Below are 53,171 nucleotides of genomic sequence, written 5' to 3'. Positions count from 1 at the left end.
CTATGCCCTCTTCAGCCTTGAGCACCGGATGGTCCATGTAGAACTTGTTGAAAAGCGAAGCGAGCTCGTTGGCGTACCATGGAATCAGATGGGGCTTGACGTCCCTGCCGGCCTGCTCCACAATCTCCGGGAACTTTGCGAGGAGCTTCACCAGTTCTTTTTCCCTGTAGGTGAGCCGTGAAAAGTCCGCCCTCTCAAGGAGCGCCTCCGGGGCTGTCTCTATGCCCCTCTCGCCGGCCTTCCTGAGGATTGAGGCACAGCGCGCGTGGGCGTACTGGACGTACGGAGCGCTCTCCCCCTCAAAGTTGAGGACATCCTCCCACCGGAAGGTTATTATCTTGTCCGGGCTGTACTTGACGAGGTTAAAGCGAACCGCTCCAACGCCAACGGCCTCTGCTATTCTCTCCTTCTCCTCCTCGCCTAAGCGGGGGTTCTTCTCCTCCACCAGCTCCCTCGCCCTCTGGACGGCCTCACTGAGAACCTCATCAACCGTGAAGCCGACCCAGGTTCCCTTCCTGCCCGAGAACTTGCCCTCGGGCCTCACTACGTGCTCGTAAGCGAGGTGGTGAAAGTTCTCCGCACTCTCCTCAAAGCCAAGGAGCTGGAGGGCGTACTTTATAGCCATCTGGGGGTGCTTCTGCTCGGCACCGATGACGTTTATGACTATATCGGCCCTTCCAAACTTTCCGGGCATTTCCTTCCCGTCGGGGGCGGTCGTCCAGGTCTCGTGGTTGCCGCGCCTGTCCCACGACTTGTAGAGCATGTCGGCACTTACCTTTCCGAACTTCCAGAGGTGATATGCTATGTCCTTGCCAGTATATGTGGCAGTTCCGTCGCTCCTCTTGAGGACGAGGAAGGGGTTCTTCATGTCCGGGAAGAGCCTCCTGAGGTCCATCACAAAGGCCCCTTTGTACTTGCCCTCCGTGGCCCAGAAGAAGTTCTCGTTGGCCTCGATGAGTTCGTAGGCCTCGTCAAATATGCCGCTCCGCATTATGTCGCTCTCCCAGCTGAGCAGATCATAGGCTATGCCCATGCGGTAGGTTGTCAGCATCTGGGCCTTAACCACCCTCTCGGCCAGCTTCCTCCCGATTTCCGCTATCTCGTTGTTCCCCTCTTCCAGCTTCTTCATCAGCTCGCGGACTTCCCCCTCAACCTCCGGGTTCTCCTCTATGCGCTTGTTGACCTCGACGTATAGCAGGCCCATAACATGGTCTATGAAGTCCTCCTTCAGCCCCTTCTCTCTCAGCTCCGCCTCAAGCCTCTCAAACTCGTCTTTTAGATGGAGATAGCCCCAGAGAACCTGGGCAAACTGGACGCCGAGGTCATCTATGTAGTTTTGAACCTCGACGGTATAGCCGAGCTTCCTCATTATCCTCGCCATCGTGTCGCCGAGTACCGCGTTCCTGGCGTGTCCCATGTGGAGGGGCTTTGTTGGGTTCACCGAGGTGTGTTCAACGATGACCTTCTTTCCTGCCCCAACATTACCCTCCCCGTAGGCGTTCCCTTCCTCAAGTATCTCGCGAACGAGGTTCCTGCCGAAGACATTGTAGTTCAGATAGAAGTTTATGTAGCCGTTCACGGCCTTGACTTCGGAGATTTCCTCCGGGAGTTTCTCCTTGAGCCTTTCAACGATGTCTTCGGCGATGAGCTTCGGTGCCCTCCTGAAAACCCTCGCCAGCTGGAAAGAAACCGTTGTTGCGAAGTCCCCAAGCTCGATGCTTGGAGTGTCGTCGAACGTTATCTCACCTTCCCACTCTTTTCCAGCCTCGTCCAGCATTTCTTTCAGAGTTTCCTGGAGGATGAGCTTGATCTTCTCCTTAACCTGAGCGTATCCCATTCCCACCACCGCAACCACTTATACCCAACCTTTAAAAAGTTCTCCGAACCATTTACTTTGGGGATGGGTATGAAGCACCACGTTGGAGAGCACAAGGCCAGAAAGGGTCTGATAAGAATAGAGTTCGACGAGAGGGAGGGTATAGCCGAGCACGTCAAGATCACCGGAGACTTCTTTATGCATCCCGAGGAGGCCGTCCAGGAGCTTGAAAAGAAACTTGAGGGGCACAAACTCGAAGAACTGGAGCAGATTATAGACGAGTTCTTCGCTGTGAGGATGGACATAGAGATGCCCTACATCAACGTTGAGGACTTCAAGATAGCCCTCAAGAACGCCCTCAAAGAGTGAGGTGAGGGTATGCCCAGGCTCAACGTGGAGGTTCCCAGAAAGACTTTTGGCTACCTGCTCCTCGTATTTCTCGCGGCTTCCTTCGTCGGATACATCTTCGCCGCTGGAAATCCCGGAGCGGCCTTTGATGCCGTCAAAAAGCTGGCCGAACAGATAGGCCCCCTCTCGGATTCCAGCTTTGAGAACTTCCTCAAGATATTCACCAACAACTCGATGGTGGCACTCTTCATGCTCCTCTCGGGCCTTTTCTTTGGTCTGGGGCCATGGCTGATAATGGCGTTCAACGGTTTCATGGTCGGTCTCGTTGTTAGGGCCGTTCAGGAGAGCGGGGAGCTTTCATTCCCCCAGATAATCCTGGGTCTGGTACCCCACGGAATCATTGAAATACCAGCGATAGCGCTCGCGGGGGTCTCGGGCATAGTCTGGTACCGTGAGATAATAAAGGGCGAGGGAGAGACGGGGGAGCGGTTCAAAAGGGGGGCAGTAAAGGCGTTAAAGCTCTTCGCACTTTCAGTGCTGCTCCTCCTTGTGGCGGCCGTTGTTGAGGCTTACGTAACCCCGCGCGTTGCCGGGGTCGGATGATTCCTCCATTTTCATTGTCATGAAGGTTCCGAACTCCTCGTAGGTCTCTATCTCCCGGAGGATGACGTCCATGGGGTTCTCAAAGCCGCTTACGACGCTTCTTATGTAGGCGCGGTAGCTTCCGTTCATATCCATCATGCGCTCCGCCATCCTGGCGACCTTCACCGGATCGGTCGAGTGGAACTTCAGGCCCTTCTCCACGAGCCACTTTGTAACGGCCAGCAGCCTTCCGGGATAGGTTGAAATCGTCGGGGTTCCGAGGGCTATGGCCTCCCTGTTCATCGTCCCCCCGGCGCCTATCATGAGCCTGGCATAGTAGAGCAGGCTGAGGCTGTCAACGGGTCTTTCAGGCATTATCACGTTCTCGAAGCGTTCGAAGTGTTTTCTCTGCTCCTCCGTACGGGGGAAGAGAACTATGGGGATCTCAGGGAGAAGAGGGATAACGTCCTCAAGCACGCTCTTTGGCGGCCCGTTGAAGTAGTTGGCCTTTATCGGTTCGGTGCGCATGACTATGTACTCCCGGGGCTTTATCCCGAGTTCTCTCAGGACAGTTCTGCTGGGAAGGAAGCCGTAGAGGTGTGCAAGCTCGGAGAAGCCCTTAACCGGGCGCATGCCGTTGGGATCGGCACCACATCTGAGGAGCTCGTATGCGTCTATAGCCGTCGGATACAGGAGGAGCGTGGTGTAGGGAAGGATCAGCTTGTTCTGTGCAACGGCCGTTTCGTTATCAACGAAACCGACGGAGGGTATCTGAAGACCGAAGGCGACCCTTGGTGCCTCGGCGGAGTGCTTGTAAAGGGCTAGATCCGGCTTTTCTTCAATGATGAGCTTGGAGAGCTTGTACATCCTCTCGGTGCTCGCCAGGAGCTTTCCCTCAAGCGTTGCACCGCCGTGCTTCCCGACCACGTAGTAGTCAATTCCAAACATGTCCAGAATACCGGTTAACCCATCGAACTCCCGCGTAGTGACGAGAACCTCGTGACCGGCCTTTTCAAGCTCCTTTATTATACCCTTGAAAAAGTGAACGTGAGGAGCGTTCGTGATGTCAATCCATACCCTCATTTCATCCACCAATTTACTGGACAACTCTGTTCAATATAAGGCTTTCCCAAAAACGATTGTGAAGCCTTCTTTTCAAAGTTTTTTCATACCGTTTTGAAGCGAACGAACGTTTAGAACGCTTTCTTTCGATGAAATTGAGGACATTACAGGACAGCATCTCAGCGGAAGAACGAAACCACCGGGGAAGTGCCCCAAAATCGTACACATCCCGGAAACCCGGCCAGAAATCGTTTTCTGGAAAAGACTTTTATTCAGGGATGGCACTAGGGTAATGGGTGAAGGGCATGCTGGAGAAAATAGAAAGCAGGAAAGCAGAGATAGCGGTGATCGGCCTGGGATACATCGGTCTTCCGACGGCCATAATGTTCGCCAATGCAGGTTTCCACGTTACGGGCTATGAAATACGGAAAGATGTCGTTGAGAAGATAAACTCGGGAAGGGCCCACATAGTTGAGCCCGAGATAGATAATCTCCTCAAAAAGGCAATTGATAACGGAGCCCTTCGCGCAACTTCCGACCCGGAAGACATCAGAAACAAGGACGTTTACATAATATGCGTCCAGACCCCCCTCAAGGAGGATAAAACCCCGAATCTGGAGTACCTCCAGAATGCCGTTGAGACCGTTGCGAAGGCCATGAAAAAGGGGTCGCTCATAATAATTGAGAGCACTGTTCCACCGCTCACAACGGTCAGGATGGCCGAGGTGGTTGAAAAAATAAGCGGACTCCGGCCGGGTGAGGGCTTTTATATGGTTCATGCGCCCGAGAGGGTAATGCCCGGCAGGATATTCAAAGAGCTGGTTTACAACTCACGGATTTTTGGAGGGATAACCCCCGAAAGCGCCGAACTGGCCGAGAGACTGTATCGGTCATTTGTCAAAGGACAGACGTTCAAAACGAGCTCAACCGTCAGCGAAGTTGTCAAGCTCATGGAGAACACCTTCCGTGACGTTAACATAGCCCTCGCCAATGAGTTCGCCCTCCTCGCTCACCAGTATGGGATAGACGTTTTCGAGGCCATAGAGCTGGCCAACACCCATCCGAGGGTCAGGATCCATGTGCCGGGCATAGGGGTTGGTGGACATTGCCTTCCGAAGGATCCGCATCTCCTCGTCTGGCCTGCCGAGAGGGACTTTGGGCTGATTAGACTGGCAAGGGAGATAAACGACTCGATGCCCCTGCTCACGAGGGAACTCCTGCTCAGCGCCCTTGAAGAGGCCAACATCCCCCCGGATAGAGCCGTTGTTGCGGTTCTCGGCCTGGCCTACAAGGGCAACAGCGACGACACGCGAAACTCGCCGGCCTTCGCCTTCATCGAGAGTATAAGGGACAACGTCGCCGAGATAAGAACCTACGACCCCTTCGTGGGAGGAACCCACGAGAACCTTGAGGACGCTATCAGAGGAGCGGACGCAGTCGTTATAGCCACGGACCACACCGCTTTCAAGTCCCTAGACTGGGAGAGGTTAGGCCGGCTGATGAGAACCCGGATTCTAGTGGACGGAAGGCATATCGTCGATGAGCCGCCGCGGGGCTTCATATTCAGGGGTGTCGGGAGGGGAGAGTATTGAGGCCGGCTTTCGTCTTTGGAACGAGGCCGGAGATAATAAAGCTGGCACCGGTCATACGGGCGTTCGAGGAAAGGGGTGTCAGGCCACTTCTCATCCACACGGGACAGCACTACGACTACGAGATGAGCAGGGTTTTCCTGGAGGAGCTTGAGCTCGATGGAATCGACTATCACCTTGAGGTCGGCTCAGGCACACAGGCGGAGCAGACCGGGACGGCCATGATAAAGATTGAAAAGGTTCTGGTGAACGAAAAACCCGATGTGGTGCTCGTCCAGGGCGACACCAATACTGTTTTGGCAGGTGCTCTGGCAGCCGTCAAACTGAGGATACCCGTGGCCCACGTTGAGGCAGGATTAAGGAGCTTTGACAGGACAATGCCCGAAGAGATAAACAGAATCCTGGCAGACCATGCAAGCGAGGTGCTCTTTGCCCCAACGGAGGAGGCGAGGAGGAACCTTGAGAGGGAGGGAATAACCGAGGGTGTTTACGTCGTAGGCAACACGATAGTTGATGCCGTTCTTCAGAACTCGGAGATAGCGGAAAGAAAGAGCGACGTCCTTGAGAGGTTCGGCCTTAAACCAAAGGAGTACATCCTGATAACCGCCCACAGGGCCGAGAACACGGACAGCATGGAAAACCTCACAAAGCTCATTGAAATACTTGAGGCCCTCCCAATGAGGGCAATCTACCCCATGCACCCGCGCACGAGGAACAGGCTGAAGGAGTTCGGCCTCTGGGAGAGGGCAGGCTCGATCAAGAACCTGATCATAACGCAGCCCCTCGGCTACCTCGACTTCCTCAAGCTGGAGAAGAACGCCTTCGTGGTAATGACGGACTCCGGTGGAATACAGGAGGAGAGCATAATCCTCGGCGTCCCCTGTCTCACTCTCCGCTACAACACGGAGAGACCGGAAACTGTGAAGGCCGGCGGTAACGTCCTCGTTGGCCTGGAGAAGAATAGGGCTATCCACTACCTCCAGAAACTCATTGAGGAAAGGGAGTTCTACAGAAGAATGGCCGGGGCACCGAATCCCTTCGGCGACGGGAAGGCCGGGGAGAGGATAGTGGAAATATTGCTGAAACTCCACGATAGGGGAGAGCTGAGGGTCAGGAGTTCAAGGTTCATCTGAGGGCCTGAGGGTTCGTGCCCATTCCTCGATTTCATTCCCAACCTCGCCGGCCATAACACTCCAACAGCTCTTATCGGCCAGCTTGCCGCGCCTCACCTCAAGGACGTTCCAGTAGACAACCTTCAGCGAATAAGGGCTCCCATCGAGGTCAGCCCTTGCTTTGGCGGTGCGGAAAAGGTCGACAGCAAAATACTGCAGGTCATCGGTTTTGCTTGAATCCCCGGAGTATCTTTCCTCCACTGAAAGGTAGCTCCCAACGTCACCGCTGGAGCTCATGTAAACCAGGATGCTCGCGTAGCAGTTTTCGTAAAAGACCTTGTTCTCGTGCCCGTAGAACGGGACAAAAATGATGACCACAGAGTCGTTTATCCTTGAGGGCAGTCCTCCACCCGGAAAGACGATGACGGGTCTCACGTGTGAGAACTCTGGGGAGAGGTTCTCCGATTCCAGAACCTTCATTATGGCGGCCTTCAGAGAGCCCTCAGATTGCCCGTGGTAGTCAAGCTCTGGAGAAACGCCTGAGATCAGCTCAAGCTCAATGGGCATGTCCACGACTACCCTTCCCCGGATGGTAACGTTGGCCAGGTGGTCAAACTCGCCCCTCGACTTCCAGGAGACGCTGGTTGAAAAGGAGAAGTAAAAGACAAATGAGTAAACCACGACGATGAGGAGCGCTAGGGTTATCCCCTGGCGGTTCATCCAGCCTCACCGTCCGTCACGTGTTTGATGTTCCCAACGACAGCTTTTGCCGCCTCCCTCATGAGGTAATCCTGATACCCCCTGAGGCCGATGATTCCCCTGGACTCATCGGAGACATCAACAAGAACGTAAGCCTGAAACTGGGGTATTTGGGTATCTTCAAAATCCATCAGTGCCGCCGTCCCGTCTGTGGCGTTCCTGTACCTGAGGTAGTGTGTCGGGTCGCCGGCGCTTGAATAGACTGCGATTACCCGTACGTGACCCCTCGCAAGTACAGGGGAATAGCTGACGTTGAACCATTTAACCCAGACAGCCAGGAACTGACCGTCGCACTCAACCGGGGCACTGAGCAGGAGCACCTTGTACCCCCTGCCCCTGAGCTCCTCCGCAACCATCTTTCCAAGGGGAGAGTCAGGATAAACGCAGAATCCGTCGTTAAATGTCGCGTTGACGCTTTTCATGCTCCCGGTTCGGGCACTTGTGTGGGTTTCCGGCCTGGCCATGAAAAAGTTGCCGAAGTAGAAAGTGAACGAAAGGACTACCAGGACTAAGACGACAGCGTAGACTTTCCTCATCACGCTCCCCGGTTAACTCATCGGCGCCGAAAATTTAAACTTTTTGGAGTCATGACAGAACGATGTGTGGAAGGACTATATATTAGTTATCAAAGTTGTGAGACCTAAACAGGGGTTCCAATGTAAATCCCGTGCCTCGTCCTGACTATCCTGACTTTAATCCTGTCCCCGATCCTTGCGTCGGTGTTGATGACCTCTATGAGCCTGTTTCTGGCTTTGGCAAGCATCTCACCCTGTATTCTGCCGGGCAGAACTACCTCGGCCTTAACTATCTCCCCCGGCCTGAAGGCGAGAGGTATGAACTCTCTCCTTTCCATGCCGAAGTGTTTCGGCTTAAGGACGAGGGGCCTCATCCCGGTTTTCTCCTCAAGCTTTCTGAGCCACGCGTAGAACTCCTTGAATGGGACGAGCCTGGCGATCGTGGGGTTCCTTCCGAACTTGTAGGGGATGTAGTTCTGGAAGCCCAAAGCCGGCCAGCGCTTTCCAGCCCCTATTTTCCGGGCGAACTCGATAAAAGCCTCGGCCTCGTCATCGTTGATTCCGAATATTATGACGGGGGCCAGAAGAACGTCTATTCCCGCGTTAACCAGAGCCTCCGCCATGTCGAGAACGTGCTGTAGGTCGTAGTTTTTCATTCCCATGAGCATCTTCGCCTTATCAGGATCGAGGGAGTGGAGCGATAGGTTCACCCTATCAAGGCCCGCTTCGGCCAACTCCTCGACGAGTTTGTCGTTCAGCAACGTGCCGTTGCTCTGCATAGAGATTACGGAGACGTTGGGGTGCTCCCTCAGAGCTTCAACGAGCTCTACCCGGAAGGGATAGATCAGCGGCTCTCCCTGCCCGTCAAGGTGGGCCTCAAGGCCCTTGCCCTTTATCCTCGCAACCTCATCGAACCACTTCATCAGGTAGTCTATGTCAACAACGTAGTCGAGCTTCCTCGTTCTTGAATACGGCCCTTCATCGACAGAGCAAAAGACGCAGCTAAGGTTGCAGCCGCTGGCACCACGAACCTGTATCAGATTCGTGCCCCGATCGATCAGCCCGAAGGCGTTGTAGCCGAGAAGGGGGACGTCCATACCCTCATGGATGTAGAGAACCTTCCTGCCGGTGTGAAGGTTCTTCAGCAAGTTGCCAAGGTTGTTCTGGATGTAGATTGCGATGTACTTCTCCACATCCGGATAGTCGGTATGGACAACCATAACCCCGTCTTTCACCGTTATCTCCGGTGACACGCGGTACTTCCTTTTGATGACTCTGGAGAGCTCTCTTTTTTCAAACTCCGCATAGAGGGTCTCGCGCCATATGAGCCTGATGTTCTCGCCCATGTCCTCGAAACGTGTATGGGGGAGCCTGACCTCGATCATATTTGCGGATTTAGCGGAGATTTTAAAAATCCGCCGATGGATAAAAAATCCGTCCATCAGTGGGGCGTCCATGCCCCTTCCCGCCCAAAGGTTTTTAAGGAGAGGCCTTTTGGAGTCATGCGGGCATGGAAACATTTTAATATTATTGAATTAAACAGTCTAGTGATGGACTAGTGTGGGTGATAGGTAATGTGGGGAAAGATCGAGCATTACTTTGACGAGTATCCCGTGAGGAAGCAGATCGCCAAGACGCTCCTTAAGTACGGCCTTCGGGTTTCCGATGATATGAAGATCAAGGCCGGTGATATAGAGGTTCCCTACACGAAGATTGCGAAGGCCCTCGACGTTGACAGACGCGTTGTCAAGGAAACCGTGGGAATGATACTCAAGATACCCGAGCTGAAGGAGATATACATAAACCTTGAGCCGACGGTTCACATGAAGTACGTCGGCAGGCACGTCGGCTACGGCGTCATCGAGATCGAGCCGGAACCGAGGGCGATAGGCATACTCGCGAAGATCGCCCAGAAGATAGCGGAGAGGGACATCAACATAATCCAGGTAGTCGCAGAGGATCCGGAACTCTACCCCGAGGCAACGCTCACAATAATCACGGAGAAACCAATTCCTGGCGACCTAATCAACGAGCTCTCCAAGCTTGAGGGTGTCAAGAGGATATCCATCTACTGACCTACCTCTTCTTTTTGATTGAAATTTCCCTCAATTTTTCACACTCACTGTAACCAAATTTGGGGACTTTGAGACTCCTATCAAGCCATGCGCCATGAGGAACCCTTTTTAACATCAGAGAACAAATCTGGTGCCTCTATTTTAACCAAACGTTTTAAACCTTTGTTCTTCGTAGGTAACGTTTATAAGCAATTGTTTTAAACCAAAAATTAGCTTCGCTTAACTCTGTGGGGCGCACTTCCATCAACCTGTGGAGGGTTGCTGAATGGGAGAAGCAAGCAAGATAAGCCGCTACCTGTACACGGTTATCGTACTGTTCCTGATATGGCTGTTTCTAACGGCCAGTTTGGATCCACAGGAGCTAGGATTCGGCCTGCTACTGGCACTCATCGTCGGTGCGTTCACCTACGAGATATTCACCACCAACGGCCTTGCAAACCTCAACCCCAAGAGGATCGCCTATGCAATAGCCTACATCCCGTACTTTCTGTGGGCAATGATAATGGCAAACCTCGACGTGGCGTACAGGGTTCTGCACCCCAAGAGGCCCATAAACCCGGGGATCGTTGAGTGCAGAACCGTTCTCAAGAGCGACGTTGGAAAGCTCAGCCTTGCCAACTCAATCACCCTGACGCCGGGAACCATAACCCTCGACGTCGATGGGGACAGGTACTTCATACACTGGATAGACGTCAAAGATTCAAGCGTCGAGGGCGCATCTAGGAACATAACCGAGCCCTTTGAAAAGTTCCTGAGGGTGATCTTCGGATGATAGGGATAAACGTTTATCTCGTGCTTATAGCCATAGCGACGCTTCTCAGCATGTACAGGGTCTTCAGGGGACCGACCACCGTCGACAGGCTCGTTGCGGTTGACATCATGACGACCATCACCACCGGACTGATGGTTCTCTTCGCGCTGTACTACGGGAGAATGATATTCCTCGATGTTGCGCTCGTTTACGCGATACTCGCCTTTGGAGGAGTCATAGCCTTCGCACGCTACATGGAGGGAGGCCTATGAACGCGCTCACTGTTATCGGCGAAATCTTGGTTCTCCTCGGAACGTTCTTCTACATACTCTCATCCCTGGGCCTCATCAGAATGCCCGACGTCTACAACAGAATGCAGACGGCCACCAAGAGCGCCACCTTAGGCTCTCTCGGCGTTATCATCGGTGTCGGCATCTGGGCCCTTGGAACAGACTTCGGAAGCATCCCCTGGCTCACAAAGACAATAGTCATAGCCGTCTTCCTCCTGCTCACGAACCCGATAAGCGCCCACGCGCTCATAAGGGCCGCCTACAGGAGCGGCATACCCCTCTGGGAGGGCAGTGTCGTTGACAGGTATAGGGAGCACCTGGAAGCAAAGGAAAAGGAGGCCGGCTCACCCGAGAACCCCGATGAAACTCCCACAAAGGAGGGTGGTGAGGAATGAACGGTGTAACACTCATCGAATACCTCATAGTTGGCATAATGGTGGTCTCCGCGGTACTCGCGGTCGAGTGGAGGGACCTGCTGGCGGCTGCCGTGGGAATGGCGGCGGTAAGCCTCTTCGCCTCACTGTTGTTCTTCATGCTTCAGGCACCGGACGTTGCAATGACGGAGGCTGCTATAGGCGCGGCGCTCAGTGCGGCGGTGTTCATCTTCGCAATCAAGAGAACCCAGCGCTTTGAGACAGAGGAGGAAGAAAAGCCCGGCTGGTGGGTGAGGTGGTGAAAATGATGAAGCGCCTCCTTGCGATAATCCTCATCCTCATCGTGGGTTACTGGCTCGCGCAGGGCCTGGCCGGTGTGCCCTTCGGTCAGGACAAGATGCTCGTTGGACAGTACTACCTCGACAATGTAAAGCAGCAGACTGGGGCAGTTAACGCGGTAACGGCCGTTGTTGTCAACTACCGTGGTTTTGACACTCTCGGTGAGGTCACCGTCCTGTTCATCGCATCAACCGGCGTTGGGGCACTCCTCTGGAAGAGGAAGAAAAAGAGGAGCGCCAAGACCGAGGGCTCAATAGTCCTCACAACCGGGACAAGACTTCTTGTGCCCTTCGTGATGATATTCGGCGCCTACATCTTCATTCACGGACACCTCACACCGGGCGGAGGATTCCCCGGTGGAGCCACCATAGCGACGGCCTTCCTGTTGCTCTACCTGGCGTTCATAACCTATGAGATACCCCACAGGGGCTTCGAGAAGACCGAAGGGCTTGCTGGAATGGGCTACGTCCTTGTCGGCCTCATCGGACTCGTGATAGGCGGCTACTTCCTCTTTGACTGGATATGGCAGACATGGAACTTCGGCACCGGGAACATCGGACGGCTGCTCAGCGGCGGCTTCATACCGATAATCTACACCATCATCGGAATCAAGGTCGGCACGGAGCTCAGCGGAATTATCGACGGCATGATCAAGGAGGAGGTGAGCGAATGATCAGCGTTTACTACTTCGGGGCCATAGCCCTTGTGCTGATAGGTCTCTATGCCATCCTCGTCAAGAAAAACCTGCTCAAGATACTCATTGGACTGAGCATAATGGAAACCGGGGTCAACCTTCTCCTCATCAGCATCGGCTACGTCTCCGGAAGGAGCGCGCCCATACTGAGTGAGGGCATCGGCCCGAACCAGGCCGTTGATCCAATCCCGCAGGCGCTCGTGCTCACCGCAATAGTTATCGGCGTCGCAACCACGGCCATGGCCCTTAGCGTTGCCATTCTAATCTACGAAAAGTACGGAACACTCAACATTGAGGAGATAAGGAGGTTGAGAGGATGAACGGGCAGTATGCCGCTCTGCTCATAGCGTTACCCCTCATCAGCGCGTTCTTCGTGCCCCTGCTGAAGGGTGCCGGGAAGAACGCCATCAAGTACTTCCTCATCGCAGTCACGGCCCTTCAGACGGGAATAGCCGCGCTCGTCTTCCAGCAGGTGTACACCACCGGCCAGCCGATAATCGTTATGGCCGGGGGCTGGAAGCCGCCCGTTGGAATCAACCTGTACTTCGGCCACTTCGCGGCGCTGTTCGTGCTCATCGTTGCCGCGGTCAGCTTCCTGATGGCGGTCTTCAGCCTTGAGGCCATCAAGGTCGAGCCGATAGACAAGTACGCCATGCTGTTCCTGCTCCTCATGCTCGGTGCAACGGGCATGATAGCGACGGGAGACATCTTCAACCTCTTCGTCTTCATGGAGATAACCGCAATCAGCGCCTACGCTCTGACGGCCTACAACAAGACCGGCGAAGCCGCGGAGGCTTCAATGAAGTACATAGTCCTCGGCGGGATAGGCTCAAGCTTCTTCCTCATAGGCGTGGCCCTCATCTACGGCTCCCTTGGAACCCTCAATATGGCCCAGATAGCCCAGCTAGCCGCAACAATGGACCCGACCGTTGCGCAGGTCGGACTCGCCCTGATAATATTCGGCCTGGCTGTTGAGGCTGAGATATTCCCGCTCAACGCTTGGGCACCCGACGCTTACCAGGCCGCACCGCACCCGATAACGGCCATGTTCTCGGCCTTCGTCGTCAAGGCAGGCCTTTACGCAATGGCAAGACTGCTGTACCTCATGCAGGACGTTGGAAGCTGGAACTCGGTCCTCAGACTGCTCGTTATACTGGCAACCCTCACGGTTATCGTTGCCGAGCTCGCCGCACTCAGGCAGAGGAACGTCAAGAGGATGATAGCTTACTCCAGTATCGCCCAGATCGGCCTCATTGCACTCGCCTTTGCCCTCGGCACTCCGAGCGGCGTCGATGCCGGGGTCTTCCACATGGTCAACCACGCCATTGTGAAGGCCATGCTCTTCCTTGCCGTGGGCTACGTTGCGATGACCCTTGGAGGAGCGGAGATCGAGAACTTCAGAGGACTTGGCAGGAGAATGCCCCTCATGGCCTTCGCGATATCCGTTGGCGCCATAGCCACCGTCGGAATACCGCTCTTCAACATATTCTGGAGCAAGGTCAGAATAATCCTGGCCACCCTTAACGTCGGCTATACCTGGGCGGCGGTACTTGTACTGGCGGCAAGCGTCGTGGAGGCGGTGTATTACTTCAGACTGCTCCACGTCATATGGTTCGAGGGAGACGGGGAGAGAATAAACGAGAACCTGGCGATAGGCCTTATGGTGCTCTTCCTCGCGGCCCTGGTTGTCGTCATAGGGATATACCCCGACTACGCATGGAGCCTTGCCCAGAAGGCCGGAAACGACATCTTCAACGTTGCCCAGTACATTAAGAACGTGCCACTGATGGGGGTGGGAGCATGATTAACGAACTCTTGGTAATCATTTTTGCGCCCCTCATAGCGGGAGTCATAGCCTGGGCGCTCGACATCAAAATAGTGCGGGAGCTGTTTGGCATAGCGGGTGCGGTGATCCCCCTCTCGTACCTGATTTACCTGTACCCGACAATAGACTCAGGAAAGATGATACAGTACACTGCCAACTTTGCCGGCTTTACGTTTAACTTTGCCCTGACCCAGCTCAGCTGGGTATTCGGCATGATAGCCGGCGTCGTTGGCCTGGCCGCGGTGCTCGGCATGGCCTCGACCTCAAGGAGCAGCTACGAGTGGCTTTTCGCCCTCATGAGCCTCACAGGTGTCTTTGGAATATTCCTGTCATACGACCTGCTGGCGTTCTTCATATTCTGGGAGATCATGACCTTCGGAAGCTTCATGATGGTACTCAAGTACAACAAATCCGCCTCGCTCAAGTACTTCATCCTGAGCGTCATAGGCGCCTACGCCATGCTGATAGCAATAGGCATCATCTACGCCAGGGTCGGTTCCTTCAGCTTTATCAAGGTTTACAACGCCTTCGCACAGGACGCTGCCCTCGGCATGGTCGGGGGAGAGACCCTGTTCAGCAGGGGCGATATGGCCGCCATCTTCGGGCTCTTCCTGGTGGCCTTCGGCGTTAAGGCGGGAACCTTCCCGCTCCACGTCTGGGCACCTGACGCTTACAGTGAGACCAACCAGAGCTACACCGCGATGTTCAGCGGTGTTCTCAGCAAGACGGGCGTTTATGGATTCATACTCCTCTATATGCTGATGGGCTACAGACTCATGGCGGAGTTCGGAACCTTCAGGAGCGTTCCCTCTTTCGGATACATAATTGCCTTCCTCGGAGGCCTGACGATAATCGTGGGTGGTCTTCTGGCGGCCCTTCAGGAGGACATCAGGAAGCTCTTCGCGTACTCCAGCATAAGCCAGATAGGCTACATCCTCGTCGCAATAGGCGTTGGAAGCGCCCTCAGCATCGAGGCGGGCATATACCACGCCATAAGCCACGCCCTCTTCAAGGGACTGTTCTTCCTCATCGTGGCGACGATAATATACCGCACCGGGAAGACGGAGTTCAAGGACATGGGCGGTCTGGCTGAGAAGATGCCAGTAACCTTCGCCATGGCCTTCGTCGCAATCCTAAGCCTGGCAGGAATACCGCCGCTCGTCGGCTTCGCAAGCAAGTGGCTGATATTAGAGGCTGTGATAAGCCAGAACATGCCCATACTGGGCGGCATGGTGTTCTTTGGAAGCGCAATAGGCTTCGTCTATCTCATCAGGTTCACCTACGCTGTCTGGTTCGGACAGAGGCCGACTGACCTCGACGATGTCAAAGACGCCCCGCTCCCGCTTGCGATAGGCATGGGCATACTCGCCTTGCTCAACGTGGTCTTCGGTATCGCCCCGGGTCTCGTTGCTGGAGAGCTCAACAAGATAATAGGCAAGGAGGTCATCGGCGGAACCATCTGGGAGCTTGACATCGGTGTCGGCAAGTACAACGGACTTCTCATCACAATCTGGCTCGTCATCGGCCTGCTGATAGCGGCGATAATATACTTCCTCGGCGCAAAGGTCAGGAGGGTTCCGGTCACGGACACCTACCAGGCAGGAAACCCCGTCACCATGGACTACAACCTCACCATAAGGAGGAACTTCTTCCTGCCGCTCAAGGAGGCGCTGTCGTTCTGGCTCAGGATAAGCTTCGACAAGCTCTACAAGGACATTGGAAAGACGGCTGAGGACTTTGCCGAGACCCTCAGGAACTATATCTACAATGGAAACGTCCAGAGCTATGCCTGGTATCTGGCCATAATACTCCTGATACTGGCAATGTGGGGGGTGTGAAGGATGTTTGAAGTTGCGCTGAAAGCCCTCTTCCTATTACTTTACGCGACCTTCGTAGGGTTCCTCTTCATGGGCATCATAAGGAAGGTGTCAGCGAGAATACACAGAAGGGTCGGTCCGCCGCTCTACCAGCCGATACTCGATACCATAAAGCTCCTCTCAAAGAAGAGCAACATAACCCACGGCCTCATCTACGACTTCGGAATCATCTACGCCCTCGGAGCGACCATACTGGCGCTGTTTTTCATTCCGATAGGCAGCGTCAGCATACTCAGGGCCTACGGTGACCTCATCCTCATCACGTTCCTGCTTGAGATACCGATGCTCGGAATAATGTTTGCCGCAATGAGCTCAGGAAACCCGTGGGCAGGTCTCGGTGCCCAGCGTGCACTGCTCACGCTGCTCGCCATACAGGTGCCCCTCGGCTTTGCCATAGTAGCCCTGGCCGAGTTCTACGGAACCTTCAGCACGTACCAGATAGTCATGGCCCAGCAGGTCAGCGGGTGGAGCATAATCCACGTGCCCCTCCTGCTGGCGGCTATAGCCTACGACATAGTCCTCCAAGCGATGTTCGGAAAGGAGCCCTTCGACATCATGATCGCACCGGGTGAAATATCCCTCGGTCCAATGGTCGAGTTCGGCGGCAAGCACATGGGAATCCTCCAGATACAGCACGCCATAGCCCTCTTCGCAGAGACGCTGTTCTTCAGCAACATCTTCCTCGGAGGTGCCGTGGTCACTGCCTTCGCAAGTCCAGTACTCAACACGATAGCCAGCCTCGGAATCCTCCTCGTCAAGCAGATAGCGGTGCTCATGGTGGCAATATTCATCGGCAACATCTTCCCGAGGTTCACCATCGACCAGGCCGCCAAGTTCTACTGGAAGTGGCCCACGATAATAGCCGCGCTTGGAGCCGTGCTTGCAAGTCTGTGAGGTGATGTGAGATGGACTGGAAGCTGTGGGAACCGCTGATTGAGTTCGCAAGGAAGAGAAGCATGTGGATTGTGTCGTTCTGTACCGGATGCGGCGGTATAGAGATGCCGCCGCTCATGGCATCCAGATACGACCTGGAGCGCTTCGGAATGATGCCCAACCCTGCCCCGAGAATGGCCGACCTGTTCCTCATCACCGGCTACGTCACGCCGAAGACCCTCAAGAGGATAATCATTACCTACGAGATGCAGCCCGACCCGAAGTACGTTATGGCCCATGGCTCGTGCACCATCAACGGAGGCATCTACTGGGACGCCTACAACGCCATCAAGAGGCTTGACGCTTACATTCCGGTCGACGTTTACATAGCCGGCTGTATGCCGAGGCCCGAGTCGGTCATGGAGGGCATCAACAAGATGATGGAGATGATTGAGAACGGCACGGCCGACAGCTGGAAGCGCTACAAGGAGAACTACGAGTGGTACAAGAAGAACCAGGACGAGCTGTTCGGAGAGGGATGGCGTGAGAAGGAGGCCAAGAGATGGATTCCCTGGATAATGGACGACCTCAAGAGGGTCGAAAAGGAGCGTGAGAAGAATGACTGACTACGAGGCCCTCGTCACCAAGATCCTTGAAAAGGCACCCTACGCGGAAGGGAAAGTCAGACGCGAGAGGAGAATAGAGTTCACGATTCCCTCCGACAGGATAAGGGACTTCCTCAAGCTCCTCAAGGAGAACGACTTCGAGTTGCTCCTCCAGATAACCGCCGTTGACTGGCCCGACAGGGGAGAAATCGAGCTAATCTACCAGGTCTTCAGCATAACCCACAGGACGCACACCTTCGTGAGAACCGCCGTACCCAGGGACAACTCGGTGGTGCCCACCGTCATGGACATCTGGCCGGCAGCGGAGACCTACGAGAGGGACGCCCACGAGTTCTTCCATGTAGTCTTTGAAGGCAACCCCAAACTGAATATGCCGTGGATACTGGAGGAGGAAGACAAGGAGGCTGGGCTCTCCTACAGGAAGGACTTCGACATGCTCGGCTACGTGAAGAGGAAGTATAAGATACTGGACAGGTTCGATGAGGATAAGGACACCTACGTAATCTGAGGTGAGGGTAATGGTTTCACAGAGCGAGCTTGTTAAGGAGGCAAGGGAGAACGGGATGGAACTGCTCCCGATAGATAAGGACACTTACGAGTTGTTCTTTGGACCCCAGCACATGGCGACCGAGAACTACAGCATAATCCTCAAGATGGACGGCAACAGGGTCGTTAAGGCCATAGCCAACCCCGGCTTCCTCCACAGGGGGTTCGAAAAGCTGGCCGAATACAGGCCGTGGTACACGAACATAGCCCTCCTCCTCAGGGTCTGCGTCCCCGAGCCCGACGTTCCAGAGGTCATATACTCAATGGCCGTCGAGGAAATACTCGGCTGGGAAGTCCCGGACAGGGCGCAGTGGATCAGGACAACCGTCCTTGAGATGGCAAGGGTCTCAGCGTACCTGTTCTGGACGATGGGTATGGCATTTAAGCTCGGTGTATACACTGCAGGCCAGTGGGCTGCTGCCTATCGTGAGAGGTTCATGGCCCTCTTTGAACAGCTCACCGGGGCCAGGGTCTACCACATATACACGATCCCCGGAGGAGTCAGAAGGGACATACCGAGTGACGCCTGGCTGAGGCGCCTCAGGGACACCGTGGAGTACATAAAGAGCAAGCTCCCCGACTTCGACGAGATACTCTTCGAGAACTACATCACCCACAGGAGGCTTGAGGGAATAGGAGTCATGGACAGGAAGTTTGCCCTCGACGAGGGCGTTACCGGGCCAAACCTCCGCGCCACCGGAGTCCCCTACGACGTGAGGCGCGTTGACCCGTACCTCCTGTATCCGGAACTTGACTTCGAGGTGCCTGTCCTGAGGGACGGCGATGCCCTCGCGAGGGTCATGGTGAGGAGGTACGAGATGGAGCAGGATCTCTACATACTCGAACAGCTCCTCGACATGGGGCCGCCCAGCGGGCCCTACAAGGTCGAGGACCCGAGGCTCAAGAACCTGCCGAGGTTCAAGGTTCCCGCAGGGGATGCATTCGCGCACGTGGAGAGCACAAAGGGTGACTTCGGCGCCTACGTCGTCAGCGATGGAAAGAACAAGCCGTACAGGCTGCAGCTCAGGGGGCCGAGCATATCCCATGGGATTAGGGTCATCGAACAGCTCCTCGTCGGAGCGAGAATAGCCGACGTGCCCGTGATACTCGTGAGCCTTGACAACTGCCCACCGGACATAGACAGGTGATGGGAATGGAGGTCGATTTTAAGGTCGCCCCGGAGAGCAAGATCAGGAAGAAGCCCTCGTACATCAAGCCGTGGATGGGTCTGAAGTATCTCTTCAAGAAGCCGGTCACGATAAAGATACCCCAGGAGAAGACCCAGATCGCAAAGGAGTACCGCGGTCTTCACACTCTTGACTGGAAGAAGTGCGTCGGCTGTAACTTCTGCGGCCAGATATGTCCGGCAAGGGCCATAGAAATGACCTGGCTTGAAAAGGACGGCCAGATGGAGAAGAGGCCGCACCCCAAGATAGACTACGGAAGGTGCACCTACTGCCAGTTCTGCGTTGACGTGTGCCCAACCGGAGCACTGGGCTTCGTTGAGACCTTCATGATAACCACCACCTGGCAGGAGGAGCAGCTTGAAATATTCGACTGGGTTCCCATACACCCGGACGAGTTCAGGAAATATCAGGACGAGTACGGCGACTACCGCTTCCCGGTTGAGAAGATAGAGTTCAACAAGGAGACCAGGGAGGTAACCTACCATCTCAGGGACGGCACCGTCTTCAAGTTCAAGATACTCGGCTACGGCATAAGACCTCCCAAGAAGCCGACTCCTGCCAAACCCGCTCCGAAACCGGCAGAGAAAAAGGAAGCTGGGCCCGTCGAAAAGGCCGGGGAGAAGAAGGAGTGATCCAATCTTTTTCTTTTCAATCGTAAACTTTTTTAGAACTTCATAGATTATTCTTCCGGTGGGCGTTATGGGAGTGGACATAAGGAGTGAGCGGACTCTGGGTCTTGTGGGGTCGGTACTCATTCTCGTCGGGGGTTTTACAGGGGTCGTTCCGTACGTTGGAATATTCACCGGAACGGTATCGCTCGTGGGTGCGATACTTATCCTTGTCGCCTTGAAGGGGATCGGGGACAAGATAGGGGACGACAGACCGTTCAAGTACTATCTCTACTCGATCATAGTAGCCTTTGCCGGGTCGATAATGGCCGCGATACTCATTATCATTGGAGTGTTCTCCCTATCCAACGCAGCCATGATTGGAATGAGGCCCTTCGAGCACCCGCTGAGCTTCTTTGGAACTGGGATTCTTATCACCGGCTTTATAGCGTTCGTGGCCGTGCTGATAATAGGCGTGTACTTCGCAAAACAGGCGTGGCAGGCAATGTACGAGATAACAGGGGTTGATGCATTTCACAGCACCGCCAAGTGGCTCTGGTGGGGTGCGCTGACCGCCATAATCCTCATCGGATTCATCTTTCTCCTCGTGGCGGCCATCTACCAGATAATCGGGTTCGCAAACCTCCCCGAGGAACTCGAACCCAGACCCCGAACAGTCCCTGTCGCATGACATCTTATTTTCTTACTCTTTTGGGTAAAGGTTTTAAGCTCAAGGTTGATGTTTGTACGGTGATTTGGATGACGGTCAACGTTAGGAGCGAAAAGAACATGGGCCTGTGGGGGGCTATCCTCACCCTCGTCGGCAGCTTTATACCGTATGTTGGCGGCGTGATATCGCTGATCGGTTTCGTCTTGATACTGCTGGCACTCAAGGGTATAGGGGATGCCGTGAACGACGAGAGGCCTTTCAAGAACTATCTCTACGGCGTAATCTTCGCCATCGGCGGCTTGATAGTCATCATCGTCCTGCTGCTTGGGACGTTCGCCATCGTTCCAGCCGGATGGCGCCTCAGCGAATCTGCAGGGATAGGGCTGGCAATCGTGTTCTTCATACTGTTCGTGGCCCTGATAGTCGGAGCCGCCTACTTCCAGAAGAGGGCCTGGCTTGCGATGCACGAGATAACCGGCACCAAGGAGTTCAAAGATGCAGCCACATGGGTGTGGTGGGGTGCCCTGACGGCCATAATCCTAATTGGCTTCCTGCTGCTCCTGATCGCGCGCATCTTCGTTATAATAGGGTTCAACAACATGCCCGAGGAGCTCGGAGAAGAGCCCGAACCTGCCCAGGTTGAGGAAGTCATTTGGTAATCCCTTTATTTTATTGAAAAAAGAAAATGGTTCATAGCAGCCTGTCGAGGATTATCGCCGTAAGCGCCCCAACAGCCATGCCGGACTCAAGGATGCTGGCGATAACCCTCGGGAAGGTCGCCAGGAACTCCGCCGGGAGCTGGGGCGCGCCGAGACCGACTATCAGAGAAGCGGCCAGTATCAGCGTGTTCCGGTCGGTGAACTCGACCCTCTCCTTTATCAGCCTCAAACCTGTGACGCTTATCATACCGTAGAGGGCAAGCGTCAGCCCGCCGAGAACCGGGGCAGGCATCGAGGCGAGTATCCCGGCGAACTTTGGCAACAATGAGAGGAGCACCAGTATGACCGCGCCGACCTGAACCACGTGCCTGCTTCCCACCTTGGTGAGCGCGACGACGCCTATGTTCTCGGAGTAGCTAGTCGTCCCGCAGGCTCCGAGGAGGCCGGCTATTGAACAGGCCAGCCCCTCGCTGCCAATGCCCCTCGCTATCCGCTTCCCGTTTATCTCCGAGCCAGTCACCGCCGCTATTGCGTGGTAGTCGCCCACACTCTCAATGATGCTCACCATGAAGGCGAATAGCAGGAGCACGATCGCGGTGCCGTCAAAGACCGGTGCTCCCCAGGGGAAGGACCTTGGGACGCTCACCACTGGCAGTGTCTTCACCAGCCCGAAGTCCGCGAGGCCGAGGGGAATGCTCACAACGTAGCCGACCACGGCACCCACGACGACCGGCATGGCCTTTAGGCTTCCCTTCGCCCTGAGCGCCACGAGGACCGTCGTCAGGAAGGTCACCAGAGCCACGGCGCTGGCCTTAAGCAGTGTCCCTCCCGATGGGTCGGCGTAGAAGTTGAAGAAGTTCTTGACCGCGACGTCTGCGAGGCTGAATCCGATGAGGGTTATCGTCACGCCGGTGACGAGGGGAGTGAAGAGCTTCCTGACCCTCCCTATAACGCCGAGCCACCCTATTAAAGCCTCAATCAGTCCGCCGACTATCAAAGCTCCCTGAACCGCCGCCATCCCCAGGGAAGCGCCTATTGCTATCAGCCCGGGAATAAAGGCGAAGCTCGACCCCTGCACTATCGGATAGCGGGAACCTATCGTCGTCTGGAGCAGGGTAGCTATGCCCATCGCCAGCAGAACCGCCTGTATCATCAGAGCTATCTGGTCGCCGCTTAGTCCTATGGCACCGCCAACTACCAGCGGAACGGTAACCGTCGCGCCGAACATCGCCAGAACGTGCTGAATGCCGAAGACCAGAGCCTTCGCGGGTTCAACCTTTTCCTCGATTCCAATCTTTAAAACCGGCTTCTCGATTGTCTCGACCTTTTCCATTGAAGCCCGCTCAACCTGTGTAAGAGTTTGTTTAAAAAGTTTTCGTAGAATGTGGAAATAGACAAAAATCCGTCAAAAATTCGAAAGTCTCCACTACCATCCCTGCACCTTCCCCAGAACCTCGTCCGGAACCTTGCCCTCCTCGACGTCGGCTATGGCTTTCTCCAGCCTGTCAAGGCCTTCTTCGAGGAGCTCCTCCTCTATTGTGAGGGGCGGCTGGATCCTCAGCACGTTGCCCTGCAGGAACGCGAGTACGAGTCCGAGCTCGTAAGCGCGCCATACAACCTTTCTGGCTTCTTCGTAGGCCCTTTCCTTCGTCTCCCTGTCCCTCACAAGGTCAACGCCGAGCATCAGGCCGAGGCCGCGGACGTCACCGATGAGTTCGTGCTCCTCCTTCATCCTCTCCAGCCGTTTTTTCGCACGTTTTCCAAGCATCTCCGCCCTTCTAAGGAGGTCCTTCTCCTCGATCTCCTCGATAACAGCCAGTGCGGCCCTACTCGCCAGGGGATTACCGCTCAGTGTAAACGTATGGCCAAGGGGAGGCAGGGAATCGAGGATCTCACCCCTGCCTATTATCGCGCTTATCGGCAGTCCCCCACCGAGGGGCTTCGCGAGGGTTATTATATCCGGTTCAACCCCGAAGTGCTCTATCGCAAACCACTTTCCGGTCCTTCCAATCCCGCTCTGAACCTCGTCCACGGCCAGAAGGATGCCGTGTTCATCGAGGATTCTCTTCACCTTTTTGAAGTAGCCGTCGGGCGGAACGACCATTCCGGCATCCCCCTGTATTGGCTCGGCGAAGAGCGCTGCAGTCCCTTCCGCGTAGACCTCCCCTTCGAACTTCTCCCTGATGTAGGAGACGCACTCCATCTTACAGCTCCCCGGCTCTCTGCCGAACGGACAGCGGTAGCAGTTGGGATAGGGAATGTAGTGAACGTCGCTCAGCTCCCCCACTATGGAGCGAACCTCGAAATCGAGGCCGGTTATGCTCATGGCGCCGTAGGTCGCCCCGTAGTAGCTCCTGAGGTAGCTCAGGATGGTCCTCCTCTTGGTATATGCCCTCGCGAACTTTATCGCACCATCATTGGCATCGCTTCCCGTCATCCCGAAGCTGACCTTCGGGCTCTCAATCGGCGCTATCTCAGCGAGCTTTTCAGCCAGGAGAAGCGGCTCAACCGGGAAGCCGTAGATGAAGGTGAAGTGGATAAGCCTTTCAGCGCTCTCTTTTATGGCTTTCACCACCCTGGGGTTGTTGTGGCCGACGTTTTGAACTGCCGCATCGCTCAGAAAGTCTATGTACTCCCTGCCCTCGATGTCCCAGACGCGGGCGTTCTCGGCCCTAACGCCGACTATGGGGGCATAGGTAACGCGTGCCGACCTTGGAAAAACCAGCGAATAACGCTTCAGGACTTCCTCCTTATTCCGGGGATAGCTCATGCTCTCACCGTACTGCTATACGCGTTTGAAATTAATAGCAATTTCGCCAAAATTTTGCGAATTCCGTGGAAATATTTAAAAACATAACATCAAATTGACAAAAATAGGTGGAAAAAAATGCGGGACAACCGGCATCTTGACGGGCTGGACAGGATGATACTCCACATTCTCCAAGAGGACGGAAGGGCCAGCTACTCCGAGATAGCAAGACGCCTGAAGGTCCCGGAATCAACCGTCAGGCTTCGTGTGAAGAAGCTGATGGAACGGGGCGTCATCAGAAAGTTCGCGGCGCTGATAAACCCCTTCAAAGCGGGCTACTCGATAGTCGCGTTCATAGCCGTTGACGTGGAGCCGAGCAGGGTGAAAAAAGCGGCTGAGGAGCTGAGTAAACTCCCCGAGGTGGACGTCCTCGGCATAGCGACCGGGGCGCACGATATACTCATGCAGGTTACAGTCAAAGACCTTCAGGAGCTGGAGGGGTTCCTTATAGAGAAGCTCGGAAGGATAGAGGGAATAAGGAGCACGGAAACGTCTATCCTGACGAGCGTGAGGAAGTGGGGCTACGCGAGGGTGTTTTAGGTCACCCTCTCAAGCCCCTCCCTTTTGACGATATAAGTGTCCTCGTGCTTTATGGCACCCTCCGGGATCATAAGGGGTGGGTGTATTATCGTAAGAACCATGTTCTCCCGAACCTTCGCGGCCCTCTGCGGGACGACGATGGTGGTTATCGGCGGCTCCTCGATGAGGAGGCCGACACCGTGGGTGTAGCCGGCCAGGTAGGCATCGGCGAATCCCTTCTCCTTGAAGAACTCCGCGAGCTTCTTCTCGACGGTGTTCAGTGGGACTCCAACCCTGGTTTCCTCAAGCGCAAGCCTGTAGGCCTCTTCTTTGACCTCTATGGCCCTCATGACCCTCTCGCCGGGATCACCAACGATGAAGGTCCTCGCCATGTTTGAGTAGTAGTGGTTCCAGTCCGCCCCGATGACGACGGTAACGACACCGTTCTCCGGAACCCTCAGGTCGCGGAAGGGTTCGGCGTGCGCCCTGGGAGTTACGGAAACGTAGACCTTGGGATCCTCGCTTCCGTTGAGCATGAGCTCCCTGACCACCTCCGCCGCTATCTCAAGCTCGCTCATTCCGGGTTTTATAACCTCTTCCGCCACCTTCATTCCACGCTGGGCTATCTTCCCTGCCCTCCTGATGTTGTCCAGCTCCCAGTCGTCCTTCACCATCCTCAGGCCCATCGTGATGTCTAGAACGTCAACTATCTCGATCGTGGGGTTGAGGCGCTCGAATATCTTGAGGAATATCAGGTAGGCGTCGCGCTCTATGCCGAACTCAAGGCCAACCCTCTGAAATCCGTTCCCGTGTATCCACGTTACTATGCCCGCCATCAGGTCCTCAACGCGCTGGAACTCCACAACGTTTTCAATCCAGCTCTTCTCCCTGAAGAGCTCGGCCTCACCCTTAATGATGTAAACCACCGGCTCGCCCTCTGCAGGAATTAAAAGGCTCGGGCGGAGCCACTTGGTTCCGGTGAAGTAAATGAAGCTGGAAAGGGTTCTGATCACAGCTCCATCTACCTCGTTCTCCCGTAGAAGCCTCTGAAAGCGTTCCACGCGTCTTTTGAAAATCTCAGGATCTCCGCGCATTTACACCACCTTGATAACGAGGAATGCCATGTCAAGGCTTCCCTCGTTGAAGACCGCGTGCGGCACTTCCTTCGGGAGATATACGGCGGTTCCCTTCTTAACCTCTGCCCTTTCGTCGCCGACCTCCACGATGCCCCTACCCTTGAGGACATATATGAAAGCATCAACCGGCGTTGTATGTCTCTTCAGGCTCTCACCGGGCTTCAGGGTTATGTAAAATATCTGGGCACTTCCCTCGTCCATCAGCTTTCTCACGTCCACTCCGTGGGGGTTGTCAACCCGCGGGGCGTCTTCAACCCTAACGACCATCATCTCAATCCCTCCAGTCCAGCAGTCTCTTTTCGCCCTCAATCCTTTTATACGGCTCGATGTCCATGGTCATTTCAAGTGTTCCCAGGTAGTTGCCCTCCTCGTCAAAGAGCGGCACGTATTTTATGTAAACGTACTTCGGTCCGAGCCTGAGCCAAAAGGTCGCCTCCTTCTTTCTGCCCTCCTTGAATGCCCTGAGTATCTTGTTGACAATGTGGACGCTCTTCGGCGGATGACAGAGCTGGACGGGCCTTCCGAGCACGGAGGGGGTTCTGGTGAATATTCTCTCGCCGGGTGAGAAGAAGCGAACGCGGTCGTCCTTGTCTATGAAGGTCACGTCAACCGGCAGGGCCTCGAATATTGCCTTCAGCTCCTTCAGGCTGACGAAGCCAGTTCCGAGGTCTATGTCGCCGTCCCTCTTAAGCTGGCTCTTGTCGAACTCCAGTGGTTGACCTTTCAACGCCTGCTGAACCTCCTTTGGAAGGTTCAGAAGCTCCTCAACGCTCAGTTCGGGATTGATTTCCCAGGGATGCAGCGGTTTAACGTCCTCGCCGGGATCCCAGGCGGGCGGGTCGACCTTGTAGTAGCCAATCTCATCCTCCTGCATCCTTATTGCCTTCCACTCGCCCTCACTCAGGAGAGCTTTAAGGGTCGGGTAGTAGATGTTGTTCTCCCTGAAGACCATGTCGCTCAGCGCGAAGGAAGCCTCGCCCGCCTTTTCCTTAAAGCGCTCGACGAACTCTTCCCATGGCATCTCGTCCCTCTTCCTCAAAAGCTCGGCAAGCCTCTTTATCATGAACCTGATTTCGTCGTGTTTTGTCCAGAGGACGGTTGCTATGGCAGTTAAACCCCTTCTCTCGATGTAGGGGAAGGTGAGCATCTCGTCGCGGTTGTAGTGGGTGAAACCGACCTTCCGAAGGTTGCCCACTATCTCCTCCAACACTCCCAGGATTTCCTCCCTCATGCGCTCATCCTTTGTGGTCGCCAGAGTCCTTGCATAGAGGTTGAGCATCTCGGCGTCCTTCATTATCTCCTTGTTCTCAAGGTAGCGTATCTTCAGCGGATGCCCGTCGGGGAGGTCTTTCTCCTCAAGTTCCTCCGTTCCAGCAACAGCTTCCCTGAACAGCTCGACGTGCAGGTCGCACATCTTGGCTATGTCCTTGGCGGAGATTCCCTCTTTAACGAGCTCCTGCTCTATGATTGGAATCTCAAGGGGCGAAATGCCGCTCAAAACCTGGCGGAATTCCTCCTTGAGCTTATTCACGTCCTCGCCCTCGTGGATTTTAAGGAGAAGCTTCTTCAGCTGCTCCTTCTTATATTCGCGGTTGTTCAGCAACTCAGTCATCTTTATCACCTTCATGACGAGTGTCATACTGGGTACTTTTAAGCGTTTCTGGGCAGATTTGCCCAACAATCTTTATATGTCGCGTGTCATAGGAGGTAACGGTGATGAAAATGATGCTCGATGTCCGTGGATTACAGCCTCCCCAGCCGGCGGTTATGATAATAGATGCCCTCGGAAAGCTCAAGGTCGGGGAGACTCTTGAAGTCATAGGCGACAAGCCCTTCGTTGACATGCTGGGAAAACTTGAAGAAGCCGGCTATCGTGTTGAACTGAAAGAGGTTGGGGGCGCATTCGTGCTCAGGATAATGAAGACCGAGAACTCCAAGGAGCTTACGATGGAGGTCAAAGAGTGCGACGATAAGCTGGACGAGATAACGGAGGAAACCAACGTGGGCAAGCTTCTCAAGGCCTATCCTGAATCCCTGAAGATACTTGTGAAGTACGGCTTCTCCCCCCTTGAGAACCCCGAGATGAGGAAGACCCTCGCGAGGACGATAACCCTGAGGGGAGCAAAGGAGCTCATCGGCATGAGCGACGAGAAGTTCAAAGAGATGATGGCGGAGCTGAAGGCGCTGGAAAAGAGGTGAGACTTTTCTTTAACTCCCCCTTATTCTTAAGTTGCATAATTCAACAATGAAACAATTACATGGCAAAGATTAAAAGAAAGGGAGCCTCAATCCAGCTCCTCCGCGAGCGGGGCACTCTCATCGACGCTGATGCCCTTGCTCAGCATATCCTTTAGATCCTTCTCGGGGTCACCGGTAAGTCTGAGGTCGAACTGTCTCCTGAGGATTTCAAACACACTGGGAGTCAGGAACTCCGGCGGTTTTGGTCCGATGTAGATGCCCTTTATCCCGAGGTAGAGGAGCGAGTAGAGTATCGCTATGGCCTTCTGCTCCATCCAGCTCAGGACTATGCTGACCGGCAGTGAGTTGACGTCGGTGCCGAGCTCGCTGGCCAGTGCAACTGCGATTTCAATTATCGAGTAGACGTTGTTGCACTGTCCGAAGTCCAGGAAGCGCGGGATGCCCTCTATGGTGCCGTAGTTCCTCGCGTTGTAGCGGAACTTGCCACACGCTGCCGAGAGTATGAGCGCATCGTCGGGAATCAGCTCGGTGAGCCTCTCGTAGTAGCCCATACCCTTGTGCGGTGTATCACAGCCGCCGACCACGAAGATGTGCCTTATCTTGCCCTCCTGGATCAGCTCTATGAGCCTGTCCTTCATGGCCAGGACGTTGGTGTGGTGGAAGCCGGTGAGGAGCTTTCCACCGTCGTAGGCCTCCATTCTCGGCGTTTCAAGGGTGCGCTTTATGAGCGGCTCGAAGTTGTAGTCCTCTATGTGTGGGACTCCCTCAAGACCCGCTATTCCGACGGTGAAGATTCTGTCCTGGTAGGCTTTCGTCGGCTGCTGGACGCAGTTGCTCGTTCCCAGGATTACGCCGGGAAACTCAGCAAATTCCTTCTTCTGGTAGAGCCACGACCCTCCCCAGTTGCCGTAGAGGGCCTTGAGCTTCCTCAGCTCGGGGTAGGCATGGGCCGGGAACATCTCGGCGTGGGTGTAGACCTTAATCTCCTCCTCAAGGCCTTTCTCCTCAATCTGCCTGAGGAGTTCGTATAGAGCTTTGTAGCTGTGGCCGGTGACGAGTATGCCGTGTCCCTCGGCAGTTCCGGTCGGGACTTCGACGGGTTCGGGCCTTCCGAAGGTCTCAACGTAGGCCCTATCGAGGAGCTTCATGGCCTCAAGGTGAACCCTTCCGTTCTCAAGGATAAGCTCAAGGAAGCGGTTCTTGTCAAAGTTGACGTTGGTAAGGGTTGAATACAGCGCCTCAGCCAAAAAGTGGCCTATCCTCGGGTCGTCGTAGCCGACCTCAAGGGCGTGGTAGTAGTATGCCGAGGTACCCTTTATGCCATAGAGGAGCGCCTCCTGGAGTGAGTTGAGGTCTGGGTCCTTGCCGCAGACTCCTCTTATCGTACATCCTCCGGCAAGACTCATCGAACACTGGTTGCAGAGCATATCCAAATTCTCCGGAACTTTTATCATCTTCAATCCCTCCTTTATGACACGTGTCATATCCTTCGATTATAGATGAAGCGTCCTTCATAAAAGCCTTGCGGTTTCTTAACCTAAAGCGACTATATGACTTATGTCATGTAAACCTGAGTGGGGGCTTGACAGAAACCCTTAAATATTCCACCCGTCATAAAACCTATCATGAAGACTAACGCGTTTGAAGTGACCTCGCGCTACGTGTATCCTTCACTCAGGCGTAGGCTCGTTGAGATACTCTACGAAAAGGGCCTGAAGCAGACTGAGATAGCCGAGCTCCTCCACATAACACAGTCGGCAGTTTCCCGCTATCTTCGGATGGACAGGGGCGCGTTGATGGACGTTTCCAGCTATCCCGATATAGAGGAGGAACTCCAGTCCCTTGCCCGGGAGATCGTCGAGAAAAAGCCGGGCGAATACGAGATACATCGGAGAATAGTAGAAATATCCCTGGAGATGCTTGGAAAGGGATACGTCTGCTCCATTCACTCCGAGGTTGACCCCGAAGTTGACCCGGGGGAGTGCAACGTCTGCCTCGAACTTTTCGGGTGAGCTAAGTCTTCTCGGCTCAGCTAAAGGAAGGTTTAATACCTTTCGACGCCGATTTTAATGGAGGTGATTGGGATGAAAAGGGCCCTGGTTACCCTCACACCACCCGAGAGCAAGAGACTCATCGCAAAGGCCGTCGTGGCCATGCCCGAAGTTCAGCACGCCCTCAAGCACGGCTTCGTGTACATAGCCACCGGCACAACGGCCGCCTACGTAGCCGAGGAAATCCTCGGGGAGAAGATAGAGAAGGAAAAATGGACCGTTGGAGTGATAAGCAAGGGCAGGACATGTGTCACGCCCAAGCAGACTTGGCCGAAGCACCTCGTCCTCTACAGGGGTGAGCCCTTCGATGACCCGCTTGAGGCCCTCAAGAGGATGGGGCCGAAGGACGTCTTCATTAAGGGCGCCAACGCGATAGACATCAACTGGAACGTCGCCGTCTTCGCCGCCGCCCCGGACGGGGGGACGATAGGCAAGACATTCGGATGGACTATAACCAAGGGCGTCTTCACGATAACGCCGGTCAGCCTCGAGAAGTTCGTGCCGACGCCTGTCGAGGAGAGCGCAAAGCTGACGGGCATATACTCCTTCGACTGGGGGACGGGGCTTTACTCCGCCCTCGTGCCGATACCGCACTCCCACCCGGTTACCGAGGTGGAAGCATACAGGATTCTGGCGGACGTGGAGGCGATCCCGATAGCGGCAGGCGGTGCTGGCGGTGCAGAGGGAAGCGTCACCCTCGTCCTTGAGGGGGACGACGAGGCAATGGATAGGGCGAAGGAGATAACCAAGGCCGTCAAGGGTGAACCGTATCTCAAGCCGTACACCGAGGACTGCTCGGTCTGCCCGTTCGCCAAGATCTGCGGCCTTGGGAGCGGCGCTTTCTGAGGTGGTGCTCGGTGAAGCGGGTTCTCGTCTTCTTTCTTTTGATCCTTCTGATGGCTCCCCTTGTCCTAGCGGACGATGACGGGGAAGAAAACGAGTACGAGGCCGGCTACGGCGGGCTCGCCGCCCTTGGAGTGGGCCTTATAGCGGCTGGCGTCGTTTATTATTCCCTGACCAAGAGAAAGCTCGTCATAGTCCACAAGAAGTCCAGTGAGTGGGGCTTTGAGATAAGGCCAGAGCACCCATACATGACGATTTTTGGCCCGGTGTATCCCCTCACCATCCACCACGTCCTCACCATAACGGGAACGCTGCTGGTCTTCGTCCACTTCTTCTCATGCGACAACTACTCGGGACTCACGGGAGGCACGGGGCTCGCAATGGGCATCGTACTGGTTCTGCTGAACCTGAACGGGTTCATCGGCAGGTACATACACGGAAAGGTTCTTCTCGCGGCGAAGAAGCACGACAGGAAAATGGCAAAGAAGTTTGTGGGCATACTGGGCCACTGGAAGAAAGTCCACATAGCCCTGGCCGTTCTGTTCGCAGTTCTGCTGGCCATCCACCTTGCAACTGGCGATTAAGACCATATGAACTCTTTTTCAAGGATTCCTTTTTAAACTCGCTTTTTTCTCTTTTCTAACGGGGGTGAGGGGATGGACGAGCTTGAGATGATAAGGAGAAAGAAGATGCTCGAACTCATGAAGAGGGCGGGAATGATAGAGGTCAAGCCGAAGAGAAAGGTGGTCATCGAGGTCATAACGTCACCCGGCTGTCCCTACTGCCCGATAGCCTGGGCAATGGCCCAGGAGCTTGAGAGAAAGTACGAGGGGGTCGTTGCGAGGGAACTCAGCGTGGCAACCCCTGAAGGGCAGAGAAAGGCCATGGAGCACAACATAATGGGGACGCCCACGGTGCTCATAGACAACAGGGTGGAGTTCATAGGGGTTCCGAACTTTGCAGAGTTTGAGAGAAGGGTGAGGGAAAAGCTCGGTTTAGAGTGAAGCCCCAGTGAGAACCCAGATTCCTATGGCTATCAGCAGCATTCCCGCTACCACCGAAAGCTCCCTGCTGTGCCTCACCATCGCCTGGGAGAAGCGCTTGCTCTCGGTGACGCTGCCCATCGCCAGCAGTATAACGACCAAGGGGAGCACGAAAACTATGTTGTAGAGCGCCAGAAGGAGGAACGCGAGGGCCTGGCCGCCCTTGGAGATTATTATCGCATAGACGAGGTAGCTACCGGCGGAGCACGGGAGAAGGGTCGTCGAGACTATAACCCCGAGCGTGAAGGCCCCAACGGCGGTTGCGTCGCTGCTGAATATCCTCCTCCGTATCTTGCTTTTGTCGCCCACGCGGGACTTCTCCATCAGCCCCGTGGCTATGGTGTAGGCACCGAAGACTATCGCCGCAGCTCCGGCAACCCAGAGGGGCAGGTAACCGGCGAAGTACAGCAGGCCGACTCCGAGGAGGTAATAGGATATGTAAACCGCGGCTATGAATGCGGCCCCTATGAAATACAGCCTCCTCTTTGATATCTCCCTGACGGAGAGTGCTATGAGGAGCATGGTGTATATGACGAAGGTGCACGGGTTTATCGAGTCGCTCATTGCCAGGGCGAAGAACTTGGGTATAAAGTCTACCATACCCAGCGCCCACAGCGCAAGGGAGCTCACTCCGAAGGACACCAGAAGAATTATCGCCAGTCCTTTTATCTCACTCCTCATGATGGTCAGTTATCGCCACTCTTTTTGTGGGTTTCGAAAACAAAAAGTTGGGAACGAAAGGTCACCGCCTTTTCTTCCACAGAACCAGCGGAATAACCGCGAGAACGGCCACTATTCCAGGACCGCAGATCCCATTGCCGGAGTCCGTGGTGGTGCTGGAAGGCGTTTCTGATTCGGTGGTCGTTGTGGTCTGGCTCTCCTCGGGCATTCTGTGCTCAACGTATATCGCCTGAAGCTCCTGTATTATTGTTTCGTTCTTGATTATGTACGCCTGTCCCCCTGTGAAGAGTATTAAACCCCCGTTGTCAAGGGCAGCCTGCACAATCTTCGGGGTGGCGGAGACGTTGTATTCTCCCTCGACTATCGCCACGAGCTTTCCATCGTACGCTATGCCTATGGCGGGCACTCCGGCTATTCCGGTGTATTTGTACTGGGCCGAAAAGAGCTTGTTGTTCTCCTCGTTGTTGATCAGCTCATAGTACGTTAGGCTGTTCTCACCGTAGAACTTGGGTATCTCTTCCTTCATTTTCTGACAGTGGGGACACGTCTCTAGGCCGTACATGTAGAAATGGAGCTTGCTTGGGTCGATCTGGGTTTCGGCGAGGGCATAGGAGACCGTTGAAAACACCAGCAGACCTATGAAAAACAACACCAGTTTCCTCATTTTCTCACCTGAGTCTTATTCTCGTGGGAAGTTATAAACTTTGGCCGCGGAAAGCTTAAATCCTGGGAGTTGCAAAAGTTTTGGGGATAATCATGCAGGAGTGGTATCGCTCTCGGGCGCTCTATGAGGCTGTTCTTAAGCTCGTTAATTCGGGAAAAGTGAAAGAGGCCATAGAAATGGCCGATGGCATACCCGACAAAGTGATCAGATCAAAGGCATTCTCCCACATAGCGGTTGAAGTCGCACGGAAGGGTTCGCCCTACAAGGAGGCCCTTGACCGGGCTATCCAGGCGGCGCTCGATATAGAGAACCACGAGGAAAGCACAAAGGCCCTAATGAGCCTGGCCTTTGAGTTTTTGAATCTGGGCAAACCAGACGATGCCCTTCACGTATCAAGATACATCACCGACATTTCCAACAGGTCAAAGGTCGAGGCGGAGGTCGCTCTCACGCTCGCAAAAGCAGGAAAGATTTCGGAGGCCATGGAGCTCATCAATGGAATTATGGATGAGGACGTCAAAACGTGGGCAATGTCAAGGCTCGCAAGCCAGCTTTAGCTTAATTCTGTCTATTTTTCCAAGATTTTTGGGGAATTTTAACACCAATCCATCCACAAGGCTTTTTTACGCTCCTCTCTTCCCCGTTGGGGGTGAGAAAAATGGATGGCGGAGCGATAATAGGACTGATAGGAATGCTGTTGCTGGTGAGTTCGTGGGTTCCTCAGACGTGGGAGACCATAAAGACCAGAAAATGCCCGCTTAACATGCAGTTCATACTGATATACGTGACGGCCTCGACGCTGCTCACCATATACTCCTACCTGATAGGGGACTGGATATTCTTCGCCCTGAACTTCCTTGCGGCATTTCAGAGTGCCATAAACCTGACAGTAAAACTGATGGAAAAGAAAAGGTAGGTTTATTTCCTCTCGTAGAGGCCGACGAGCTCTCCCCACTGGATAACGTGGCCTGCCATGGCCCTTTCCAGTTCTTCCCTGCTTGAGCCGGGTTTGATATTGAGAGTCGTATCGAGCGCATAGACCTTGAAGTGGTAGTGGTGGACGCCGTGGCCCCTCGGCGGACACGGACCACCGTAGCCTATCCTTCCGAAGTCGTTGCGTCCCTGAACAACGTGCACCGGGGCATCAACCTCAGGCTGAGGGGGCACACCTTTGGGAATCTCCCCGAGCGGTGGGATGTTCCAGGCTATCCAGTGGGTGAACGTTCCACCGGGGGCGTCGGGGTCGTCCATGATGATGACTAGGCTTTTGGCCTTGGGGTCTATGTGGCCGATGAAGATGGGAGGATTGACGTTCTCACCATCGCACGTGAACTCAACGGGTATGTACTCTCCGTTGTGGAATATCGAACCGATCTCCAAATCCATACCAACCCCTCCTTCGGGCTTTTCTTGGGACGTGCATCCAGCGGCCAGCGTCCCAAAAATCAAAACCAGCGCTACCACGAATTCCTTCATATGAACAATTAAGTTTTCAAACGTAAAAATATTTCGGCCTTAGATTTTATTAAGTTCAAAGTCAAAGAGGGGGCTGGTGATGCACGTGGAGCTGAAAGGGAAGGTTGCCCTCGTTACCGGCGGAGGAAGGGGGATAGGAAGAGCGATAGCGATAGCCCTCGCGGAGAAGGGAGCGAACGTCGCCGTGAACTATGCCCACAGCAGGGAAAAGGCCGAAGAGACCGCCGAACTCTGCCGTTCCTATGGAGTTGACGCGATTGCCGTAAAGGCCGACGTGAGCAATCGCGAGGAGGTCAGAAAGATGGTCGAGGAGATCATCAATCACTTCGAAAGGATAGACATCCTCGTGAACAACGCGGGAATCCTCGGAAGGGCCCTGAAGCCTATGGAGGTCACCGATGATGACTGGGACGCGGTTCTCGGCGTCAACCTCAAGGGGGCCTTCATAGTCACCCAGGAGGTTCTCAGATACATGAAGAGGGGCAAGATAGTGAATATAGCCTCGATAGCCGGCAAGGACGGCGGGACGGTTGGTCCCCACTACGCCGCATCGAAGGGCGGGCTGATAGCCCTCACGTTCAACCTCGCGAGACATCTGGCTCCCGATATACTCGTCAACGCTGTCGCTCCCGGCCCGGTTGACACAGAGCTGATAAGCCCCGAGATAAAGGAGAGGCTCCGCTCGCTCTCGCTGACCGGGGAGATAGCCAGACCGGAAGAGATAGCCCACGCCGTGATATTCCTCCTTGAAAACGACCACATAACGGGCGAGCTCATAGACGTCAACGGCGGCAGGCTGATGGACTAGACAGGTGTTGCCAGGGCATTTCCCTGTCATTTTTCACAATCCTACCCCATCAAAAATTATATAATCCTTTAATACGTCCTTAGAGTTAATGGAGAATGTTAACACCTATCCGACTCTCCGGGGGCGTGAAAAATGAAAACGGTTCGGACATCCTGGATGCTCTTAAACCCGGAGAGACTGTGATAATCGAATACGACTCTCTGACATCACCAGTAGCATGCTTTCACTACATAGTGAAATGGGCTAAAGAGCGAGGACATCGGATAGTCATTGATGATGTTTTAGACACCTTGTATCTCTATAGAGCTCATCTAAAACTGGCAGGAATCGACGTTAGAGATATCGACGATGTCGAAGTTATTAAAGAGGCAGGTCTTTTAGATGTTGGTAAGGTTGTGGCACGGTTAGAGCTCAAACAGTATGCCATTAGAAAAGTAGAGTACGAGCGTGTCTACGAACCTCTTCTGGAGAGGGGAGTGGTAGTAGACATAGTTTTAGGGTCTGAGAAGCTTTTTGTAATATCAGACATAAAAGCTGGTATGAATCTTATAAACGCAATCCTGAGTTATACCGGAGACGAACGCAGAATCGCATTTTACTTCATCAACAAAGACCTTCTGGAGATTAACAATCCTCGCATTTTACCTCTGCTTGAGGAAGTTGCAACTACTGTCATAAAAATGACCAAAGAAAAAAGCCAGTATTTGCTATCGGTCATGAAGTCTATAACTCCGGAGATAGAAGGAGTGACGCTTCCTCTGAAAAGAGATTACTAAACCTTTTTTTAACTCCACTCATTTAGCATTTTGAGGTGCTTCTATGAGAGTGCTCTGGGAGAAGGAAATTCCAGCGGATGAGATAGTCGTCTCACCTAGGCCGGTCTGGAAGTGCCGCTCCTGTCCAATGTACGGGAAGAGGCCGGGCTGCCCACCACACGTTCCGGGCTGGAGGGAGGCTAAAGAGTGGGTGCGGCACTTCAAGAAGGCCTTAATAATAAAGTTCGAGGTAAACATGGACCGCTTCGAGCAGGACAAGAGGGAAGCCCTACTGTACCTGTTAAAGCGGGAGGAGGAGCTTTTCCGGGAGGGAAAAATGTATGCCACCGCGCTGTTCCCAGGAAACTGCAACCTATGTGACGACTGTCCGTTTGAGAGGGGAGAGCCCTGCAGGATGCCAACGAAAGTCAGACCGAGCTTATGCGCCATCGGCATCGAGATGGGAAGGATTGTCCGAATGGATTTCTCCGAAAGCGTTTTGTACGGGATGGTGCTAGTTGAGTGAAGAAAGTGGTGGCCACAAAATACTGTAATGCCGGAGGAATTTGTGATGGTATCTTCAAGGAAGATAGCGTACGTGACCTTGCTGGGCCGATCGGGGTGGGCCCTTGTGAATACGTATTATGCGGTGGTTTCGAAGGGAAAAAAACCGGAGAAGGTGTTTATATTCACGGAGGAGATCTACCGGGAGAAGCTTCCAAAGGTCATTGATGCGTTGAGGGCCATCTCCCAGGCGTACAACTTTGTTCCAAAAATTGAAACGGTGATCATTCCCGATAACAGCTTCCTTGAGGCCGATAGAAAGTTCAAGGAGCTTTTCAAAAGCCTTGAAAGGGATGGATACACAATCGGCCTGGACATAACGTCCGGACGAAAGGCTCTGGCCACCGCTGCAGTGGTTCAGCTCAGGGAGTTCCCCGTGGACAGGATAATATACCTGGCCCTCCTCGATATGGACTTCCCAGATAGACCGTACATGATGATTCCCAAACACATGCAGCGTCTCAAGAACTTCTTGGGTGATGAAAATGCACAGCCTCACTGAGGTCATAGAGAAGCCGGAGCTCCAGATACTGCTCAACGTCCTGGGCGAGGTCAGAGTAAGCTATCCGCTGTACGGCATCAATCTGCTGAGGGCAAAGCCTATAGAAACAGGCTACCGCGTCGAAGTTACCGTTGACAGAAGGGAATTCAACGAGAGGGTTCCTGAGTATCTCTCCCATGAACTGCCCACCTACACGGACTTCTACGAGACCTTCATATCCTCGGGAATAATCCTCTACGACAACGTGGACGAGTTCCTCCAGAACCTTGAGCTCTACGAGAGGCTGAAGAAGGGAGTGGCCTTCGCCCCCGACACGAACCTCTTCTACCACCGCTTCATCTCGGGCTTCAGGCCCCTGGACAGGTACCAGATAGTCGTGGCGGAGGGCGTGAAGAAAGAGATTGAGAACGCGATGAACTACAAGTACCGCCACCGGGAGCTGGAGGAGATAAGGCGCGAGGTGAGGAACGGAACCCTTGTCAGAGAGTTCAGCAACAGGAGGACAAAGAAGAGCAGAAAAGCCGCGTACATAGCCCTCAAGGAGTTCGAGAGGTTGAAGGACAGGATAATCATAGCGGAGAACGTTAAGGAGCCGGCCCACAACAACGACGAAATAATAGTGAAGTCCCTCAAGCACTACGACAACATGACGCCGACCCTGCTGGTCTTCCTAACGGCGGACATAGCGATAACCGACGTGGCCGAGATGGAGGGGCTTGAGTACTTCCTCTTCAGGTACCCGCGCAGGGAACTGGGAAGGCATGATGTAACGGCGTACCAGCTCAGAACACTGCTCTTCAACCTCGCGGCGGTCTTCGGCGTCATAGAGGTGAATGGAATAATCGTGTTCGGCGAGTTCGGAGGCAAGGGTGGTCTGAACGAGCTGAAGCTGGTCTTCCCGACGGAGAACCGGGTCTACCACGAGTTCGAATTCCACCTCAAGCTGAGCAGAAAGCTGATGAGGATAATGGGGGGAAGATAGAAGGGCATCACTTCAGCATCCCCTCAAGCTTCTCCACGAACTCCATGCTCCTCCTGAGGTCCGCGAAGTACTCCTTCGCCCTCTCGATGTGCTCCTTCTCCACCCTGCCACCCTTTGCCAGAACACTGGCCGGAGCAAGGAGCTGCACCGCGTAGCGCAGGCTGGTCTTCTCTCCGAGCTCCGCGAGGTACTCTATCGCCTCCTCGCTGACGTCGATCTTCTCCTCCTTTGCGCGTATCTTGACTATCTCCCTTATCTCCTCCTTCCTGTAGGGCTCGGTGTTGATTATGAGCAGCCTGTCGAGCATGTCGATGGGTATTCCGTGCGGGGCTTCGAGGTCGGTGCCCCTTATCTTCGTCCTTCCGCGGTTGGTAGCGAGGATCAGGATCGGCGCAAGCTCGCTCTCCATCGCCCTCGCAAGGAACGAGAAGGCCTCGATGTCGAGCATGTGAACCTCGTCTATGAATAGAACCCCCGGCACGAGGCTGGCCTTTCCTTCCTCGATCCACTTCTTGACGGTCTCATCAACGCGCTGCCTTATCTCGTCGCTTATCTCAGCCCCAGTGCTGAAGAGCAGGCCGAATATGTTGCCCCTAGCGTTGGCAACGTCGAGGTCGTGGAGTGTAACCGTGTAGGTGAACTCCTTTATCTTGAGAACCGGGCCGCTGGGAAGGTTCACCTTGCGCTTGAAGAACAGGCCCTCTTCCTCCTTGGTCGTGCCTATCTTGGAAATCCTTCCGGTCTCGGCGTCAATCTGTATGACGTCACCCTCCTCAACGCCCATCTCAAGCAGCTGGTACGCTATCTCCCTGCCGGCCCTGATAGTCTTCTCATCATCCTTCGTGCGGAGGGTTATGAGGACGCTCTCCGGGATTTCAACGTAAGGGTTGAACGGGTGCCTCGTCCTGTTGATTTTGATCTCCCTGACTTCCCCCTCGTAGACCTTCCTCTCCTCACTTATCCTTACCCCTATAGCCCTCCTGAGGGCCTCCTTCAGGAACTCCGTCTTCTTGACCTCAGCGGAGTAAATCTCACTTCCAGCGATCTGGACGAAGGGAACGTCCTCGCCAAGCTCCCTCGCTATGCCCATCGCAATGGCGGTCTTACCGCTGCCGGTCGGGCCGACGAGGAGGATTCCCTTGCCGGCGAGCTTGCCGCGCTTGATGAGCTCGACCGCTATTCCGGCCGCTTCCCTCGCCTTGATCTGCCCGACCATCCCATCCCCCATGAACCTGGCCTTCCCGTTCTCGTCGAGGCCGAGGCCCCTTATGTGGGAGTGGCTGCCAATCCTCTCAAAGCTCCTCGGTGCGGTCACTTCCTCTATCACTGGCACGACACCACCCCCCAACCTTTAATCTTTCCAGGGGTTACTAAAAGAGGGGAGATTTAAAAATTTGACGGCGCGGCTCAGGCCGTCGATCCCGGGCATCACTCACCCTAAAGGCCAATGTCATCATCGCCGTACTCACTTCGGGGAATCCCTTAAAAGCTCACCTGTATTTAAACCAGAAGTACAGCGACGCCCCTCCCACGACTATGGAAACCGCGAGGAGGAAAGCACCGACGAACCTGGCCACGTATGAGCCTTCCCCAAGGGCCAGCCACCCCATTATCAGCCCCGCCGGAACCAGGAGCAACACCGATTTTTCGGAATTCCATAGGAGGGCTACCCCAATGAGGCCGCCCGCAAGGAGATAAAGCGGATTCCCATAGTTTAGAAACAGCAGGATTGGAAGGAGAACGCCGAGGATGAGGTATGCATCCCCAGAACGCCTGGAAGGTTTCGAGCGGGTGATTAGATAAACTCCGGAAAAGAGAGCCACGAACGCCGCCAGGAGGAGCACGAGAGAAAGCCCTCCGCTGGAGCCCTGGAAATATGTGGAGAGGCCAGCGAAGAGGAGGGAGAGCGCAATAAGCACCTTGCCCTTCACGCTCCCACCTCAGAGGACGTTGAGGTACTTGTGCACCTGGAAGCTCAGGCCGACGTTCTTCCGGCCCATTATCCTGGCCGCCTCACTATAGAACTTCATAAGTCTCTCCTGGGAGACGTCAATCGGCTCTCTCGGCTGGATGACGAGCGGTGCCAGCCCTTTCAAAAGCTCCGCGTACCAGCGGACGTTTTCGAGCTTCGTTTCGGAAGTAACGACGAGCTTGGCGTAGGTCTTCGCTCCCGCTTCCTTTAGAATCCTGATGCTCTCGACCTCCCTGAGGACGAGGCCTTTCCAGTCCTCCGTGGCGCTGGCGGTCTCGTCCTTTATGTCAACGCTCGCGTAGTCGACGAGGTGTACTACATCTTTAACAAGCTCGGGAAGTCCTCCATGAGTTTCGAGGAAGTTGTCAAAGCCGAGCTCCTTCATGCGTTCCATCAAGGCCTTCAAAGCTTTCACCTGGAGGGTGGGCTCCCCACCGGTGTAGCTTATCGAGTGTATGTCACCGGTATCGAGGCTCAGAACGGCATCGATGACCTCATCGAGCGAAGCAGGGTTGGGCCTGTACTCGAACTTCCCGGTGAAGGGCTCAACCTCGTATCTCCAGCGGGAAACCCGGGAGGCGTCTATGTACTCGCGGGAGTCGCACCAGACGCAGTTCAGGTCGCAGCCCGCGAACCTGACAAAAATCTGCCTCCTGCCAAAGGCGCTTCCCTCAACGCTTCCCCCTTCCCCCTGCCAGCTGTTGAAGACCTCGGCCATTATGGGCCTCATATTCCTCACAGCTCCTCCACGTTCAGTCCCTTCACCTTATCGCTCACATAGCCCTCGAGTATCTCGATTCTCACGCTCCGATCCTCGCCGGTCATGTCAGCCATAAGCTGAACTCCCCTGACATAGTCCCAGAGGCGCCTCTTGGCCTCTTCGGTAACGTGCTCGGCCATGATGATTATTTCCCGCACACCAGCCCTCTCGCTCACGATCTCGATGACCTTCCGGGCGTCATCCTCGGTGAAGGTTCCCCTCTTCTTGAAGAGCACGGCCACCACCTCCAGCTTCAATTAAATAATTGTATAATTCAACAATCGCACAATCAAATGTATTTCATCAGCAGCTCGACGGCCTCCTCGAATATCTCCCTGTCGCGACCGTCAAGAACGCTCTCAAGGTAGTGAAGGCCGGCGATGTCGATGATTATGTAGGCAGTGTTCCTGTCCAGGCCGAGGTCATAGGCCTCGTAGTAGACCATCTCCCTCCCGAGGGCCTCATTGAGCATTTCCACGAAGTAGGCGATGTCCTCAACGCGAAGCTCGTCCCACTTGCTCTCCATCTCATCAAAATACCTCTCCATTATCCTGAGGGTCTCAAGGTCAAGCCTGAGCGTCCCCTCGAAGTAGGGGAACTCGCCGACCCGGAATATCTTGACGCCCTCCTCGTCCTGGACTCCGATGTAGTCCCACAGCAGGACACCACCAATCGGGTTGTGGCCGTACTTGCTCGCCAGATAGGAGAAGCGCTCCATAGCGGCGCTCATGTCGTCGAGGAACTCCTCCTCATCGTGAAAGTGGATTATCTTGCTTACCGTTCCGGCCATGTTCTGCACCTGAAGAGAGTAGGATATACGGTTATAAGGGTTTGCTCATCCCTTCCCGCCGGTTCTTCTCATGATTATTGCAAGGAGGAAATAACCAGCAAGCCCTGCTACCACGTATGCACTGCCTGATGGCCGATACCTGAGACCCAAAAGGAGCCACAGGAGAGTAAACGCTCCAAAGAGGGCTACGCCTCTTAGCGAAAGCCTCCCGTCAAAGTAAATCCCCAGGGAAGAGGAAAACACTATTCCACCAACGAACGCCCAGTATACGACCGGAGTGAACTGGAGGTCATACTGCTTCATCAAACTGCTGAATAGGAAGAAATACACAATCGGAAGCACGGATCCCCATATTCTGACCATGTTCACCCTCCCCCTTTGTTCATCATGACTCCTTATTAAGTTTCTTGCCATGGAAATCCTTTTTAGTGCCCGGCCCATAAAACTCACTGCCCGACGAGTATTGGGTTGCGATGACGTCGGGACCCCCAGGGGGCCGACATTTCCACTGGCCCCCTTACAAACTTCGCCTGCGCGAAGTTTGATCGAAGCTTTTTCCAAAAAAGCTTCAGCGCCGCTTTCACTGTCGTTCAAGCGTCCTTACGGATGGCGGAAAATGAGGTGCATCTTCTACGAGCTTCAGGTTCTGAAGGGTTTTTACTCACTCGCTCCCTTTGTGAGTGTTTCGCTGCACAAACTTCTCCAAAGGACGCCAAAGATACAAGTAGAAACCAAAGATGAAGTATGAATGCATAACAGGAAACCCACAGAAAGCTTTAAATTCTCGGAGTGCACGCACCCGGTTTGGAGTTAAATGGCCCAAAGCTCTTTGGTCAAGCTTTGCGTCAGCAAAGCTTGTTATGCAAAGGTTTATAAAACGTCTCCGGAAACACTCTCCAGTCGTGAAAATCGCTGATAATTAGGGGTGATGCTCATGGGAAGGACTACTAAGGTCGGTTCAGCCGGAAGGTACGGTCCAAGGTACGGTCTCAAGATTAGAAGAAGGGTAGCGGCCGTTGAGGCCAAGATGAAGCAGAAGCACGTCTGCCCGGTCTGCGGAAGGAAGGCCGTCAGGAGGATAAGCACCGGGATATGGCAGTGCCAGAAGTGCGGGGCAACTTTCGCCGGCGGTGCCTACCTCCCGACTACTCCGGCAGGAAAGGTCGCCAAGCGCGTCACGGCCTCCAAGGCCTGACCCTTTCCTTTGCTTAGTTTAGGGTGATAACAATGGTGATGGGCGTTTACCGCTGTGCAAAGTGCGGGAAGGAGGTCGAACTCGACCTCGAGACACAAGGGAAGTCCGCTGCCCCTACTGCGGCAGCAAGATACTCTACAAGCCCAGGCCAAGGGTGGCCCGGCGCGTAAAGGCGATCTGATTCTTTCGTTTCGAAAGCCTTTTATCGCTTAAACGAATTTTGAGTGAGGGCTATGATGCTGATAACGACTTCCCACAGACCCACGAGGAGGACGAGGAGCTTCGGCCACGACCTGGAGAAGGTGTTCCCCAACTCACTCTACCTGACCAGGGGAAAGAAGACCATCCAGGATCTGCTCATGGAGGCCTACGACAGGAACTACGAGAGGCTTTTGATAGTCAACGTCTGGAAGGGCAACCCGCTCAAAATGACCTTCATCAAGGTCGATCCCGAGGACTGGGGCTACCTCGGCTACCTGTACCTCCACGGAATAAAGCTCCAGCGTGAGATTGGCTTTAGGGATATAAGGCCCATACGCGAGGAAATGCCCCTCGTCGTGACGACGGCTAAACGCGTCGGCCTTGACCACGTTGCGTTCGCCCAGGTCTTTGCCGAGCTGACGGGTGGAAAGTTTGTCCCAAGAAGGGAGCGCTCGCTCCTCGGGATAGCCGACAGATACAACACCGACGTGCTGAGCGTCATCGAGAGGCACCCGCGCGGAATGGCGGTGAACTTCTACCGCCTGGACGTTACTAAGGAGAAGGCCGTTGGCCCGCTCATAAGCGTCAAGATCTGGATAATGGAGGACGGGCGGAGATGGGACTACAAAGAGGCGGCGTGGCTGAAGAAAAAACCTGGCCAATCGAAGGAGTGATCGAAATCTCTTTTTTCGATGAGGAGACCGCAAGGATAGTTTACGAGAGCGTCCTCTACGAGCACGAGAGCGTGCCCTACCGGAGGAGCAGGATAGAGTTCCTGCGTGAGGGGAACAGGATAATAATCCGTTTTTTGGCCAAGGACAACTCCGCCCTGAGGGGGACGCTGAACTCCTATCTGAGATGGATTAAGGTCGCTATGGACTCGCTTGAGGTTTAGCCTAAACTATTTAAAGCCCGCCCCTTATTCTAACCCGGCATTACGATTACGGAGGTGTTGGTTATGCAGAACATTCCACCCCAGGTTCAGGCCATGCTCGGCCAGCTTGAGAACTATCAGCAGCAGCTCCAGCTCGTCATCCAGCAGAAGCAGAAGGTTCAGCTTGAGCTCACCGAGGCAAAGAAGGCCTTGGAGGAACTTGAGAAGGTCGAGGAGGGCACGACCATATACAAGACCGTCGGCACGCTCATCGTCAAGACCGACAAGGCGAAAGCAGTCGAGGAGCTCAAGGAGAAGGTCGAGACCCTTGAGGTTCGCCTGAACGCCCTTGAGAGACAGGAGAAGAAGCTCAACGAGAAGCTCAAGGAGCTCACCGCCAAGATACAGTCCGCCCTCAGGCCCGCCGCGGGCTGACCTCTTCTCTTTCATTCTGCGGAGGGATAGCAATGGACAATGGAGCCAGCGGAAAAGGGGTTATCAACATCGGTCTGCCGGAGCTGAGCGAAGAGCAGCTCATAGAGATCGGTGAGCTTGCGCAGGAGACGATAATCAAGCACGTCTTCGACGTCCTCAACAGGAGTGACGTTAAGGACATAGAGGTCACGATGAGAATAAACCGCAACGAGACCCTCGACCTTGAGGTCGAGGTGTACCTTGAGGTTCCCGTTTTCGTGAAAGTGGACGTTGAGGGGCTTATCGACGAAGCCCTGGAAAAGGCCTACGAGGTCGTGGAGAGAAGGCTGAGGGAGATTGCCAATGAAGGGAAGGCTAAAGCTTAAACGCTTCCTTGAGAGGTCAGGGAGCAAATCTTACCTCCTCCTCTGCCACCACAACGCAGACCCCGATTCCCTCGGCTCCGCGATAGCCTTTGCTCTCTATCTAAAATCAATCGGCGTTGAAAGAGTGAGAATAGGCGTCGCCGAGAGCGTCTCCTCCTACGCCAAAAGACTGCTCACGTTCTCCCCCGTCCCGCTCGAAAAGGACCCCTCCGTTAGGGAAGATGTAGTTGTAATCTTTGATACCTCATCCCCCGAGCAGCTCGAACCCATCGAGATTCCGCGCGGCAAGACCGTTATCGTCATCGATCACCATGCCGAGAAGGAAAAGCCCATCAGGGCAGATATAGCCGTCGTCGATTCATCGCGCACCTCCACAGCCGAGATAGTCTGGGAGCTGTTCAAATACCTCGGTTTCTACGACGAGAGAGCAGTTAAAGCCCTCCTGGCGGGTATAGTTACTGACACGGCAAACTTCCGCTTTGCGAACGCAAAGACCTTCAAGGCCGTAAGCGAGATGCTGGAGCGTTTTCCGGTTCAGATGGGCGAGATTTTCCAGCTCGTTGCCCCTGTGAGCGACGAGAACATAGACCAGGCAAAGCGCATGGCCATACTCAAGGCCTGCCAGAGAATGGAGATAAGGAAGTTCAGAAAGTACGTAATAGCCGTCTCCAAGGTTTCGGCCTACGAATCCCTCGCCTGCAAGACCTTCCTGAACCTCGGCGCCGACATAGCGGTTGTGGGAAGCGAGAAGAAGGGCGTAAGGATTTCGGCCAGGGCAAAGGAGGGGCTCGTGAGGAAAGGCCTGCACCTCGGTAAGATCATAGAGAAGGTCGGGCCGGTCATAGATGGCTCTGGTGGCGGCCACGCCGGTGCCGCCGGGGCGAACGGAAGAAAGAACCTCGACGAGGCGATAAAACTCATCCTGAAGGAAATTGAGAGGTTTTTGAAGGAGGTAGGGTGATATGGCAAAGTGCCCGCTCTGTGGCAGTCCCCTCGACTGGGCAGGACTTATAGAGCAGATGCTCGTCCTTGAGAACGCTGAGGATATAATGAAAGACCACGAAAGGTTCATGGGGGCCTTTGAGGGCTTCGTCTTCAAGTGCCCCCACTGCGGCGAGGAGTTCTACGGTAGGAACCTCCCGGCGAAGGAAGCCGAGAAGGTGTTTGAGCTGCTCAACGAGTTCAAGGGCTCAATAGACTGGGAGAACCGGAAGGTTCGCCTCCGGCTCAACAGCCTCTTGGCGCTCGACACGATGCTCGAGCAGTGGGACAAAAAGGTCAAGGGTTAGCGATAGCCTTTTTTACTTTCGCTCCCTATTTCCAGCGGTTGGTGGTTCTCGTGGAGGCCGTGGAGCTTTACCTTTCAAAGGGGGATTACAAGAACGCCCTGAGAAACGCGCTGGCGATAGGGGACGAGATACGGCGACTGGTGGCACTCACCGAGGTGCTGACGGCCTTCCCGAGGGATGAAGTTTTGAGTCACATGCTGGAGACTCTCGAATCTGTAAGTGGAACGCCTGAGAAAGCATTAGCGTACTCCATCCTCGGAAGGGCGCTGTACACTCTCAACCGGGACAGAGACGCCGAGGCATACTTTGAAAACGCAATAGAGATTGCGAGGAGCATAGACTCTCCAAGGGTGAGGGGGGAGGTTCTGGCGGGGATAGCGAGGAACCTCGTTCTCTCAGACCGCTATAAAGACGGCCTGGGAATGTTCAGGGAGGCCGTGGAGCTCCTCCAGGCCTCTCGGGGGCTGTCCTCGGCGGTAACGTCGTCGCTGATTAAAGTCGCCCGGCTGATTGAGAAGAGCGCCGACGAGATACCCAATGAGATATCCCTTGAATTCTATGGCCTGGCCCGTGACGTTTACGCCTCGATATTCTTCAAACTTCAGGCAAAGCACATCGAGGACAAAATGGAGCTCATCCGGGACGTTCTGAAGAGGGGCAAAACGGCGGTGGAGGAGCTCCTTGAGAAGGGGGAGGTCGAGCCCGCGATTTCAATGATGCGCTTCCTCCCGCTGGAGGGGAGGGCGATAACAATGCTTGAGCTGGCCTACTGGCTCTACCTCCATGAGCAGCCGAGACTCGGCAGGAGGGTCTTCGACGACGCCCTTGAGATAGTCTTCGTCGGCAAGTTCAGGCCGACCGACAGGGAGCTGGAGGGGATAGCGAGGCGCTTCCTCCGCATAGGCTTCCTGGAGGAACCGCTTATCCTTGCCGGCGTCATCAGGGACGATAAGATCGCATCGGAGCTCCTCGGAGAGGTGGCCCTGGCATACGCCCGCTGGGGTGATAAAGCCAGGGCCCGTTCGATAGCCGAGGGAATAAGGGACGAAAGCGTTAAGAACCGCGTTTTGGAGGCACTGGAGGGTGAGAGGTATGTGGGATACGAGCAAGGATTACCGCTTACTGGTGGCGGAGAAGAGCGTGGAACTGTTCCTGAAGACGGTGGAGCACGCGAAGTTCAAGGGGAAGTGGAACAAGAAGGGAGCGATTCAGCTGGCGAAGGAGATGATCCCGGAGATACAGGCGATGAGGTACAGCTACGTGGAGCCGAAGGAGCTGATTGAAACCCCGCAGATGAGGGCCTTGAAGGAGAAGGCCAACGGTATAATCGAGGCGCTGGGAGGAGAGGACTGGCACCACAAGTTCATCAGCCTGGCCGATAAGAGCAAGCGCGAGAAGGTCGAAGAGCAAGTGGCTAAGGTTCGCTTTTTCCTGAACACGATACTTGGACTCGACAGAAGGCTCGCCCTTGGGAAGATAAACGACCCTGTCATCGCCGTGGACATCAGGGTCGGGGAAGTCATGAGCGTCGGCAAGCACCCGAATGCCGACAGGCTTCTAGTCACAAACGTCAACATCGGCGACAGGGCTATCACCGTTGTGACAAACGACTTGACGGTTAAGGAGGGAAACCGCGTTGCCGTCGCCCTGCTCCCGCCGGCCAACTTCCGCGGAATCGTCAGCGAGGGCATGTTTCTCGGCGCTGGAGAGGGTGTCCTCAAGAACGTAAAGGGAGAAATAGGCGGTCTTCCGAAGGGGATTCCGCTTGAAGCCTTCAACGAGACGAGGAACCTCGTGGAGGCGTTTCTGAAGGGGTAACCTTTGACATCTCCCATTTCTTATCACTTCCAGATAGAAAACTTTTTATCTAATTGAGCATAACGGGGAGTGGGCCTTAGCCCCGAGTGTGAAGAACCATCCGGGGATGCGTGTGATGAGAAGGGTTATCCTCCTCGTGGGCATCGTACTCCTTGTCTTTATTGTGGGATTGGGTTATCAGGCGCTCCACAATTCTTCAGCGGTGGATAAATCCAACCCCCTTGTCGATGCCAGAATCGAGTTTGAAAACGCCCTCCTCGATCGGCACATAACACACGTCCTGCCAGAGACGGTCTTCTGGGTCAGCGGTGAGCCTCCAAACTACACTGTGCTCAGGGTTGAGGGGCTTGTAGTGGAAAATGGCACTTACCTAGCGGTATTTTATCCCCGCGAAGGGAGGTTAACTCTCATCCCCGCCAACAAGAGCACGGTAAACGAGTATCTGCGCTTTTTTGACGAGCACGGGGGAAGGGTCCTCGACTGCAAATCGATGACAAAGTCCACGATAAGGACATCGTTCGGTGAGAACGTTACTGTGCGTGAGCTGAACGGCATGTGCGTGGTTCCCGCCATCGTGGAGACCGGCAAGGAGTGAAGTGGCCGACGGTCTGGGGGAATTGGAATGCAACCGAAAAAGTGGATTCCCACCATAATTTTTGTCCTCATACTTCTCTCGGTATGGGCATTCAGGGGGGTGCATCGGCCAGGGGATCAAGAGCACCCCCTTCCCGCTTACGTAGTTTTCCAGGACAGGATAGCCTCAACGGCCCTCGACTACTGCTATCAGTACAACCCGGACTGGAGGTGCACCGGCGTTACCCTCTGCGCCTGGCCCAACGATACGGCAACTGTCGTCCTCTACGCCAACTACACGATCAACTGCACCGGCCTAACGTGTCGTCCCGTCAATGGAACGTATTACAAAGCCGTCATAAACACAACCGACTGGGAGGTTATAGGGTTCGAGCCCGCAGGCGAGGGCATCTTCCAGGAAGTCGTATCCGAATGCGAGCGGGTGTGGAACGCAACGGAAAAGGGGTAAGAGGGATTAAATCTACGCCCCATCACACCCCAAGCGTTTTGAGAGGTTGATTTTTCGCTTTTTGTTCCAATGTATTCACTAGCTTACTCGATTACTCTTCTTTCTTTTAGCCCATCTCCATCGTAAAACCCAACTCTGAATAAATTTGTACTCGAAAAAAAAAGGAAGAAATCTTACTAATAGTAAAAGGAAAAATTTATATATGCTAACGTTCATAAGTGTTATGAAAACTCTCAGGAGGTGAACTGATTGAGATGGAAGCTCTTGATAGCAGTCCTCTTGGGGCTGCTGATGGTCGGAACTACAACTGGGGTGGCATTAGCTTCTGGGGATTGGAGTGAACTTGGAGAGGGGTATTCAAAGGGGTATTATGAAACTCCCCTTGGAGGAGGGACTGTACACAACAGTGCAGCAGTTGAGAAGTACAACTACTACTGGTGGGATGGTTACGGATATTTGTACGAACTCAAAGAATCTGCTGCCGGTGCTGCAAGAGAATGCGGTATCTCCTGTGGACCTGGGATGATAGTAAAGCAAGGAGTAGATCTCATAAAAGACGGAGGAAGTTTTTCTTTTATGACAAATCCATCTGATGGACGTGTGGCTGCAGCATTTCCAGACTCAGGAACTGCTGGTTTATTTGAAGATATTGCACAGGATATAGCAGGAATTGTGGTTAGTAATATGCCCTATGGTGTAGGTTATGCATACACAGCGGCAGAATTCGCTTATAACCTCAAAAAAGGATATGACACACTCAATAATCCTGGGAACGTATACTTCAGGTGGACGACATATGGAAGTGATGTTGGGCACTTCACACGCTGGTTTGTAGAAATTGATCCGGGCAGCTATGCGGATTTTACAGTTAAGTCAAAAATATACTGGGATCCAGTAGATGCTGCTGTCGTTTCTGGTAGTTTTGAGATCAGAGCACCTTCATATACCCCAACTATGATGTTGAAAAAAACCAGCACAACAACTAAAATTATCCAGGGAATAAAGTACAGAGTTATAGGAATTTCCAAATATACAATAAATATTAACGGAAAGATTTACACAATGTATGCCATAAACCCAAAGCATGTCCAAAAATACAAGCGACAATTCAATATTCCGGAAATAGTAATTCAAAGGGCTGCAAAAAAAGGAAGCCCGATATACGTTCTGGAAAATCCTCAGGTTAAAGTTTTAAAGATCAGCTCCTATATCGAAAAGGAGGGGTTACTAAATGAGAAAGAATCATAAAGCTGCCTTCATGCTTCTTTTATCTTTTCTGTTGGTGTTAGGAGTACTAACATGGACCAAAGGATATGTTGATAAAAGCCCCTCTCCCGATTCCCCCACACTGGCTCCAGATACAGCCCTGAACATGCTCTACGACGCCAATCTGAGCAACTTCTCCCTTAAGCCCTACTACACATACTGGATCAATGGCAAAACCTGCGGGAAGCTCTCCCCTCATTGCAGGATACTGCGTATGGAATCCATAGTAGAAGTAGGGAACAGGACGTACCTAGCATTCTTTGACTTCCAGAATAAGACCTTGAATCTGGTTCCAGCCAACGAAACAGCCGTTAGGGAGTATATCAAATTCTTCAGCGAGCATGGAGGAAGAGTCCTTGACTACCACTCAACGGTAACGGTGAGGTACAACACTACAACGGTCAAGGTGTTGAACGACACCTGTGTGATTCCGGCGATAGTGTGGGTGGATGAAAACGGGACGACGGAGTGTTGTGGATGATTAGAATCCCATAGCCTCCCTCGGTAATTTACGGGCTGCTCTTCATCCTCCCCGATATATATGATGAGATGTCCTAGGAGAAAGTGGAAGTTATAACGGGCATTCTATGCGCCTCTTCCTGATTCCCTCTGCCTTCTACTTCACTTTCGTGAGTGCCGCAGTAGTAGATGTCCTTGGGATTGATAAACACCTTCCAAAACCTCTGGAGTTGCTGGTAATTATTCTGCTCGCCTCACTGATGGCCATGTTGATTGCTTTACTCCTTCTCCTGCTCATAAGAGAGAAAAGGGAGATGAAATGGTCAGTCCTCCTTATCTTTCTCGCGAGCTTCTGCATTGATTTAGTTCTCGTAGGCGTCGTTGGATGGCTCAGCGAACTCTAAACTCCACCCTCTTCTTCACTACTCCCAAAGCCCTCTCCGCATCTTCTCTGAACTCCCCGTAACCGAGTTCCTCGTGCCAGCCTCTGAGCCTGTAGAACTCCCTACGAGCTTCAAGGAAGTCGTTGTAGTCCATTAAGGCCCCGTTGCCCTCCGCTGGCTGCCCGGCTCCCACCAGCGAGGTGGGGTGGTGTTGTCGAGCAGCGGCGTGACCCAATCGAGGGTGTCTTGCTCACCGCGATTATATTTCCAGAACCCAGAACGAGTCCCGTCACCCCCCGGTGGCGAAGACGAACTTGTTCACCTCGCTCAGGGGGTCGGTTCCGGTGGGGCTTCTTTGTAAATCAGGTTGACACGGGCAACTGCTGTGGTAGCAGTACATCAAACACAGCCCCTCGCTCTTTCCCTATCCTCCTTTGAAAGCCTCCACCCCATGGCCCCGAAGTTCTCTTCGAGGTGGGCTTTGCTTCCGGCCTTGGGTATGGCCACGACGTTCTCCTCCCATATGAGATAGTTCAAGGCCACCTGGGCCGCGGTTTTGCCGTAGGGTCTTCCAATCTCGGCCAGGCAGGGGTTTCTCGCGAGGGCGCCCTTTTCAAGGGGAGTGTATGCCATTAAAGCGATTCTCTCGCGCTTCATGTAATCGAGAAGCCCGCTCGTTTCAGGCCACCTGTCCCTGAGGGAGTATTTTACCTGGTTGGCCACTATCTCGTACTTTCTCATTGCCTCTTGGGAGCGCTTGAGAAGCTCAAGGTCGAAGTTGCTCACACCGATGTAGCGGATTAACCCCTCATCAACCAGTTCTTCCACTGCGTGAAGCGTCTCCTCTATTCTCCCAAAGTCGTCAACCGGCCAGTGGAGCAGGTAGAGGTCTATGTATGTGCCGAGCCTCCTTGCGCTCGCCTTTGCGGCCTTCTTTGCGCTTTCGTACCCGAAGTGTGTGGGCCATACCTTGCTGACGATGAAAAGCTCCTCGCGCTCGAAGCCTTTTATCGCCTCGCCTACGAGCTCCTCGCTGTGACCAGCACCGTAGAACTCCGCTGTGTCGATGAGGTTGATCCCCATCTCCAAACCGTGCCTCAGAGCCTCGATGCTCTCCCCATCGCGCGAGTAGTCCGGACTCTCCTTTCCACCTATGCCCCACGTGCCCATTCCGATGGCGGTCACCCTCTCATCGCCTATCCTCTTGAGGTCATCAAAAACCGGGACATGCTTCATACCATCACCTAAAACAACTTTTGGATCCCACCTTAATAAGTTTATCCGAAAACGATTTTAGGGTTAAGATGAAAACCTGAATGAGGTGAGCTTTATGCATGAGGAGGTTTTTCCGGGAGTCTACCGGATATTTGACTCCTTCGTCAATGTCTACCTCGTTGACAGAGGAGACCATCTTGTGGCCGTTGATACCGGCATAGAGACGACCTGCGGGAAAATACTAGATGCCGTCGGGGAGATTGGAAAGCCCCTGAAGGCGATAATTCTCACTCACGGCCACCTCGACCACACAGGCTCACTGAAGTGCCTTAGGGAGAGGACAGAAGCCGTCATAGCCGCCCACAGGGACGAGGTAGAGGGCATAGCAGAGAAGACCGGGATTGAGCCGGACGTAAAACTCCAGGATGGAGAGGTATTCGAGGGCTTTAAGGTTCTTCACAAGCCGGGCCACACGAGGGGAAGCATATGCCTCCTCGACGAGGGAACGAAGAGCCTCTTCGTCGGCGACCTGGTTGTAGAACGCAACGGAAGGCTCGAAGAGGTGCCTCAGCAGTACTCCCTCGACCCGGAGATGAACAGGAAGAGAATAGCGGAGCTCCTTGAGGTGGACTTCGAGAACCTCCTGCCCGCCCATGGAGAGCCCCTGCTGGGAAACGGGAAGGAGAAAGTCGAGGAGCTTGTGAAGAGGCTTGGTCTTTGAAGGGATTCAGACTTCTTTGGGCTTCTTCCCGATTCCTTTGGTGTTCTTCCGCGTCTCCCAAACAACATCCGCACATACACACTGGGAGAACCAAAATAGCCTAAAACAAGTAAGAGGAGAGCCAAAAGCTCGTTTAGGCCCCAAACTTCTCGCTCCTGTTCATGAGGTCCATCATTA

General features: G+C 54.2%; 69 protein-coding genes and 2 pseudogenes (2 of these 71 cut by a window edge). 48 read left to right on the top strand and 23 right to left on the bottom strand.

Features of this window, described 5'->3' with window-relative positions; translation table 11 throughout:
- Window positions 1-1,837, bottom strand: the 5' portion of a protein-coding gene (locus F7C11_RS07070) for an arginine--tRNA ligase (RefSeq protein WP_297092360.1). It extends 92 nt beyond the left edge of the window; the window shows 1,837 of its 1,929 coding nt (coding positions 1-1,837); its start codon is at window positions 1,835-1,837; its stop codon lies beyond the left edge, outside the window.
- 69 nt (window positions 1,838-1,906) lie between these two features.
- Between F7C11_RS07070 and F7C11_RS07065 the strand changes: the two genes are divergently transcribed.
- Complete coding sequence (locus F7C11_RS07065; RefSeq protein ID WP_297092358.1) at window positions 1,907-2,185, top strand: lipoate protein ligase C-terminal domain-containing protein; 279 nt, start codon at window positions 1,907-1,909, stop codon at window positions 2,183-2,185.
- Between the two features lie 9 nt (window positions 2,186-2,194).
- The gene (locus F7C11_RS07060) at window positions 2,195-2,767 is read left to right on the top strand and encodes a stage II sporulation protein M (RefSeq protein ID WP_297092267.1); all 573 of its coding nucleotides are present in this window, start codon (window positions 2,195-2,197) and stop codon (window positions 2,765-2,767) included.
- On the opposite strand, the gene F7C11_RS07055 is transcribed toward F7C11_RS07060, so the two are convergent.
- Window positions 2,696-3,829: a DUF354 domain-containing protein gene (locus F7C11_RS07055; RefSeq protein WP_297092356.1), complete on the bottom strand. Its 1,134-nt coding sequence runs from the start codon at window positions 3,827-3,829 to the stop codon at window positions 2,696-2,698. The genes F7C11_RS07060 and F7C11_RS07055 overlap by 72 nt on opposite strands.
- A gap of 284 nt (window positions 3,830-4,113) precedes the next feature.
- On the opposite strand from F7C11_RS07055, the gene F7C11_RS07050 reads away from it, so the two are divergent.
- Both F7C11_RS07050 and wecB read left to right on the top strand, forming a co-directional pair.
- Window positions 4,114-5,400 (top strand): UDP-N-acetyl-D-mannosamine dehydrogenase, encoded by a 1,287-nt coding sequence (locus F7C11_RS07050; protein ID WP_297092354.1) that lies wholly within the window; start codon window positions 4,114-4,116, stop codon window positions 5,398-5,400.
- Window positions 5,397-6,530, top strand: a complete 1,134-nt coding sequence (wecB, locus tag F7C11_RS07045; protein WP_297092265.1) for a non-hydrolyzing UDP-N-acetylglucosamine 2-epimerase — start codon at window positions 5,397-5,399, stop codon at window positions 6,528-6,530. The genes F7C11_RS07050 and wecB overlap by 4 nt, the downstream gene beginning before the upstream one ends.
- Here the strand turns inward: wecB and F7C11_RS07040 are convergent.
- From F7C11_RS07040 to F7C11_RS07030, 3 genes are all read right to left on the bottom strand, one after another.
- Window positions 6,516-7,229 carry a hypothetical protein gene (locus tag F7C11_RS07040; RefSeq protein WP_297092263.1) on the bottom strand — a complete coding sequence of 238 codons (714 nt, stop codon included), beginning with the start codon at window positions 7,227-7,229 and terminating at the stop codon, window positions 6,516-6,518. The genes wecB and F7C11_RS07040 overlap by 15 nt on opposite strands.
- Window positions 7,226-7,804: a hypothetical protein gene (locus F7C11_RS07035; RefSeq protein WP_297092261.1), complete on the bottom strand. Its 579-nt coding sequence runs from the start codon at window positions 7,802-7,804 to the stop codon at window positions 7,226-7,228. The genes F7C11_RS07040 and F7C11_RS07035 overlap by 4 nt, the downstream gene beginning before the upstream one ends.
- A gap of 104 nt (window positions 7,805-7,908) precedes the next feature.
- Entirely contained in the window at window positions 7,909-9,168 is a 1,260-nt protein-coding gene (locus tag F7C11_RS07030; protein ID WP_297092260.1) for a radical SAM protein, read from the bottom strand.
- 189 nt (window positions 9,169-9,357) lie between these two features.
- On the opposite strand from F7C11_RS07030, the gene F7C11_RS07025 reads away from it, so the two are divergent.
- The 16 genes from F7C11_RS07025 (at window position 9,358) to F7C11_RS06950 (ending at window position 21,177) form a co-directional block, all read left to right on the top strand.
- Complete coding sequence (locus tag F7C11_RS07025) at window positions 9,358-9,858, top strand: regulator (protein WP_297092258.1); 501 nt, start codon at window positions 9,358-9,360, stop codon at window positions 9,856-9,858.
- 265 nt (window positions 9,859-10,123) lie between these two features.
- A complete protein-coding gene (locus F7C11_RS07020; RefSeq protein ID WP_297092255.1) occupies window positions 10,124-10,630 on the top strand; it encodes a Na+/H+ antiporter subunit E in 507 nt (168 codons plus the stop codon).
- Window positions 10,627-10,881: a monovalent cation/H+ antiporter complex subunit F gene (locus F7C11_RS07015; RefSeq protein WP_297092253.1), complete on the top strand. Its 255-nt coding sequence runs from the start codon at window positions 10,627-10,629 to the stop codon at window positions 10,879-10,881. Before F7C11_RS07020 ends, F7C11_RS07015 begins: the two co-directional genes overlap by 4 nt.
- Window positions 10,878-11,294: a monovalent cation/H(+) antiporter subunit G gene (gene mnhG / locus F7C11_RS07010; RefSeq protein WP_297092251.1), complete on the top strand. Its 417-nt coding sequence runs from the start codon at window positions 10,878-10,880 to the stop codon at window positions 11,292-11,294. The genes F7C11_RS07015 and mnhG overlap by 4 nt, the downstream gene beginning before the upstream one ends.
- Window positions 11,291-11,575 carry a DUF4040 domain-containing protein gene (locus tag F7C11_RS07005; protein ID WP_297092248.1) on the top strand — a complete coding sequence of 95 codons (285 nt, stop codon included), beginning with the start codon at window positions 11,291-11,293 and terminating at the stop codon, window positions 11,573-11,575. Before mnhG ends, F7C11_RS07005 begins: the two co-directional genes overlap by 4 nt.
- Window positions 11,576-11,577: 2 nt before the next feature.
- Window positions 11,578-12,285, top strand: a complete 708-nt coding sequence (locus tag F7C11_RS07000; protein WP_297092352.1) for a Na(+)/H(+) antiporter subunit B — start codon at window positions 11,578-11,580, stop codon at window positions 12,283-12,285.
- Window positions 12,282-12,626, top strand: coding sequence for an NADH-quinone oxidoreductase subunit K (locus F7C11_RS06995; protein WP_297092246.1), 345 nt, complete (start codon window positions 12,282-12,284; stop codon window positions 12,624-12,626). The genes F7C11_RS07000 and F7C11_RS06995 overlap by 4 nt, the downstream gene beginning before the upstream one ends.
- Entirely contained in the window at window positions 12,623-14,110 is a 1,488-nt protein-coding gene (locus tag F7C11_RS06990) for a proton-conducting transporter membrane subunit (protein ID WP_297092245.1), read from the top strand. The genes F7C11_RS06995 and F7C11_RS06990 overlap by 4 nt, the downstream gene beginning before the upstream one ends.
- The gene (locus F7C11_RS06985) at window positions 14,110-15,969 is read left to right on the top strand and encodes a proton-conducting transporter membrane subunit (protein ID WP_394354844.1); all 1,860 of its coding nucleotides are present in this window, start codon (window positions 14,110-14,112) and stop codon (window positions 15,967-15,969) included. The genes F7C11_RS06990 and F7C11_RS06985 overlap by 1 nt, the downstream gene beginning before the upstream one ends.
- Before the next feature lie 3 nt (window positions 15,970-15,972).
- Entirely contained in the window at window positions 15,973-16,902 is a 930-nt protein-coding gene (locus tag F7C11_RS06980) for a respiratory chain complex I subunit 1 family protein (RefSeq protein ID WP_297092241.1), read from the top strand.
- 11 nt (window positions 16,903-16,913) lie between these two features.
- Window positions 16,914-17,507 (top strand): NADH-quinone oxidoreductase subunit B family protein, encoded by a 594-nt coding sequence (locus F7C11_RS06975; protein WP_297092239.1) that lies wholly within the window; start codon window positions 16,914-16,916, stop codon window positions 17,505-17,507.
- The gene (locus tag F7C11_RS06970; protein ID WP_297092350.1) at window positions 17,500-18,015 is read left to right on the top strand and encodes an NADH-quinone oxidoreductase subunit C; all 516 of its coding nucleotides are present in this window, start codon (window positions 17,500-17,502) and stop codon (window positions 18,013-18,015) included. The genes F7C11_RS06975 and F7C11_RS06970 overlap by 8 nt, the downstream gene beginning before the upstream one ends.
- Before the next feature lie 10 nt (window positions 18,016-18,025).
- On the top strand, window positions 18,026-19,201 hold the full coding sequence (locus F7C11_RS06965; RefSeq protein WP_297092236.1) for an NADH-quinone oxidoreductase subunit D: 1,176 nt from the start codon (window positions 18,026-18,028) through the stop codon (window positions 19,199-19,201).
- Window positions 19,202-19,206: 5 nt separating this feature from the next.
- Complete coding sequence (nuoI, locus tag F7C11_RS06960; RefSeq protein ID WP_297092347.1) at window positions 19,207-19,872, top strand: NADH-quinone oxidoreductase subunit NuoI; 666 nt, start codon at window positions 19,207-19,209, stop codon at window positions 19,870-19,872.
- Between the two features lie 67 nt (window positions 19,873-19,939).
- The gene (locus F7C11_RS06955; RefSeq protein ID WP_297092345.1) at window positions 19,940-20,539 is read left to right on the top strand and encodes a DUF996 domain-containing protein; all 600 of its coding nucleotides are present in this window, start codon (window positions 19,940-19,942) and stop codon (window positions 20,537-20,539) included.
- A gap of 68 nt (window positions 20,540-20,607) precedes the next feature.
- A complete protein-coding gene (locus tag F7C11_RS06950) occupies window positions 20,608-21,177 on the top strand; it encodes a DUF996 domain-containing protein (RefSeq protein ID WP_297092343.1) in 570 nt (189 codons plus the stop codon).
- A 31-nt stretch (window positions 21,178-21,208) separates the two neighbouring features.
- On the opposite strand, the gene F7C11_RS06945 is transcribed toward F7C11_RS06950, so the two are convergent.
- Both F7C11_RS06945 and F7C11_RS06940 read right to left on the bottom strand, forming a co-directional pair.
- Window positions 21,209-22,510: a uracil-xanthine permease family protein gene (locus F7C11_RS06945; protein ID WP_297092234.1), complete on the bottom strand. Its 1,302-nt coding sequence runs from the start codon at window positions 22,508-22,510 to the stop codon at window positions 21,209-21,211.
- 93 nt (window positions 22,511-22,603) lie between these two features.
- The gene (locus F7C11_RS06940) at window positions 22,604-23,947 is read right to left on the bottom strand and encodes a leucine/methionine racemase (protein WP_297092232.1); all 1,344 of its coding nucleotides are present in this window, start codon (window positions 23,945-23,947) and stop codon (window positions 22,604-22,606) included.
- A 117-nt stretch (window positions 23,948-24,064) separates the two neighbouring features.
- On the opposite strand from F7C11_RS06940, the gene F7C11_RS06935 reads away from it, so the two are divergent.
- A complete protein-coding gene (locus tag F7C11_RS06935; RefSeq protein WP_297092231.1) occupies window positions 24,065-24,526 on the top strand; it encodes an Lrp/AsnC family transcriptional regulator in 462 nt (153 codons plus the stop codon).
- On the opposite strand, the gene F7C11_RS06930 is transcribed toward F7C11_RS06935, so the two are convergent.
- From F7C11_RS06930 to F7C11_RS06920, 3 genes are read right to left on the bottom strand one after another with little or no spacing between them, the layout of a single operon-like run.
- Window positions 24,523-25,599 (bottom strand): Xaa-Pro peptidase family protein, encoded by a 1,077-nt coding sequence (locus F7C11_RS06930; protein WP_297092229.1) that lies wholly within the window; start codon window positions 25,597-25,599, stop codon window positions 24,523-24,525. The two genes, F7C11_RS06935 and F7C11_RS06930, sit on opposite strands and share 4 nt — an antisense overlap.
- On the bottom strand, window positions 25,600-25,911 hold the full coding sequence (locus tag F7C11_RS06925) for a cupin domain-containing protein (protein ID WP_297092227.1): 312 nt from the start codon (window positions 25,909-25,911) through the stop codon (window positions 25,600-25,602).
- A 1-nt stretch (window position 25,912) separates the two neighbouring features.
- Complete coding sequence (locus tag F7C11_RS06920; RefSeq protein WP_297092342.1) at window positions 25,913-27,253, bottom strand: DUF438 domain-containing protein; 1,341 nt, start codon at window positions 27,251-27,253, stop codon at window positions 25,913-25,915.
- A 104-nt stretch (window positions 27,254-27,357) separates the two neighbouring features.
- Between F7C11_RS06920 and F7C11_RS06915 the strand changes: the two genes are divergently transcribed.
- The gene (locus F7C11_RS06915) at window positions 27,358-27,840 is read left to right on the top strand and encodes a DUF1858 domain-containing protein (protein WP_297092340.1); all 483 of its coding nucleotides are present in this window, start codon (window positions 27,358-27,360) and stop codon (window positions 27,838-27,840) included.
- Window positions 27,841-27,926: 86 nt separating this feature from the next.
- Here F7C11_RS06915 and hcp read toward each other — a convergent pair whose 3' ends face one another.
- A complete protein-coding gene (hcp, locus tag F7C11_RS06910) occupies window positions 27,927-29,294 on the bottom strand; it encodes a hydroxylamine reductase (RefSeq protein ID WP_297092338.1) in 1,368 nt (455 codons plus the stop codon).
- 171 nt (window positions 29,295-29,465) lie between these two features.
- Here hcp and F7C11_RS06905 point away from each other — a divergent pair, with 171 nt between their 5' ends.
- The 4 genes from F7C11_RS06905 (at window position 29,466) to F7C11_RS06890 (ending at window position 31,738) form a co-directional block, all read left to right on the top strand.
- A complete protein-coding gene (locus tag F7C11_RS06905) occupies window positions 29,466-29,852 on the top strand; it encodes a transcriptional regulator (protein WP_297092225.1) in 387 nt (128 codons plus the stop codon).
- A 72-nt stretch (window positions 29,853-29,924) separates the two neighbouring features.
- Entirely contained in the window at window positions 29,925-30,737 is an 813-nt protein-coding gene (locus F7C11_RS06900) for a hypothetical protein (protein WP_297092223.1), read from the top strand.
- An 11-nt stretch (window positions 30,738-30,748) separates the two neighbouring features.
- Complete coding sequence (locus F7C11_RS06895; protein WP_297092221.1) at window positions 30,749-31,318, top strand: hypothetical protein; 570 nt, start codon at window positions 30,749-30,751, stop codon at window positions 31,316-31,318.
- 72 nt (window positions 31,319-31,390) lie between these two features.
- Window positions 31,391-31,738: a thioredoxin family protein gene (locus F7C11_RS06890; protein WP_297092219.1), complete on the top strand. Its 348-nt coding sequence runs from the start codon at window positions 31,391-31,393 to the stop codon at window positions 31,736-31,738.
- On the opposite strand, the gene F7C11_RS06885 is transcribed toward F7C11_RS06890, so the two are convergent.
- Together F7C11_RS06885 and F7C11_RS06880 are read right to left on the bottom strand one after the other, a co-directional pair.
- Complete coding sequence (locus F7C11_RS06885; protein WP_297092217.1) at window positions 31,730-32,458, bottom strand: cytochrome c biogenesis protein CcdA; 729 nt, start codon at window positions 32,456-32,458, stop codon at window positions 31,730-31,732. The genes F7C11_RS06890 and F7C11_RS06885 overlap by 9 nt on opposite strands.
- A gap of 61 nt (window positions 32,459-32,519) precedes the next feature.
- Complete coding sequence (locus tag F7C11_RS06880) at window positions 32,520-33,122, bottom strand: CGP-CTERM sorting domain-containing protein (protein ID WP_297092215.1); 603 nt, start codon at window positions 33,120-33,122, stop codon at window positions 32,520-32,522.
- Window positions 33,123-33,214: 92 nt separating this feature from the next.
- On the opposite strand from F7C11_RS06880, the gene F7C11_RS06875 reads away from it, so the two are divergent.
- Window positions 33,215-33,679: a hypothetical protein gene (locus tag F7C11_RS06875; protein WP_297092213.1), complete on the top strand. Its 465-nt coding sequence runs from the start codon at window positions 33,215-33,217 to the stop codon at window positions 33,677-33,679.
- 101 nt (window positions 33,680-33,780) lie between these two features.
- On the top strand, window positions 33,781-34,038 hold the full coding sequence (locus tag F7C11_RS06870) for a hypothetical protein (protein WP_258084601.1): 258 nt from the start codon (window positions 33,781-33,783) through the stop codon (window positions 34,036-34,038).
- A gap of 2 nt (window positions 34,039-34,040) precedes the next feature.
- Here the strand turns inward: F7C11_RS06870 and F7C11_RS06865 are convergent, their stop codons facing one another.
- Window positions 34,041-34,508 (bottom strand): YbhB/YbcL family Raf kinase inhibitor-like protein, encoded by a 468-nt coding sequence (locus F7C11_RS06865; RefSeq protein WP_297092334.1) that lies wholly within the window; start codon window positions 34,506-34,508, stop codon window positions 34,041-34,043.
- A 169-nt stretch (window positions 34,509-34,677) separates the two neighbouring features.
- Here F7C11_RS06865 and F7C11_RS06860 point away from each other — a divergent pair, with 169 nt between their 5' ends.
- From F7C11_RS06860 to F7C11_RS06840, 5 genes are all read left to right on the top strand, one after another.
- Window positions 34,678-35,406: an SDR family NAD(P)-dependent oxidoreductase gene (locus F7C11_RS06860; RefSeq protein WP_297092211.1), complete on the top strand. Its 729-nt coding sequence runs from the start codon at window positions 34,678-34,680 to the stop codon at window positions 35,404-35,406.
- Window positions 35,407-35,501: 95 nt separating this feature from the next.
- The gene (locus F7C11_RS06855; protein WP_297092209.1) at window positions 35,502-36,182 is read left to right on the top strand and encodes a DUF257 family protein; all 681 of its coding nucleotides are present in this window, start codon (window positions 35,502-35,504) and stop codon (window positions 36,180-36,182) included.
- A gap of 43 nt (window positions 36,183-36,225) precedes the next feature.
- Window positions 36,226-36,687 carry a DUF2284 domain-containing protein gene (locus F7C11_RS06850; RefSeq protein ID WP_297092207.1) on the top strand — a complete coding sequence of 154 codons (462 nt, stop codon included), beginning with the start codon at window positions 36,226-36,228 and terminating at the stop codon, window positions 36,685-36,687.
- 45 nt (window positions 36,688-36,732) lie between these two features.
- On the top strand, window positions 36,733-37,227 hold the full coding sequence (locus tag F7C11_RS06845; RefSeq protein WP_297092204.1) for a hypothetical protein: 495 nt from the start codon (window positions 36,733-36,735) through the stop codon (window positions 37,225-37,227).
- Window positions 37,211-38,209, top strand: a complete 999-nt coding sequence (locus F7C11_RS06840; protein WP_297092332.1) for a PIN domain-containing protein — start codon at window positions 37,211-37,213, stop codon at window positions 38,207-38,209. Before F7C11_RS06845 ends, F7C11_RS06840 begins: the two co-directional genes overlap by 17 nt.
- Before the next feature lie 7 nt (window positions 38,210-38,216).
- Here the strand turns inward: F7C11_RS06840 and F7C11_RS06835 are convergent, their stop codons facing one another.
- From F7C11_RS06835 to F7C11_RS06810, 6 genes are all read right to left on the bottom strand, one after another.
- Entirely contained in the window at window positions 38,217-39,542 is a 1,326-nt protein-coding gene (locus tag F7C11_RS06835) for a RuvB-like helicase (protein WP_297092202.1), read from the bottom strand.
- A 157-nt stretch (window positions 39,543-39,699) separates the two neighbouring features.
- Window positions 39,700-40,140, bottom strand: coding sequence for a hypothetical protein (locus F7C11_RS06830; RefSeq protein ID WP_297092200.1), 441 nt, complete (start codon window positions 40,138-40,140; stop codon window positions 39,700-39,702).
- A 9-nt stretch (window positions 40,141-40,149) separates the two neighbouring features.
- Window positions 40,150-40,911 (bottom strand): 7-carboxy-7-deazaguanine synthase QueE, encoded by a 762-nt coding sequence (locus F7C11_RS06825; RefSeq protein WP_297092330.1) that lies wholly within the window; start codon window positions 40,909-40,911, stop codon window positions 40,150-40,152.
- A gap of 5 nt (window positions 40,912-40,916) precedes the next feature.
- Window positions 40,917-41,177 carry a hypothetical protein gene (locus F7C11_RS06820; protein WP_297092328.1) on the bottom strand — a complete coding sequence of 87 codons (261 nt, stop codon included), beginning with the start codon at window positions 41,175-41,177 and terminating at the stop codon, window positions 40,917-40,919.
- Window positions 41,178-41,230: 53 nt separating this feature from the next.
- The gene (locus tag F7C11_RS06815; RefSeq protein WP_297092327.1) at window positions 41,231-41,731 is read right to left on the bottom strand and encodes a hypothetical protein; all 501 of its coding nucleotides are present in this window, start codon (window positions 41,729-41,731) and stop codon (window positions 41,231-41,233) included.
- 45 nt (window positions 41,732-41,776) lie between these two features.
- The gene (locus tag F7C11_RS06810) at window positions 41,777-42,172 is read right to left on the bottom strand and encodes a hypothetical protein (protein WP_297092199.1); all 396 of its coding nucleotides are present in this window, start codon (window positions 42,170-42,172) and stop codon (window positions 41,777-41,779) included.
- A gap of 493 nt (window positions 42,173-42,665) precedes the next feature.
- Here F7C11_RS06810 and F7C11_RS06805 point away from each other — a divergent pair, with 493 nt between their 5' ends.
- The 14 genes and pseudogenes from F7C11_RS06805 (at window position 42,666) to F7C11_RS06740 (ending at window position 51,079) form a co-directional block, all read left to right on the top strand.
- Window positions 42,666-42,926 (top strand): 50S ribosomal protein L37ae, encoded by a 261-nt coding sequence (locus F7C11_RS06805; RefSeq protein ID WP_014012168.1) that lies wholly within the window; start codon window positions 42,666-42,668, stop codon window positions 42,924-42,926.
- 32 nt (window positions 42,927-42,958) lie between these two features.
- Window positions 42,959-43,107: pseudogene (locus F7C11_RS06800) on the top strand (DNA-directed RNA polymerase subunit P).
- Window positions 43,108-43,159: 52 nt separating this feature from the next.
- A complete protein-coding gene (locus tag F7C11_RS06795; protein WP_297092320.1) occupies window positions 43,160-43,801 on the top strand; it encodes a ribosomal biogenesis protein in 642 nt (213 codons plus the stop codon).
- Window positions 43,744-44,022: a KEOPS complex subunit Pcc1 gene (pcc1, locus tag F7C11_RS06790; protein ID WP_297092196.1), complete on the top strand. Its 279-nt coding sequence runs from the start codon at window positions 43,744-43,746 to the stop codon at window positions 44,020-44,022. Before F7C11_RS06795 ends, pcc1 begins: the two co-directional genes overlap by 58 nt.
- A 63-nt stretch (window positions 44,023-44,085) precedes the next feature.
- Window positions 44,086-44,436, top strand: coding sequence for a prefoldin subunit beta (locus F7C11_RS06785; protein WP_297092194.1), 351 nt, complete (start codon window positions 44,086-44,088; stop codon window positions 44,434-44,436).
- 32 nt (window positions 44,437-44,468) lie between these two features.
- Window positions 44,469-44,801, top strand: coding sequence for a DUF3194 domain-containing protein (locus F7C11_RS06780; protein WP_297092192.1), 333 nt, complete (start codon window positions 44,469-44,471; stop codon window positions 44,799-44,801).
- Window positions 44,779-45,762: a bifunctional oligoribonuclease/PAP phosphatase NrnA gene (locus tag F7C11_RS06775; protein ID WP_297092189.1), complete on the top strand. Its 984-nt coding sequence runs from the start codon at window positions 44,779-44,781 to the stop codon at window positions 45,760-45,762. Before F7C11_RS06780 ends, F7C11_RS06775 begins: the two co-directional genes overlap by 23 nt.
- 1 nt (window position 45,763) lies before the next feature.
- The gene (locus F7C11_RS06770; protein ID WP_297092186.1) at window positions 45,764-46,090 is read left to right on the top strand and encodes a Trm112 family protein; all 327 of its coding nucleotides are present in this window, start codon (window positions 45,764-45,766) and stop codon (window positions 46,088-46,090) included.
- A gap of 1,092 nt (window positions 46,091-47,182) precedes the next feature.
- Window positions 47,183-47,908 carry a tRNA-binding protein gene (locus F7C11_RS06765; RefSeq protein ID WP_297092318.1) on the top strand — a complete coding sequence of 242 codons (726 nt, stop codon included), beginning with the start codon at window positions 47,183-47,185 and terminating at the stop codon, window positions 47,906-47,908.
- 106 nt (window positions 47,909-48,014) lie between these two features.
- Window positions 48,015-48,503 carry a hypothetical protein gene (locus F7C11_RS06760; protein WP_297092183.1) on the top strand — a complete coding sequence of 163 codons (489 nt, stop codon included), beginning with the start codon at window positions 48,015-48,017 and terminating at the stop codon, window positions 48,501-48,503.
- 27 nt (window positions 48,504-48,530) lie between these two features.
- The gene (locus F7C11_RS06755) at window positions 48,531-48,950 is read left to right on the top strand and encodes a hypothetical protein (protein ID WP_297092181.1); all 420 of its coding nucleotides are present in this window, start codon (window positions 48,531-48,533) and stop codon (window positions 48,948-48,950) included.
- A 249-nt stretch (window positions 48,951-49,199) separates the two neighbouring features.
- Entirely contained in the window at window positions 49,200-50,198 is a 999-nt protein-coding gene (locus tag F7C11_RS06750; RefSeq protein ID WP_297092179.1) for a hypothetical protein, read from the top strand.
- Window positions 50,182-50,697 (top strand): hypothetical protein, encoded by a 516-nt coding sequence (locus F7C11_RS06745; RefSeq protein WP_297092177.1) that lies wholly within the window; start codon window positions 50,182-50,184, stop codon window positions 50,695-50,697. Before F7C11_RS06750 ends, F7C11_RS06745 begins: the two co-directional genes overlap by 17 nt.
- A 106-nt stretch (window positions 50,698-50,803) precedes the next feature.
- Window positions 50,804-51,079 (top strand): hypothetical protein, encoded by a 276-nt coding sequence (locus F7C11_RS06740; protein ID WP_297092175.1) that lies wholly within the window; start codon window positions 50,804-50,806, stop codon window positions 51,077-51,079.
- Here F7C11_RS06740 and F7C11_RS06735 read toward each other — a convergent pair.
- A pseudogene (locus tag F7C11_RS06735) lies at window positions 51,066-51,304 on the bottom strand (aldehyde ferredoxin oxidoreductase); the annotation flags it as partial. The gene F7C11_RS06740 and the pseudogene F7C11_RS06735 overlap by 14 nt on opposite strands.
- Window positions 51,305-51,457: 153 nt before the next feature.
- Complete coding sequence (locus F7C11_RS06730; RefSeq protein WP_297092173.1) at window positions 51,458-52,294, bottom strand: aldo/keto reductase; 837 nt, start codon at window positions 52,292-52,294, stop codon at window positions 51,458-51,460.
- 94 nt (window positions 52,295-52,388) lie between these two features.
- Between F7C11_RS06730 and F7C11_RS06725 the strand changes: the two genes are divergently transcribed.
- Window positions 52,389-52,994: an MBL fold metallo-hydrolase gene (locus F7C11_RS06725; protein ID WP_297092171.1), complete on the top strand. Its 606-nt coding sequence runs from the start codon at window positions 52,389-52,391 to the stop codon at window positions 52,992-52,994.
- A gap of 133 nt (window positions 52,995-53,127) precedes the next feature.
- On the opposite strand, the gene F7C11_RS06720 is transcribed toward F7C11_RS06725, so the two are convergent.
- A protein-coding gene (locus tag F7C11_RS06720) for a 2,3-bisphosphoglycerate-independent phosphoglycerate mutase (RefSeq protein WP_297092317.1) crosses the window boundary here: on the bottom strand, window positions 53,128-53,171 show its end. Its footprint extends 1,192 nt past the window's final position; 44 of the gene's 1,236 nt are visible here — the last part of the coding sequence; its start codon lies off the right edge, out of view — the gene reads right to left on this strand; it ends in the stop codon at window positions 53,128-53,130.

Source organism: Thermococcus sp. (assembly GCF_015521605.1).
Classification (GTDB): domain Archaea; phylum Methanobacteriota_B; class Thermococci; order Thermococcales; family Thermococcaceae; genus Thermococcus.
This window is presented reverse-complemented; position numbering and strand designations above follow the sequence as displayed.

Coding starts and splice junctions, on each gene's coding strand:
- F7C11_RS06755 (WP_297092181.1), top strand. CDS start 48,531: ATGCAACCGAAAAAGTGGATTCCCACCATAATTTTTGTCCTCATACTT.
- F7C11_RS07005 (WP_297092248.1), top strand. CDS start 11,291: ATGAACGGTGTAACACTCATCGAATACCTCATAGTTGGCATAATGGTG.
- F7C11_RS06860 (WP_297092211.1), top strand. CDS start 34,678: ATGCACGTGGAGCTGAAAGGGAAGGTTGCCCTCGTTACCGGCGGAGGA.
- F7C11_RS06775 (WP_297092189.1), top strand. CDS start 44,779: ATGAAGGGAAGGCTAAAGCTTAAACGCTTCCTTGAGAGGTCAGGGAGC.
- F7C11_RS06955 (WP_297092345.1), top strand. CDS start 19,940: ATGGGAGTGGACATAAGGAGTGAGCGGACTCTGGGTCTTGTGGGGTCG.
- F7C11_RS07035 (WP_297092261.1), bottom strand. CDS start 7,804: ATGAGGAAAGTCTACGCTGTCGTCTTAGTCCTGGTAGTCCTTTCGTTC.
- F7C11_RS06965 (WP_297092236.1), top strand. CDS start 18,026: ATGGTTTCACAGAGCGAGCTTGTTAAGGAGGCAAGGGAGAACGGGATG.
- F7C11_RS07060 (WP_297092267.1), top strand. CDS start 2,195: ATGCCCAGGCTCAACGTGGAGGTTCCCAGAAAGACTTTTGGCTACCTG.
- F7C11_RS06825 (WP_297092330.1), bottom strand. CDS start 40,911: ATGAGGCCCATAATGGCCGAGGTCTTCAACAGCTGGCAGGGGGAAGGG.
- F7C11_RS07025 (WP_297092258.1), top strand. CDS start 9,358: ATGTGGGGAAAGATCGAGCATTACTTTGACGAGTATCCCGTGAGGAAG.
- F7C11_RS06930 (WP_297092229.1), bottom strand. CDS start 25,599: ATGCGCGGAGATCCTGAGATTTTCAAAAGACGCGTGGAACGCTTTCAG.
- hcp (WP_297092338.1), bottom strand. CDS start 29,294: ATGATAAAAGTTCCGGAGAATTTGGATATGCTCTGCAACCAGTGTTCG.
- F7C11_RS07055 (WP_297092356.1), bottom strand. CDS start 3,829: ATGAGGGTATGGATTGACATCACGAACGCTCCTCACGTTCACTTTTTC.
- pcc1 (WP_297092196.1), top strand. CDS start 43,744: ATGGGACTACAAAGAGGCGGCGTGGCTGAAGAAAAAACCTGGCCAATC.
- F7C11_RS06805 (WP_014012168.1), top strand. CDS start 42,666: ATGGGAAGGACTACTAAGGTCGGTTCAGCCGGAAGGTACGGTCCAAGG.
- F7C11_RS07000 (WP_297092352.1), top strand. CDS start 11,578: ATGATGAAGCGCCTCCTTGCGATAATCCTCATCCTCATCGTGGGTTAC.
- F7C11_RS07015 (WP_297092253.1), top strand. CDS start 10,627: ATGATAGGGATAAACGTTTATCTCGTGCTTATAGCCATAGCGACGCTT.
- F7C11_RS06785 (WP_297092194.1), top strand. CDS start 44,086: ATGCAGAACATTCCACCCCAGGTTCAGGCCATGCTCGGCCAGCTTGAG.
- F7C11_RS06875 (WP_297092213.1), top strand. CDS start 33,215: ATGCAGGAGTGGTATCGCTCTCGGGCGCTCTATGAGGCTGTTCTTAAG.
- F7C11_RS06815 (WP_297092327.1), bottom strand. CDS start 41,731: ATGGCCGGAACGGTAAGCAAGATAATCCACTTTCACGATGAGGAGGAG.
- F7C11_RS06840 (WP_297092332.1), top strand. CDS start 37,211: ATGCACAGCCTCACTGAGGTCATAGAGAAGCCGGAGCTCCAGATACTG.
- F7C11_RS06905 (WP_297092225.1), top strand. CDS start 29,466: ATGAAGACTAACGCGTTTGAAGTGACCTCGCGCTACGTGTATCCTTCA.
- F7C11_RS06880 (WP_297092215.1), bottom strand. CDS start 33,122: ATGAGGAAACTGGTGTTGTTTTTCATAGGTCTGCTGGTGTTTTCAACG.
- F7C11_RS07030 (WP_297092260.1), bottom strand. CDS start 9,168: ATGATCGAGGTCAGGCTCCCCCATACACGTTTCGAGGACATGGGCGAG.
- F7C11_RS06865 (WP_297092334.1), bottom strand. CDS start 34,508: ATGGATTTGGAGATCGGTTCGATATTCCACAACGGAGAGTACATACCC.
- F7C11_RS06845 (WP_297092204.1), top strand. CDS start 36,733: ATGGTATCTTCAAGGAAGATAGCGTACGTGACCTTGCTGGGCCGATCG.
- F7C11_RS06770 (WP_297092186.1), top strand. CDS start 45,764: ATGGCAAAGTGCCCGCTCTGTGGCAGTCCCCTCGACTGGGCAGGACTT.
- F7C11_RS07040 (WP_297092263.1), bottom strand. CDS start 7,229: ATGAACCGCCAGGGGATAACCCTAGCGCTCCTCATCGTCGTGGTTTAC.
- F7C11_RS06890 (WP_297092219.1), top strand. CDS start 31,391: ATGGACGAGCTTGAGATGATAAGGAGAAAGAAGATGCTCGAACTCATG.
- F7C11_RS06900 (WP_297092223.1), top strand. CDS start 29,925: ATGAAAAGGGCCCTGGTTACCCTCACACCACCCGAGAGCAAGAGACTC.
- mnhG (WP_297092251.1), top strand. CDS start 10,878: ATGAACGCGCTCACTGTTATCGGCGAAATCTTGGTTCTCCTCGGAACG.
- F7C11_RS07050 (WP_297092354.1), top strand. CDS start 4,114: ATGCTGGAGAAAATAGAAAGCAGGAAAGCAGAGATAGCGGTGATCGGC.
- F7C11_RS06795 (WP_297092320.1), top strand. CDS start 43,160: ATGATGCTGATAACGACTTCCCACAGACCCACGAGGAGGACGAGGAGC.
- F7C11_RS06950 (WP_297092343.1), top strand. CDS start 20,608: ATGACGGTCAACGTTAGGAGCGAAAAGAACATGGGCCTGTGGGGGGCT.
- F7C11_RS06870 (WP_258084601.1), top strand. CDS start 33,781: ATGGATGGCGGAGCGATAATAGGACTGATAGGAATGCTGTTGCTGGTG.
- F7C11_RS06730 (WP_297092173.1), bottom strand. CDS start 52,294: ATGAAGCATGTCCCGGTTTTTGATGACCTCAAGAGGATAGGCGATGAG.
- F7C11_RS06990 (WP_297092245.1), top strand. CDS start 12,623: ATGAACGGGCAGTATGCCGCTCTGCTCATAGCGTTACCCCTCATCAGC.
- nuoI (WP_297092347.1), top strand. CDS start 19,207: ATGGAGGTCGATTTTAAGGTCGCCCCGGAGAGCAAGATCAGGAAGAAG.
- F7C11_RS06935 (WP_297092231.1), top strand. CDS start 24,065: ATGCGGGACAACCGGCATCTTGACGGGCTGGACAGGATGATACTCCAC.
- F7C11_RS06850 (WP_297092207.1), top strand. CDS start 36,226: ATGAGAGTGCTCTGGGAGAAGGAAATTCCAGCGGATGAGATAGTCGTC.
- F7C11_RS06780 (WP_297092192.1), top strand. CDS start 44,469: ATGGACAATGGAGCCAGCGGAAAAGGGGTTATCAACATCGGTCTGCCG.
- F7C11_RS06855 (WP_297092209.1), top strand. CDS start 35,502: ATGTTAACACCTATCCGACTCTCCGGGGGCGTGAAAAATGAAAACGGT.
- F7C11_RS07065 (WP_297092358.1), top strand. CDS start 1,907: ATGAAGCACCACGTTGGAGAGCACAAGGCCAGAAAGGGTCTGATAAGA.
- F7C11_RS06725 (WP_297092171.1), top strand. CDS start 52,389: ATGCATGAGGAGGTTTTTCCGGGAGTCTACCGGATATTTGACTCCTTC.
- F7C11_RS06760 (WP_297092183.1), top strand. CDS start 48,015: ATGCGTGTGATGAGAAGGGTTATCCTCCTCGTGGGCATCGTACTCCTT.
- F7C11_RS06975 (WP_297092239.1), top strand. CDS start 16,914: ATGGACTGGAAGCTGTGGGAACCGCTGATTGAGTTCGCAAGGAAGAGA.
- F7C11_RS06765 (WP_297092318.1), top strand. CDS start 47,183: ATGTGGGATACGAGCAAGGATTACCGCTTACTGGTGGCGGAGAAGAGC.
- F7C11_RS06980 (WP_297092241.1), top strand. CDS start 15,973: ATGTTTGAAGTTGCGCTGAAAGCCCTCTTCCTATTACTTTACGCGACC.
- F7C11_RS06925 (WP_297092227.1), bottom strand. CDS start 25,911: ATGATGGTCGTTAGGGTTGAAGACGCCCCGCGGGTTGACAACCCCCAC.
- F7C11_RS06810 (WP_297092199.1), bottom strand. CDS start 42,172: ATGGGCCGGGCACTAAAAAGGATTTCCATGGCAAGAAACTTAATAAGG.
- F7C11_RS06995 (WP_297092246.1), top strand. CDS start 12,282: ATGATCAGCGTTTACTACTTCGGGGCCATAGCCCTTGTGCTGATAGGT.
- F7C11_RS07020 (WP_297092255.1), top strand. CDS start 10,124: ATGGGAGAAGCAAGCAAGATAAGCCGCTACCTGTACACGGTTATCGTA.
- F7C11_RS06920 (WP_297092342.1), bottom strand. CDS start 27,253: ATGACTGAGTTGCTGAACAACCGCGAATATAAGAAGGAGCAGCTGAAG.
- F7C11_RS06970 (WP_297092350.1), top strand. CDS start 17,500: ATGACTGACTACGAGGCCCTCGTCACCAAGATCCTTGAAAAGGCACCC.
- F7C11_RS06915 (WP_297092340.1), top strand. CDS start 27,358: ATGAAAATGATGCTCGATGTCCGTGGATTACAGCCTCCCCAGCCGGCG.
- F7C11_RS06940 (WP_297092232.1), bottom strand. CDS start 23,947: ATGAGCTATCCCCGGAATAAGGAGGAAGTCCTGAAGCGTTATTCGCTG.
- F7C11_RS06745 (WP_297092177.1), top strand. CDS start 50,182: ATGAGAAAGAATCATAAAGCTGCCTTCATGCTTCTTTTATCTTTTCTG.
- F7C11_RS06945 (WP_297092234.1), bottom strand. CDS start 22,510: ATGGAAAAGGTCGAGACAATCGAGAAGCCGGTTTTAAAGATTGGAATC.
- F7C11_RS06885 (WP_297092217.1), bottom strand. CDS start 32,458: ATGAGGAGTGAGATAAAAGGACTGGCGATAATTCTTCTGGTGTCCTTC.
- F7C11_RS06740 (WP_297092175.1), top strand. CDS start 50,804: ATGCGCCTCTTCCTGATTCCCTCTGCCTTCTACTTCACTTTCGTGAGT.